This is a genomic window from Flavobacteriales bacterium, assembly GCA_016699575.1.
In the GTDB taxonomy this organism is placed as follows: domain Bacteria; phylum Bacteroidota; class Bacteroidia; order Flavobacteriales_F; family PHOS-HE28; genus PHOS-HE28.
On the sequence record CP064979.1, the window covers coordinates 1,382,771 to 1,440,441 of the forward strand.

A 57,671-nucleotide genomic window follows, 5' to 3' on the forward strand; every position below is an offset into this window, starting at 1 on the left:
CGTCGACCCACCGGGTCGACACGCCGTCGAGCACGAGGTATTGCTTTACTGCACGGGCGGCATCCGCTGCGAAAAGGCCAGTGCCTACCTGAAACACCAGGGCTTCACCAGGGTGGGACAGTTGCACGGCGGCATCATCGACTATGCGCGGCAGATCAAAGCGCAGGGCCTGCCCAGCAAGTACAAAGGCCAGAACTTCGTGTTCGACGAGCGGCTGGCGGAGCGCATCACGAATGAAGTGGTGGGCCGCTGCATGCAGTGCGGCCAACCGAGCGACCGCATCGCCAACTGCATGGAGGCCAGCTGCAACGTAATGCTGGTGCAGTGCGAGGCCTGCGCCACCAAGTACCACGATTGCTGCTCGCCCAGCTGCCGCGAGATACACGACCTGCCCCAAGCCGTGCAGCGTGAATGGCGCAAAGGGCGGGTGACGCGCAGTACATGGCAGAAAGCCATTGGCGACGGCGTGGCGTGGCAAGCCCACATACAGCAAGAGGAAACACGGCTGTGCACCGAGGGTACACTTCATCCTGAATTGACGAAGCTCATATCGGAACACCTGTACGGGCGCGAATTTTCGCGTCCTCACCAATAGCGCAACAGGCGGGACGCCTGTTGGACCCCATGCCCATCTACCACTCCCTCGGCAAGATCCCGCACAAGCGGCACACCGTGTTCAAGAACGGGAAGGACCGCTACTTCTACGAGCAGCTCTTCGGCACCATCGGCTTCGATGGCATGAGCACCCTGAGCTACCACGTGCACCGCCCCACCATGGTGAAGGAGCTGCGCAAGCCCAAGGACGTCACGCCGAAGATCGCCATCGAGAAGAACATGCGCTCGCTGCGGCTGCACGGCTTCAAGACCAAGCCCGAGAAGGACCACCTGGCCGCACGCAAGACCATGCTGGTGAACAGCGACTGCGCCATCGTGCTCGCCGCGCCGCAGGCCAAGAGCGTGGACTACTTCTACAAGAACGCCGACTGCGATGAGATGATCTTCGTGCACAAGGGCAGCGGCACCCTGCGCACCTTCCTGGGCAACATCGACTTCAAGTACGGCGACTACCTGATGATCCCCCGCGGGATGATCTACACCATGGAGTTCACCGACAGCGACAACCGCCTGTTCATCGTGGAGAGCCACCGCCCCATGTACACACCCAAGCGCTACCGCAACTACTTCGGCCAGCTGCTGGAGCACTCGCCGTTCTGCGAGCGCGACATCCGTCGCCCGAAGAAACTGGAGACGCACGATGAGAAGGGCGACTTCGTGATCAAGGTGAAGAAGCAGAACATGCTGCACGAGCTGGTGTACGCCAGCCACCCCTTCGACGTGGTGGGCTGGGACGGCTACAACTACCCCTACGCCTTCAGCATCCACGACTTCGAGCCCATCACCGGCCGCGTCCACCAGCCGCCGCCCGTACACCAGACCTTCGAGACCGACGCCTTCGTGGTGTGCAGCTTCTGCCCGCGCCTCTACGACTACCACCCGCAGGCCATCCCCGCGCCGTACAACCACAGCAACATCGACAGCGACGAGGTGCTGTACTACGTGGACGGCGACTTCATGAGCCGCAACGACATCGGCCCGGGCCACATCAGTTTGCACCCCGCCGGCATCCCGCACGGTCCGCACCCCGGCGCCATGGAGCGCAGCATCGGCAAGAAAGTGACCGACGAGCTCGCCGTGATGGTGGACACCTTCAAGCCCCTGATGGTGACCGAGGAGTGCTTGAAGATCGATGACGGGAAGTACTGGAACAGCTGGGTGGAGTGAGTGTGGATGCGTTGGACGTGTCGGCTCGAAGACTCACCGTCGCGCTCTCCGCTCATACTCTAGACTTGCCCGCCTCGAAGATGGAGATCTTCGAGGCGGGCAAGTCTAGAGTATGAGCGGAAAGCCCGACCCGAGGCATTTGCGAGGGACACGCCCCAATGACCTTCCTCATCCACCGCCCCGCAAAATGTCCGAACTTTGAAGCACGGACCAAAACCAGCAACCCATGAGGAACTTGCTCATTGCACTTTCGACCTTGGTGGCCTTGGCCTCTTCTGCCCAAGACAAGACGGAGTTGTTCGTATCCATCCCTTGCCGTGTCCCGGCGGATCAGGTCACCTTCGTGTACAACGCGGAAAACCAGGTCCTGAGCGGGTATCCGGTGCGGATCGCCACCATGAAGAAGACGACGACCCGCCGTTCGTTCAATGACCTCACCGAGCGGGAGCGCAACCGTCTTCAAAAACAGGCTCGCCGTGCACATGCCTGCGAGATCGTGGTCATCGACAGGTACCAGCGCCCTCCCGGCTCGACGGTCGTGACCGCGGAGATGGAGGCGCGCATGCAGCAGGAGATCCAATTCTACATGGTGCAGCGTAGACGGCCCTGTCCCGAATGCCCGACCGCAAGTAACTGAACAAGAACCCGATCATCCGATCGACACATCGAACGACCAATGGCAAGCGGACTGAAAGACGTCGACTACGGCCTGGAGAAGATCATGAAGGATGCCGAGGACTTCCTTCCCCTCTGGGGCACCGACTACGTGGAGCTCTACGTGGGCAATGCGAAGCAGAGCGCGCACTACTACAAGACCGCCTGGGGCTTCCAGAGCCTGGCCTATGCGGGCCTGGAGACCGGCGTGAAGGACCGCACGAGCTATGTGCTGGTGCAGGACAAGATCCGCTTGGTGCTCACCACGCCGATGACACCGGACAGCCCGATCAACGAGCACCTGCGCAAGCATGGTGATGGCGTGAAGGTGATCGCCCTGTGGGTGCCCGATGCGCGCAAGGCCTGGGAGGAGACCACCAAACGCGGCGCGAAGAGCTTCATGGAGCCGGTGCGCGAGGAGGATGAGCACGGCTACGTGGTGAAGAGCGGCATCCACACCTACGGAGAAACGGTGCACATCTTCGTGGAGCGCAACGAGTACAAAGGCCCCTTCATGCCCGGCTACAAGGCCTGGAAGAGCCACTACAATCCCACGCCTGTTGGCCTCAAGTTCATCGACCACATGGTGGGCAACGTGGGCTGGGGCGAGATGAACACCTGGGTGGACTTCTACGCCCGCGTGATGGGCTTCGCGCAGTTGGTGAGCTTCGACGACAAGGACATCAGCACCGAGTACACCGCGCTGATGAGCAAGGTGATGAGCAACGGCAACGGCCGCATCAAGTTCCCGATCAACGAGCCGGCCGAAGGCAAGAAAAAGAGCCAGATCGAGGAGTACATCGACTTCTACCACGGCGCCGGTGTGCAGCACATCGCCGTGGCCACCAACAACATCATCGAGACGGTGAGCGCGCTGAAGGACCGCGGCGTGGAGTTCCTCTACGTGCCGCCCAGCTACTACGACACCGTGATGGACCGCGTGGGCGAGATCGACGAGGACCTGGCGGTGCTGAAGCAGCACGGCGTGCTGGTGGACCGGGACGACGAGGGCTACCTGCTGCGGCTCTTCACCAAGCCGGTGCTGGACCGTCCCACGATGTTCTTCGAGATCATCCAGCGCAAGGGCGCCAAGAGCTTCGGCAAGGGCAACTTCAAGGCGTTGTTCGAGGCGATCGAGCGGGAGCAGGAGAATAGAGGGACGCTGTAGGTGACCCTGAGATCACACATGCGAGGGGCGTCCAGTGGGCGCCCTTCGTCATTTCATTAGCACGAAGCGTCCTGTTCCGAACTGCCCGCCTGAACCGCTGAGCGTATAGGTGAACACACCAGGCGGGATGGTACCGGTGGCATATTGAAGCCCTGGCACAAGCCTTTGCCTCAGGACCATTCTTCCATCCATCGCATGGATCGTCACATGCATTGGTGTGTCCGCGATCAAGCTGAAACCGCCATCCGGTGCCACATGGAGGGCAGGCCTCATCCCGCTTGCTGCTTCAACTCCATCGTCAACACCCAATGCCCCTGGCAAGGGACAATAATGCACAGACCAGAGCACGTCCACTTCGTTGCGTTTGTAGCACCATAAATGGGCGCCATCCCCGTAGTACTGCGGTAGCTCATGTGTGATGCCGGTCGTACTTCCCACGCCTTCAATGAAGTCGTGCAGGACCTCCCCCCATAGCGTCGTGGACAAACCCCACCGCCGATGGAAAACTCCATCGTTGAGTTGCACACTGTCCAAAGAAACAATTATCGTAGGTGTGGGTGGCCAGCCGAGCAGACCGAAGTCAAAGTAGTCGTGGATGGTATCGCCGAGCTCCAGGTTGTAGTCGTACAAAAGGCGGTCCGATTGGAGGACATGGTCGTACTGAAACACCAGGCTGGCAACCGTATCCTCGCGCAGACAGAGGTTGGTGATCGTGGTCGCGGGTATCACGTAGTAGCCTGGTGGGCAGAAGGGAGGGCCATCGATATCCGCAATGGTCCGGTAACCGAACCGGGCATATGTCGCCCCGTTGATGACCGTATCGCCATCAATGAACCAATTCCTTGCTGAGACCCAGCCACAGATTGTCGGAGATTCGTACACTGCAACGTCCCAGCTCGCTTCTGGACGCAGCAAAAGCTGATGACCCTGGCCGATACTCAGCAGTGGTAATATGGCAGTGTATGCCAGCAAACTTATGTGCGTTGCTTCCATGGTCATTCGATCACAAGTTTGCCTCCCGCAAGCCACCGGCTACCACTGCTTAAATGTACATGGTACAAGCCGGGGGAGACAGATGAAAGTGGAAACCAGAAATGGGAAACGCCCATAGGCACCGGCTGCTGCTCCACCAGCCTGCTGGCCCAAACGCCGGAAGCCTTCAACTACCAAGGCGTGGCCCGCGATGCCGGCGGTGATGCCTTGGCGAACACCACGATCGGGGTGCAATTCCAGCTACACCAGGGCACGGCCGTGGGCACCGTGGTGTATTCCGAGACGCACAGCCCCACCACCAACGACCTGGGCCTCTTCTCGCTGGAAGTGGGCAATGGCACTCCGGGCACGGGCACCTTCGCGGCCATCGACTGGAGCGCCGGCCCCTACTTCCTGGAGGTGGGGATGGACCCTGCGGGCGGCAGCAGCTATACCAGCGTAGGTACGCAGCAATTGCTCAGCGTACCCTATGCCTTGCACGCCAAGACCGCCGACATGGCCGATGATGGGGACTGGGTGCTGAGCGGCGATACCGTGCATAGCAATGGCCGGCGGGTGGGTATCGGTACCAGCGCCCCCAGCCGAGACCTGGATGTGGAAGGCAGCTTCCAGTTGAAGGACGGCACCCAGGGCGACAAGAAGATCCTGACCAGCGATGCCGATGGGAACGCGAGCTGGCAGGAGTTGAGTGGTGAAAGCTTGCTCGGTGCAGGGAACGTCCCGCCAGCCATCAGTGACGACCTGTCCTGCTTCGGCATTGCCGGCAGCCTGGGAATAGGTACATGGCCAGGGTCCGTAGCGGTCGCCGGTGATCACGCCTATGTGGTGGACTTTGCTTCCGGTGGTCTGCAGGTGATCGATATCAGCAGCCCCGATAGCCCGGTGCTCAGTGGCAGCCTGGGGGTCGGTTCGCTCCCGGTATCCGTAGCTGTCTCCGGCAACTACGCCTATGTGGTGGGCCAAGGCGCCGGTGATCTGAAGGTGATCGATATCAGCAGTCCTGCCAGCCCGGTGCTCAGTGGCAGCCTCGGGGTCGGGCCGGCTCCAGCATGTGTAGCCGTCTCAGGCAACTACGCCTATGTGGTGGGCCAAGGAACCTCCGATCTGAAGGTGATCGATATCAGTAGCCCTTCCAGCCCGGTGCTGACTGGCAGCCTCGGAGTGGGATCGGACCCGATCTTCGTTGCCGTCTCTGGAAATTACGCCTACGTAGTGGACATTGGTTCCGATGACCTGAAAGTGATCGACGTCAGCAGCCCGACTGATCCGGTGCTCACTGGCAGCCTCGGGATCGGAACGTTCCCAGTATCCGTATCGGTTTCCGGCAATTACGCCTATGTGATCGATTCTGGTACCGACGATCTGAAGGTGATCGACGTCAGCAGTCCTGCAAGCCCAGCTCTCATTGGGAGCATTGGCATAGGAACAGAACCATTTTCCTTGGTCGTTTCCAGCAGCTATGCCTATGTGGTGGACCGTGATGCCGATGATCTGAAGGTGATCGACATCAGCAGCCCTACAAGCCCCGTGCTCAGTAGTAGCTTATTGATCGGACCGGACCCACGATCCGTGGCTGTCTTGGGTAACCATGCCTACGTGGTGGATCAGGGTTCCGACGACCTGAAGGTGATCGAACTGTCCTGCCCCAGCGCACAGCAACAATTGGCCTATGATCCGGTGACCGGTGCGTTCGTGGCGGTGGAAGGCTGGCAGGTGAGTGCGGATACCTTACATAATGGTGCCAAGCGCGTGGGTATCGGCACGGCTTCTCCGGACACCACGCTGCATGTGGCGGGTAAACTGAAGTATCAGGACGGTTCCCAGGCCGACAAGAGGATCCTGACCAGCGATGCCGATGGGAACGCGAGCTGGCAGGAGTTGAGCGCGGCGGGCTTGCTCGGTGCAGGGAACGTCCCAGCTGCCTTCAGTGACGACCTGTCCTGCCTGGGCATTGCTGGCAGCGTGGGGGTCGGACCGGTTCCGACTTCCATGACCGTTTCCGGTAGCTATGCCTATGTGGTGGACATTACTACCGACGATCTTAAGGTCATAGACATCAGCAACCCTGCTAGTCCGGCGCTCAGTGGCAGCCTTGGGATAGGATCGAACCCAAGATCCATAGCGGTCTCTGGTAATTATGTGTATATAGTGGATATTGTTTCCCATGATCTCAAGGTGATCGACATAAGTAACCCAGCAAGTCCGGTGCTCAGTGGCAGCCTGGTGGTCGGAACGTCCCCAAGATCCGTGACCGTCTCAGGTAACTACGCCTATATCGTGGACTATTCTTCCGATGATCTGAAAGTGATCGACATCAGTAACCCTGTGAGTCCGGTCCTCAGTGGCAGTGTGGGGATCGGGCCGAACCCAATATCCGTGACCATCTCTGGTGGCTACGCTTATGTCGTGGACGATTCTTCCTTCGATCTGAAGGTGATCGATATCAGCAGCCCTGCCAGCCCGGTACTAAGTGGCAGCCTCGGGATCGGAATGAGCCCAGTCTCCGTGGCTGTCTCTGGCAATTATGCCTACGTGGTGGATACTGATGCAAACGACCTTAAGGTGATCGACATCAGCACTCCTACAAACCCTGTGCTCAGTGGCAGCCTCGCAATGGGGACACTACCAAATTCCGTAGCTATATCTGGCAGTTATGCCTACGTGGTGGATCGCATTCAGAATGACTTGAAGGTGATTGACATCAGTAGCCCGGCAAGCCCTGCACTCGCTGGTAGCTTGGTGACTGGATCGAGCCCCGCTTTCGTAGCCGTCTCAGGTAACCACGCCTATGTGGTGGCCAATGGTTCCGACGACCTGATGGTGATCGAGCTCTTCTGCCCGACCGCCCAACAACAGCTTACATACGACCCCAGCACCGGTGCGTTCGTGGCGGTGGAAGGTTGGCAGTTGAACGCGGACACCCTCTACACCTTGGACAAGAAGGTCGGCATCGGCATAAGCGACCCGAACTCCCTGCTTGCCGGCACGGACATCGGCTTGGTGGACGATGCTGGAGAGCATGCCCGCCTCACCCTGAAAAGCAATGCCGTGAAAGGTGTGCTGGATGCGCGTTCCACTCCGGGAGTTGAACGGATGCAACTGGGCAGCGTGAGCGCACATCCGCTCTCCTTCTTCACTTCCGGGTCTTTGCAAATGACCTTGGACACCAATGGCTTTCTGGGTATCGGCACGGCAACGCCTGCCCATGGCTTGGACCTCAGGGCCAATGGCCAGGCCTTCGGCCATCGCAGCTTGGACAGCACGATCGCCGTTGGAACATACGTGGACAACGCGAATGGAGCTTTCCTGCAGACCCACACCGACCACCCGCTCCAATTCGCCACCAACAATGGGAATGCGCAAATGACCTTGCTGCAGAACGGCAACGTGGGCATAGGGTCCAGCACGCCGATCGCCAAGCTTCATATCGCGGGAACAAGTGCCGGGATCCGGCTGCAGGACACGGACGATGGGTCCGCGTTGGACATGATCGCGCCCGATCCCACCAGCGGATCCACAGGTGGCATTGGTACGTTCGGCGCGTTCGACCTGCCCTTGTTCACCGACAATTCGGACCGTATGACGATCAAGGCGGATGGAAAGGTGGGGATCGGTACCGCTGCGCCTTCGGCACTTCTTGATGTGCGCGATGCCAGTTCCAGCGAGTTCCGGTTGAGCCTGTCCAGTTCCCATTGGGGCAAGTTCCGCTTCTCCGCCAGTGAAGGACTGCGCATCGAGGCGAAGCACGAAGGGAACCAATTTCGACCCATGCTCCTGATCGGCTCTGAACTGAAGTTCTATTCCGGCTCGGGTACCACCCCTGAACGTATGCGATTGGCATCTAACGGGTATCTGGGGATCGGAACGGACGCGCCCAGCGCAAAGCTCCACTCCAGCATAAGCGCATCACCAGGGGCCACCATACTCCAGCGCACAGGATTGTTCCTGGACAATGAGGCGCAGAATGGAACTTTTCCGAACAGTCCCAATGAAGTTGCACTGGTCTTCGGCGAGAATGGATCGGCCAAGCAGGCCATTATCGGTGCCACCTACGCGAACGATCATCTTCGTTTCTACACGGGGTCGAACTTCACCGACTCGAGGATCGCCATAACCGCTGCAGGTTCTGTAGGGATCGGAACGGACGGCCCCACCGCCAAACTTTCCGTGAACGGCACGGCCAACAACAGCACCGGCAGCTGGGGGGTGTTCAGCGATGCCCGTGTCAAGACCGTCCGGCGAGCGTTCACCGATGGCCTCTCGGTCATTGACCGCATGCGCCCCGTGGTGTTCACCTACAATGCCGATGCGCCCTTTGAAGTAGAAGGAGAACAGGTGGGCATCATCGCCCAGGAGCTGGAGGAACTGGCGCCCTATATGGTGAGCATCACCGAGCATGGTGACATCCACGATCTGCGTGAAGTGAACAATCAGGCGTACGTGTTCCTGCTCATCAATGCGGTGAAGGAGTTGAGCGTGAAGGTGGACGAGCTTCAGGCCGAGAACGCGGGCCTGCGGAACAGCGATGCCGACTTGCGCGCGCAATTGAAGGCGAACAGCCAGTTGCTGGCCGACGTCCAACGCCTGCTTGACGCGCAAACCTCACGGTGATCCGAGTACCACGACCATGAGAACCACGATCCTCTCCTTCGCCCTAATTGCTTCACCGCTCCTTTCGGCGCAATCCATCTCCCCCTCAGTGATCGGTTCCGCCGGAGGCACCGGAATCGTGGGTACCACAACCTTGAGCTGGACCATCGGCGAAACGGCCGTGAGCACCCTGGACAACGGTAGCAACATCCTCACACTAGGCTTCCACCAGGGCGATCCGGTGCGGCTGAAGGTGAACATCCGCGCGTTCCTACAAGGGCCCTACAACAGCGGCAATGGCCTGATGGATGATGGCCTGCGTGCGAACAGCTTGATCCCGACGCAGGAGCCGTACACCGCGCTCGGCTATGTCTTCGTGGGCGGCGGCAATGAGAGTACCACCCAACCCATCATCGACTTCCCCGGCACCAACGCCATCATCGACTGGGTGGTGCTGGAACTTCGCGACAAGAACGACAACACCAGCATCCTGCAAAGTCGCGCAGCCTTGTTGCAGGCCGATGGCGACGTGGTGGACGTGGACGGCTTCTCGGCGGTGAGCATCAGTGTTCCTTCGGACAGCTATACCATCGCCGTGCTGCACCGCAACCATCTGGGGGTGATGAGCGCTGCGCCCATCGCCCTCACGGGTACCGCTGTCTCCGTGGACTTCACCGATGGCAGCACGCCCACCTACGGGACCGAGGCCCAAGTCGTGATGGGTGCCACGCATCTGCTGTGGAGCGGGGATGTGAACGGCGATGGCGTGATCAAGTACACCGGCGCCAACAACGACCGCGATCCGATCCTCGTGGCCATAGGCGGCACGGTGCCTACCAACGTGGTCAGCGGCTACCTACCCTCTGACGTCAACATGGACGGCAGCGTGAAGTACACCGGCGCTGGCAACGACCGCGATCCCATCCTGGTGAACGTCGGCGGTACCGTGCCAACGAACGTGCGGGTGGGGCAGATGCCGTGAGCATTCCTTTCAGTGCCCGCTGGCGTCGTACCTCAGCACGTGAGCATCCGCGAAGGAGGATAAATAGGCGCTGTTCGAGGCGATGGCGGGAGCAGGAGAACAGGGGGACGTTGTAGTTCTCGGGATCACAATGTCGCGGAGCATCCACGTCACTCGCAGGAGTGTCAAAGGCCTCACTAAGAAGGAGGTCGATGAGCAGACGAACGATCCGAATTCGGACCTGAGACTGTTGGCAAGAAAGTCTCTCCTCAAGGACTCCATCAAGAAGGCGCCTAAGAAGAAATGAGCTTCGGCAAGGGCAACTTCAAGGCGCTGTTCGAGGCGATCGAACGGGAGCAGGAGAACAGGGGGAGGTTGTAGGGAGACGACACCACTGGGGCATCGCGAGCCTGCGGCCCTCGGCGGCCTGGCCCTGTTCATACCCCACGATCCGCACACGCCCTGCTCTTGGTACATTGGGCGCACCGATGACGCCCGGTCACTTCTATTGGTATTGGCTGCCGCACCCTCTTACGGTGCAGTTCATCACCTTCCCGCTGTTGCTGGTGGGCTTGCTGTGCGTGCTGCTGGAGCTACGCGCGCCGCAGGTGGTGCGCCGCGCCGAGCGTTGGATACGCACCAGCCGCCGGCGTTTGGGCAACACCGCCCTGCACCACGGGCTGTCCGGGTTCAGGCGCGGCCAGGCCGCACCGGAGGCGCGTTTGGGCGCGTACTTCCTGCTGGTGGTAACAGGCGTGTTCCAGCTGCTCTACTTCATCATCATGGTGAAGAGCGTCTCCGCGCTGCTGATCTCGTGGGCCGTGCTGAGCGCGTTGGGACTGCTGGGCCTGCGCTTCAGCGGCCACCGCGAGGAGCTGGTGCGGTTGGCCTGCCTGGTGCTGGTGATGGCCACCTGCCTGCAACTCGTTTCCGTGCACCTGCTGGCGCGCGTGCTCTGCACCGTGGCCACACGCTTGCTGGCTTGGTTCGATGCCAGCGGTGGGCGCGCGGTGGGGCGCGTGGGCCTGGGCCTCGCCGCGTGCGGTCTGGTGGGCGAGGCTTACCAGCAGTTGTGGCTCAGCCACATGGCTTACTGGCTGGTGCTGGCCGCTGTGCCCGTGTTGCTGGGCCTCTGCTTCGCGCTCTTGGCCGCGCTCTTCAAGCGGCGCCCCGCACCACAACACCCCGGGGAGCAGCATTGGGTGGAAGAGGTGGGCGTGTGAAGGTGAGCTCTGCTGTTCGTCGTGCATTTTCGCCGCATGCAAGCACTCCTGCTCCTGGGCGGCAACATCGGCGATGTGGAAACCACCATGGCCGAAGCCGTGCACATGCTGGGCGTTGAAGCCGGTGTGGTGCGGGCCACCAGCCGCGGCCACTGGACGTTACCTGTGGGCTTCAGCGACGAGCGCCTCTTCCTGAACAAGGCCGTGCTGCTGGAAACGCAGTTGGAGCCACGCGCATTGATGGAGACTTGTCTCGCCATTGAGCAACGCCTGGGCCGCACACGCATTGCCATCGAGCGCTACACCGCGCGCACCATCGACATCGACATCCTGTTGTTCGACGACCGCACCATGGATGAGCCCGGCTTGCAGGTGCCGCACCCGCGCATGCACGAGCGCGCCTTTGCATTGGAGCCCGCCGCTGATGTGGCGCCGTTATGGGCGCATCAGCGCACGCGGAAGACGGTGTTGGCGATGTGTGATGAGGTGGAGAAGAAGTGAATAGCGAATGGTGAATGGCGGCAATCGCCATTGTCACCCCTTTCGCAATTCACTATCCGCCATTCGCCACTTGTTGCTCCCTAACGCGGGCGTGTTGACAAGTACGCGAGGTCCGAGCAGGCATGGGGAAGGCCCGGGATAGTTTTGCCCGATCCCCACTTGGTTGGAAAGCCCCGTCCCACTTGGCTTTCCGACAGGGGTGCGGCCGTGAACGTGCGAGCCGCGCAACAGTGCCCTGATCATTGACCGCGTACCATGACCGGACAACTACGCCTTCGCCTCGCCTCCTTCGTTCAACGTTTTGCCGCCTCCGCCGCGCTGCTGCTCTTGATGGCGGCCGTGCTGGCGCCGCAGCGTGCGCAAGCCACCCACGCCATGGGCGGTGAGCTGACCTACGAATGCATTGGCAACGACCTCTACCTGGTGACGCTGAACTTCTACCGCGACTGCAACGGCGTGGCCGCCCCCACCAACGGCAACAATGGCCTCGACTTCCGCATCCGCTCGCAGGCTTGCAACGCCAACTTCACGCAGAACTTCACCTTCAGCAGTGTGCAGATCATCACCCCGATCTGCAGTTTCGAAACGGACCGTTGCACCAGCACGAGCGGCCAGTACGGCGTAGAGCGCTACACGTACACCAGCACGGTGAACCTGAGCGCCTTCGCCAACTGCAACGATTGGATCATCAGCTGGGACCTCTGCTGCCGCAACAACGCCATCACCTCGCTGAACCAGCCCGGCGGGCAGGAACTGTACCTGGAGGCCCAGTTGAACAACACGGTGAACCCGTGCAACACCTCGCCCGAGTTCCTCACCATGCCCACGCCGTTCTACTGCGTGAACCAGCCGCTGAGCTACAACCCCGGCGCGGTGGATGCCGACGGTGACTCGCTCGCCTTCCAACTGGTGAACGCCAAGGGCGTGAACGGCGGCAATCTGGCCTACAACCCCGGGTACACGTTCACCCAGCCCATCCGCAACGGCGGCGGTGCAGGTGCCGTGGTGCTCGATCCGCAGACCGGAACGCTCACCTGCATACCGAACCAGCTGCAGGTAAGCGTGGTGACGTACCGCGTGAACGAGTACCGTAACGGTGTGCTGATCGGTAGCATCACGCGCGACATCCAGTTCGTCATCCGCTCGTGCACAGGACAGCCGCCTACTGCCAGCGGTGTCAATGGCGGGGGCAACTATTCGGTGGAAGTCTGTGCGGGCACGCCCGTGTCATTCACCATCACGAGCAACGACCCCGACGGCGACAACACGTTCCTCACCTGGAACAACGGCATACCAGGCGCCACGTTCACTGCTACGGGCGCGCCCTTCCAAACGGGCACCTTCAACTGGACACCCACGAACGCCAACATCGGACAGAACTTCTTCACGGTAACGGTGCAGGACAACGGCTGTCCGCTGGTAGGCACCAACGACTACGGCTTCACGGTGATAGTGACACCACCGAACACACCGGTGGACGCGGGACCGGACCAGAACGTGTGCGCCACCAGCGCAACGCTGGCCGCAACGCTGCCCTACAGCCAGGCGCCGCACAACTGGAGCGTCATCAGCGGCACGGGCACCTTCGCCAACGCAGGCGACCCGAACACCGTGGTGAGCGGCCTGAGCATTGGCGCGAACGTGTTCCAATGGAACGTGAACTACCAGACCTGCGGCACCGCCACCGATCAGGTGACCATAACGCGCTACGACAACACACAGCCCGCTGCGAACGCAGGTCCTGACCAGCAGCTGTGCCTTCCCACCAACAGCACCACGCTCGCCGCCAACGCTGCGATCGCGCCGGCCGTGGGCACGTGGACGGTGATACAAGGCACGGGCACCTTCGCCAATGCCAACTCGCCCACCAGCGGCGTAAGCAACCTGGGCATCGGCACCAACCGCTTCCGTTGGACGATCAACAACGGCCCTTGCGGCAACCCACAGGATGACGTGATCATCACCGTGTTCGACAACACGCAGCCGATCGCGAACGCCGGACCGGACATCCAGCTCTGCACACCGACGAGCACCGCCACCATGCAGGGCAGCGCCGTGACCTTCCCCGCAACGGGCCTATGGACGTTGAGCGGCGGCGTGGGCGGCACCATCACCACGGCCACCAGTCCCAGCACCACCATTACCGGTTTGCCGGTCGGGGTGCACACCTATACATGGACGGTGAGCAACGGCCCCTGCGGCGCGCCCACCACCGACCAGGTGACCATCACGGTGTTCGATGCGAACAGCCCGAACGCCAACGCCGGTGCCGACCAGCAGATCTGCGCTACCACCACCAGCCTCACCGGAAGTGTGCCCACTGCGCCGGCCAGTGGTGTTTGGAGCGTGGTGCAGGGCGGCGGAGCCATCACCAACGCGACCAGCCCCATCACCGGTGTCACCGGCCTTACGGTGGGCACCAACATCTTCCAATGGACAGTGAACAACGGCCCTTGCGCCAACGGTGTGACGAGCGATCAGGTGACGGTTGTGGTCTTCGACCCGAACAGTCCCGTGGCAAACGCCGGTCCTGACCAGGAGATCTGCAACCAGATCACCACCGCCACCATGGCGGCCAGCGTGCCCACCGCACCGGCCACCGGCACATGGAGCGTGCAGAACGGTGGTGGAACCATCACCAACCCCAACAGCCCCACCACCACCATCACCAACCTGCCGGTGGGCGAGAACATCTTCGTGTGGACGGTGACCAACGGCCCGTGTCCCGGCAGCACTACCACCGATGAAGTGACGGTGTGGGTGTACGACGAGAACGCGCCAGTTGCGAACGCGGGCCCGGATCAGGAGATCTGTACGCCCACCAATAGTGTGAGCGTATCGGGCAACGCGCCCATCTTCCCGCAGACGGGCCAGTGGACGCTGGTGAGCGGCAGCGGCACCATCACGAACGCGAATTCACCGGCCACCACCATCACCGGACTGCCGGTGGGTGTGCACGTGTTCGCATGGACGTTGGACAACGGTGTGTGCAGCAACCCGGTGACGGTGGACGAGATCACCATCACGGTGTACGACCTGTCCACGCCGATCGCCAACGCCGGCCCCGACCAGGAGATCTGCACGCCGGCCAGCACCACCACCTTGCAGGGCAGCGCGCTCATCTTCCCGGCAACCGGTCAGTGGACGTTGATCAGCGGCACTGCGGTCATCGACGACCCGAACGATCCGAACACGCAGATCAGCGGTCTCTCGGTGGGTACCGTGGTGTTGGAGTGGACCGTGGACAACGGCCCTTGCACAGCGTCTCCCACTACCGACCAAGTGACCATCGAGATCTTCGATGCGGCGAACCCGGCCGCGGATGCTGGTCCTGACCAGGACATCTGCACGCCGACCAACAGCGTGACGATGGCGGCGAGCGCGGTGACGGCTCCTGCTGTGGGCACATGGGTGCTCATCAGCGGTGCAGGTGGCACGGTTGCCGACGTGAACGATCCGAACACCGACATCACCAACCTGCCGATCGGTGTGCATGTGTATGAGTGGCAGGTGGACAATGGCTCGTGCTTCGGTGCTAACACGGACGATCAGGTGACCATCAGCGTGTTCGCGGGCCACCAAGCAGTTGCGGGCGCCGGTCCCGATCAGGAGATCTGCATTCCCACCTTCCCGAACACGGTGACGCTGGCGGGTACGCCGGTGATCTTCCCCGGTACGGGCACTTGGACATTGGTGAGCGGCTCGGGCAACATCACCGACCCGAACGATCCGAACACCACCGTGACCGGTCTCACGGTGGGCACCAGCGTGTTCCAATGGACAGTGACCAATGGGCCCACATGCGCCAACCCGCTCACCACGGACCAGATGAGCGTGTTCGTCTTCGACCAGGGCAACCCCGTGGCGAACGCTGGCCCTGACTTCCAGCTGTGCACACCGCTCACGAGCGCACAACTGAGCGGCAGCGCGCTGAACGGACCCGCCACCGGCCAGTGGACGGTGCAGTCGGGCACCGGCGTTTTCGCCGACCCCACAGACCCGAACACCACGGTGAGCGGCATCAGCCTCGGGCCCAACGAGTACGTATGGACCGTGAGCAACGGCCCCTGCGTGAACCCGATCACGAGCGACGTGGTGGTAGTAACCCTCTTCAACGGCAACAGCCAGCAAGCGGCCGCAGGTCCGGACCAGAGCTTCTGCACGCCCACCAGCAGCACCATCATGAACGCCACACCGGTATTCGCGCCAGCAACCGGCAGCTGGTCCTTGATCAGCGGTGGCGGCAACATCGCCAACAACAACCCGAACGCGTCCATCTCGAACCTTCCGGTAGGCATCAACGTGTTCCAATGGACGGTGAACAACGGTGCGTGCGGCAACACGACCGATCTGGTGAGCATACTCATCTACGATGCCAACAACCCCATAGCCAACGCAGGCGCCGACCAGGAGCTGTGCACACCCACCACACAGACCACGCTCACCGGCAGCAGCCTCATTGTGCCGGCCACCGGCCTGTGGACCTTGGTGAGCGGCAGCGGCAACATTGTATCGCCCACTGCGAGCAGCACCCTGGTGAACAGCCTGGGCATCGGCGACAACGTATTCGTGTGGACGGTGACCAACGGCCCTTGCGCGAACAGCATCACCACCGACACCGTGGTGGTAAGCGTGTTCGACCACACGGCCGATGAGGCCGATGCCGGACCAGACCGCACGCTCTGCTCGCCGCTGCCCTTCATCGTGATGCAAGGCAATGCAGCCACCGCGCCGGGCGTGGGCACATGGACCACGGTGGTGGGAACCGGCATCGCCAACGATCCGAACTCGCCGACCACGATCATTAGCGGTATCAGCGTGGGCGACAACATCTACGTGTGGACCATCGACAACGGTGCTTGCGGCACCAGCAGCGACAGCACCTTGCTCGTGCTGCACAACGGCAACCTGCCCGTGGCCGATGCCGGCCCCGACCAGGAGCTCTGCTTGCCGACAACGAACACCACGCTCGCCGGAAGCCCCGCACCGTATCCCGCGACCGGTCTCTGGAGCTTGATCTCGGGCACAGGCGCCATCAGCAACAACACCATCAGCAACCCCACGGTGAGCGGGCTGTCGCTCGGCATCAACCAGTTCGAGTGGGTGGTGTTCAACGCACCCTGCGCCAACGCCATCACGCGCGACACGGTGACCATCATCGTCTTCGACCCGAACGAACCCGCTGCTGACGCCGGTGATGACCAAGACCTCTGCACGCCGCTGACCACAACGAACCTCGCGGGTAACACACCGACGTTCCCGGCCGTGGGCTTCTGGACCACCAGCAGCGGAGCCACCATCGCCGACCCGGCCAACCCGAACACGCAAGTGAGCGGCCTCGCGATCGGTGAGAACATATTCACCTGGACCATCGACAACGGCAGCTGCAATGGCGGCGTGCCCACCACCGACCAGGTGAGCATCTTCGTCTTCGACGAGAACAATCCGATCGCCGCAGCCGGCCCCGACCAAGAGCTGTGCCTGCCGACCACGAGCGCACAGCTGAGCGCGAGCAGCTACACCTTCCCCGCCACGGGCCAATGGACGATCCAACAAGGCCAGGGCATCTTCAGCGACGATACCGACCCGAACGCCACGGTGACCGGTCTCGCTGTGGGTGAGAACATCTTCGTGTGGACGGTGAACAACGGTCCTTGCGCCAACCCGATCACCACCGATGCTGTGAGCATCTTCCTGTTCGACGATCAGCAAGCCGACGCCAGCGCAGGACCTGACCAGAACCTCTGCACGCCGAACATCAACGCCACCATGGCAGGCAATGCGATCACGGCCCCTGCCATCGGCACATGGACCTTGGTGAGTGGCGCGGGAACCATCACCGATGCGAACGATCCCACCACGGTGATCAGCAACCTGGGCATCGGCGAGAACGTGTTCGCGTGGACGATCGACAATGGCCCGTGCGCCAACGGCATCACCAGCGACACGGTGCACATTTTCCTCTATGACGAAACGAACGCCAACGCCGATGCGGGCCCCGACCAGGAGATCTGCACCCCGCAAAGCAGCGTAACGCTTGCCGGTAGCCCCGTGACATTCCCGGCGGTCGGTACGTGGACGGTCGTGAGCGGCACCGCGTTCCTTGCTGATGTGAACGATCCGCTGACGATCTGCACCGGCCTTGGCGTGGGTGAAGTGATCTTGGAGTGGACGGTGAACAACGGCCCATGCGGGGTGCCCACAACCGATCAAGTGAGCATCTTCATCTTCGACGAGTTCAGTGCGAGCGCCGATGCGGGCCCCGACCAAGAGCTGTGCACGCCGACGAGCACAACAACCTTGCAAGGAAGCGTGCCCACCTTCCCAAGCACGGGCACTTGGACGCTCATCGGCGGCAGCGGCATCCCGGTTGACCCGAGCGATCCGAACACCGTGGTGAACGGCCTCGCCGTGGGCGAGAACATCTTCGAGTGGACCGTGGACAATGGCCCGTGCGCCAACGGCACCACCACCGACCAGGTGAGCATCTTCGTGTTCGACGAGAACAACCCAGTGGCGGACGCTGGTCCTGACCAGGATCTCTGCACTCCGAACAACTTCACCACGCTGGCCGGCAGCAATGTGATCTTCCCGGCAATGGGCACGTGGACGTTGATCGGCGGCACCGCGACCATCACCAACGCCAACGATCCCGGCACCACCATCACGGCCATCGGTGTGGGCACCGCAACGCTGGTCTGGACAGTGAACAACGGCCCGTGCGCAAGCGGCATCACCACCGACACGGTGAACATCACCCTCTACGACGGCGGCATGCCGGATGCCGATGCGGGCCCTGACCAGCAAGTATGCGACGATGCGCCGCAGGCCACCATGGCCGGCAGCGCGGTGATCGCGCCCGGCACCGGAGTTTGGACGCTGGCCAGCGGTGGCGGCACCATTGTGGACGCGACCGATCCGAACACGCTGATCACCGGCATGCCGGTGGGCGAGAACATCTTCGTGTGGAGCGTGTCCAACGGCCCGTGCGCGCAACCGACGAGTGACGCGGTGAGCATCTTCGTCTTCGACGACGGCAACCTCGATGCCAACGCAGGACCTGACCAACAGGTGTGCACGCCGATCACGAGCGCCAACCTTAGCGGCAGCGCGGTGACCTTCCCTGCGACAGGCTTGTGGGTCCTGATCAATGGCACGGGCATCTTCACGGACCCGAACGATCCGAACACCACCGTCACCAACCTGGGGATCGGCAACAACGAGTTCCAGTGGGTGGTGAACAACGGCCCCTGCGCCAATGGCCTCACCACGGACAACGTCATCATCCAGCTCTTCGACCTGAACCAGCCGCCGGCTGCTGCCGGTCCTGACCAGGAGCTGTGCACGCCGAACACCACCGCCACCATGGCCGGCAATACGCCTGCTGGCGTGGCCGCGGGCACCTGGACCGCCGTGGGCGCGGGATCCTTCACCGACGTGAACGACCCGACGACCGACGTAAGCGGGCTGATCGTTGGCGAGAACGTGCTGGTGTGGACGATCGACAACGGCATCTGCGGCATCAGCTCGGACAGCATCAGCGTGTTCGTGTTCGACGAGTTCAACCCTGCTGCGAACGCCGGTCCAGATGTGGAGCAGTGCACGCCGAACGATAGCATCGTGATGGCGGGCAACACGCCCACCTTCCCTGCCATCGGCACATGGTCGCTGATCCAAGGTGCGGGCCTCTTCGCCGATGTGAACGACCCGAACACGCTGGTGGTGGGCATGGCCGAGGGCTACAACACCTTCGTGTGGACAGTGGACAATGGACCATGCCCGAACGGCATCACCACCGATACCATGACGGTGATCCTGTTCCCGGACAGCACACCTGCGCCGGTGACCGGACCCGATGTGGAGATCTGCCTGCCGCAGAACACCGCCAACATCACGGCCACCGTTCCGCCACTCCCGTTCACCGGGTTCTGGACCATCGTGAGCGGCAGCGGCACCATCACCGACAGCCTCGCGGCCAACACCACGGTCACCGGTCTCACGCTCGGCGTAACCACGTTGCTGTGGACCATCGACAATGGCCCCTGCCCGGACAACATCTTCAACAGCGACACACTGTTGATCTCGGTGTTCGATCCGAGCGCACCGCCCGCGGATGCCGGTCCTGACCAGGAACTCTGCACACCGACCGACTCCACGGTTATGCAAGGCAACAGCGCGGTCTTCCCTGGCTACGGCACATGGTCGCTCGTGGGCGGCACCGGTGTCATCGCTGACGTGAACGACCCGAACAGCACGGTGACCGGTCTCAGCGTGGGCCAGAACATCTTCGTGTGGGAGATCTACAACGGCAACTGCGGCCTTGGTCCGAACATCACCCGCGACACGGTGAGCGTGTTCGTGTTCGATGACGCGGCACAGGATGCGACGGCAGGACCTGACCAGGAGTTCTGCACACCTACGAGCACGAGCAACCTCAGCGCCAATAGCGCCGTGTTCCCGGGCTTCGGCTCATGGACCACGACAAGCGCAACGGCTCAGATCGGTGCGGTGGCCGACCCGAACAGCCCTGTGAGCAACCTCACCGTGGGCACGCACACGTTCATCTGGACCATCGACAACGGCCCCTGCCCGAACGGCCTGACGAGCGACACGCTGGTGATAGAGATCTACGATGGTGACGCGGACGCAGCCGATGCCGGTCCCGACCAGGAGATCTGCATCCCGACGTTCCCGAACCAAGTGATCATGGCCGCCAACGTGCCTGTAGCACCGGCCACCGGCTTCTGGACACTGATCAGCGGCACCGGTGTGTTCACCAACCCGGGCAGCCCCAACACGGAAGTCACGGGCATGAGCATCGGTACCAACGTGTTCGAGTGGAGCATTGCCAACGGCCCCTGCGGCACCACAACCAGCCAAGTGACGGTGACGGTGTTCGATGCAGCGCAGCCCGATGCAGCAGCTGGTCCTGACCAAGAGATCTGCACACCGACGAGCAGCGTGACGATGGCCGGCAACACCGCGACGTTCCCGGCCACCAGTGCATGGACGATCATCAGTGGATCGGGCAACATCACCTCACCCACGTCGCCCACCACCACGGTCACCGGTCTGCAGCCGGGTGTTACCACACTTGTGTGGACCATCGACAACGGCCCATGCGCGAACGGCATCACCACGGACACCATGACCGTGACCGTGTTCGACAACACGCTGACGCAGGCCGATGCGGGCGACGACCAGGACTTCTGCTCGCCCGTGACCTCCGTAACGCTCGATGCCAACCAGCCGCCTCTGCCTGCAACGGGCCAGTGGACGGTGGTGAGCGGCAGCGGCACCTTCACCGATGCATCGTCCGCGAGCACCGATGTGACCGGTCTCGACCTGGGCGCGAACGTGTTCGAATGGACGGTGAGCAACGGCCCCTGCGGCACCACCACCGACCAGGTGACCATCACCATCTACGACAGCAACATCGACCCGGCCGACGCCGGTGAGAGCTTCACGCAATGCCAGCACCAAAGCACCAGCATCAACCTGAACGCCGTGCCTGCGACCAGCACCGGCACCGGTGTGTGGACGTTGGTGAGCGGCACCGGCACCATCGTGGATGCCAGCGATCCGACCACGCTCGTAACAGACCTGCAGCAGGGCACCAACGTGTTCGCATGGACCATCAGCAATGGCCCCTGCCCTGCCAGCACCGATACCATGATCGTGGAACAGGAAGACTGCCTCACGCTCATCATCCCCGATGCGTTCAGCCCGAACCGCGATGGCGTTAACGACACCTATGTGATCGATGGCCTGCAGTTCTACCCGAACAACAGCATCAAGGTGTTCAACCGCTGGGGCAACATCGTGCTGGAGCGCAGCCCCTACAACAACGACTGGGACGGCCGCAGCGAAAACAGCATGAACTGGGGCGAGGAGCTGCCGGAGAGCACCTACTACATGATCCTCGACCTGGGCAACGGCGACGAGCCCTACACCGGTTACATCTACCTGAAACGCTGAGCGGAACGCTGACCGTCCACTGAAGACAAACGACCAACAACGATGAGAGCTATGCGTTGGCAACAATTCGTGATCGCGCTCTGCTTCGGTGCCCCGGCGCTGGCCCAGCAGGATCCGCAGTACACGCAGTACATGTTCAACATGCTGGCGCTGAACCCCGCCTATGCGGGCAGTGCGGACCGGCTGCAGATCAAAGCCCTCAGCCGCCACCAATGGGTGGGCTTCGAAGGCGCGCCCACCACGCAGACGCTCACCGCTCACGCACCGGTATGGCACGAGAGCCTGTGCATCGGAGGAACGATCCTGCGCGATGAGCACGGTCCGGTGACCCAGTACGGTTTCAACGTCGACGTGGCCTACCGCATCTTCTTCAGCAAAACGAAACTGGCCTTCGGCATCAAGGGCGGCTTGAACCTGTTCCAAGGGCGCTTCGCGGAGCTGAGCCCGTTGCAGAGCAACGACCAGGTGTTCCAAGCGAACGTGACGAGCAAGACCGATCCGCAGTTCGGTTTCGGTGTGATGTACTACGGCGATCGCGGTTACATCGGCCTGAGCACGCCGAAATTCCTGCGCACCGAGTTCTACGAAACGGACAGTCTGGCCTTCGTGAGCGAGACCGGTCAGCGGCCCCACTGGTTCCTCAGCGCAGGCTACGTGTTCGACCTGAGCACCTACACCAAGCTGAAGCCCACCATGCTGCTGAAGGCCGTGAACGGTGCGCCGATGAGCTTCGACGTGAGCCTCAACTTCCTGTTCTATGAGAAGTTCTGGCTGGGCGCCATGTACCGCCACCAGGATGCCGTGGGCGCCATGGCGCAGTACCTCATCAGCGATCGTTTCTCCGTGGGCTACGCCTACGACTTCCCGCTGAGCAGCATGCGCGACTACAGCGGCGGCAGCCACGAGATCATGCTCGGTCTTGAGCTCGGCAAGAAGATCTCCGGCATCCGTTCACCGCGCTACTTCTGATCCATGAAGCAGACGAATACACCAGTGATGAACGCACGCCCAACGATGCGCCTTCTCCTGCTCCTCTCCTTCCTCCTGCCGCTGTTCGCACAAGCGCAGCACCTGAAGCAGCGCATGGCCGAGAAGGCGCTCACGGAGTTCGACTATCCGCTAGCGGCCAGCATTTACGAAGACATTGTGGCCAGCGGCAAGGCCGACGCATCGGACCTGCGTGCGCTCAGCAAGGCGTACACCAACATGGGCGAATGGGCCAAGGCCGAAGCCACGTACAAGCAGGTGATGACCGGCGCTACCAACTGCACCGACATGATGCGCTACGGCGATCTGCTGCGCGCCAACGGCAAGTACAGCGAGGCCATCACATGGTACCAACGCTGCAATGCCAGCAATGCCGACGAAGCGCGTGCCGCCGCCTACGCCAAGGACACCACGCTCTTCACCCGCCTCACCCGCGAAGGCTTCGGCAGCACGGTGCGCACCATCCCCATCAACAGCCCCATGGCCGACCTCGGTGTGGCCATCATGGACGACCTGCTCATCTTCTCCAGCGCGCGGGGCGAAGGCGTGGGCGGCACAAGGAGCTACGCATGGGACCATCAGCCCTTCCTGAACCTCTACACCGCTCTGCTGAAAGGAAACACCGCCGACGACCCGCTGGTGATGCGCAAGGACGTGAACAGCCGCTACCACGACGGTACGGTCACCTACGATAGTCTCGCACACCGCCTCTACTTCACCCGCAACAACTGGTATTACGGTGTGCCGGAGAAGGCCGACAACGGCGAGCTGAAGCTGGGCATCTACTACTGCGACATCACCACCGGCGAATACAACAACAAGGAGTGGGGCAACTTGGTGCCGTTCGATCACAACGACAAACAATCCAACACCGGCCACCCGTGCGTGAGCCGCGATGGGCGCCGCATCTACTTCGCCAGTGACCGGCCCGGCGGGCAGGGCGGAACCGACATCTGGTTCTGCGATAACCTCGGCGGCAAGTGGGGCGTGCCCCAGAACATGGGCCCCAAGGTGAACACCAGCGGTGACGAGATGCACCCCTTCATCGGCATGGACAGCACGCTGTACTTCGCCAGTACTGGGCACCCTGGCTTGGGCGGCATGGACATCTTCATGAGCCGTCTGACCAGCAAAGGCCCGGGCCGCGTGTTGAACATGGGCGCACCGCTCAACAGTCGCACCAACGACCACGGCCTGGTGCTGCTGCGCGACGACAGCACGGGCTTCTTCGTGAGCGACCGCACGGGCGGCAAAGGCAGCGACGACATCTACGGCACCACCGTGCGCAAACCCGGCATCTTCCTCAAGGGCATCGTGGTGGAGAAGGGAACGAACGCACCCATCGACGGTTCAACGGTGGTCATCAAGGACGCTGCGGGCAACATGATGTCCGGCGCCATCATCGAGATGCTCCCCGGTGGGAAGTTCACCATTGAAGTGCCCTACGAAGAGCGCTACACCGTGGCCGGCAGCAAGAACGGCTACCTGCGCAAGGAGGTGGGCGTGGACACCGAGAACGACGACCTGGACAACATCGTGATCGAACTGGAGAAGTACGACTACGGTGCAGAAGGCACGGTGACCAACGCAAACACCGGCGAGAAGCTCACCGATGCACTGGTGGTGCTCATGGACGCACAGGGCAGCAAGTTGGCGGAGATGAAGACCGGTGCCGACGGCCGGTACACCTTCCCGTTGAAGCCCGAGAACGACTACCGCATCAGCGTTGAGAAGGACGGCTTCTTCAAACAGAGCGCACGCATCAGCACCAAGGGCAAGCCGAACGCGGTCATCGTCACCGACTTCAAACTGGTGCCGTTGGAAGTGGGTGCCACCATCCGCCTGGAGAACATTTACTACGACCTGGCAAAGTGGAACATCCGGAAGGATGCAGCGGTGGAACTGGACAAGCTGGTGGCCACACTGATGGAGAACCCCACGGTGACCATCGAGCTGAGCAGCCACACCGACTGCCGCGGCAAGGACCAGTACAACATGGACCTGAGCACCAAGCGCGCGAAGAGCGCCGTGGAGTACCTGGTGAAGAACGGCATCGCCAAGGAGCGTGTGCAGAGCAAGGGCTACGGCGAAACCAAGCCGAGCGAGACCTGCGAGTGCACAAAGTGCAACGACGACCAGCACCAGCGGAACAGGCGCACGGAGTTCACGGTGTTGTCGAAGTAAGGGACCAGGAAAGGAAGACCACGGAGGCACAGGGGCACGGAGAAAACCAGGAGGCATGCGCCGATGGTTCTCTCCGTGCCTTCTTCGTATTGGAACGCCCTCGCCGCGATGGGCTGACCAGCAACTCCGTGCTGCTCTGTGCCCCTGTGCCTCGGTGGTCTTTCCCCTTGTTCACCTCCTCACCCGGAACCGGCAGTAGTGGATCGTCCTCCCCTCGGCCAACCACAATCGCTCGTAGTGCGTGCGGATGTTGAGCACTGCTTGCATGTCCGGTGCTAGTCTCGGCATCAGCTCGCCGTACACATCGGCGCTGCTCTCCAGCAAGGGGAGTTGTTGTTCTGCGATCTGCTCCAGGGTGTACTCGTAGAGCAGCGGGCTGTCGGTCTTCAGGTTCACCACGCCGTCGGGTACCAGGATGTTGCGGTAGCGCTCCAGGAACATCGGTGCGGTGAGGCGCTTGCGGGCCTTGCTGATCTGCGGGTCGCTGAAGGTGAGCCAGATGGCGCTCACTTCTCCTTGCGCGAAGCAGCTGGTGATCTGATCGACGTGCGTGCGCAGGAAGCCCACGTTGGTGAGGCCCTGCTCCTTCACGGTGCGTGCGCCGCGCCAGATGCGGGCGCCCTTGATGTCAACGCCCACGTAGTTGCATTGCGGTTGCAACGCTGCGAGGCCCGTGCTGTACTCGCCCTTGCCGCAGCCCAGCTCCACCACCAGCGGTGCATCGCGCTTGAAGAAGTCGCGGTTCCAGCGGCCCTTCATCGCGAAGCGGTCCTCCATCACCTCGGCGAAGGCGGGTTGCAGCACATGCGCGAACGTGAGGTTCTCCGCGAACTTGGGTTGTTTGGCTTTGGCCATGCTCGGATGGTCGCTCCGGAATGCGGGGCGCGAAGATGCGTGCTATCCCAATTGAGAATTACTCGGCAACAAACCACCGGGTCCCACTCGTCATTCATTGGCTTCCTCGATGATGGTCTTGAACCACGCGTCAAACGACGAAGCAATGACCTCAGGTGTCAGATCATCGGGATCGTCATGCCGAAAGAATACGACGGGCCGATGATCTCTATCCGGTGAGCGCAAGTCGATGCAATGGTAGTTCCCGAAACCATCCGCGCAGATCGGCAATAACAAGAAGCTGGTTGGCTTCCATTCCAAGAAGGACCTGTAGTTCTTCAACAGATCCTCGTGCTGCGGTCCACCTAGACCAAGTATCGATTCGCTCCCTACCTGCAAGGTGCCGAACTGTGAGAGGAAAAATCTAAACTCGTCAGGGAGGACGAAACCGATGGTCGCTTCGACCTCCGCAATGGTCGCTTCGGAAATTCCTCCGCTGGCCTTGAAGGTGTCAAAGTCCGACAACAACATGAGGTACTCCTCCTTGGTCATTTCTTGTAAGAAGCGCGAGCCTATTGCAGGTCGAAAATCATCGCTTGAACCCCTGCTTGGCCAATCGCATGGCCTCCTCTCGCGTGTACGACTTGCTCTCACCGCTCAGGTGCCGGGCTCTGCGACGCTCCAGCTCCGCCAACTCCTCATCGCTGATGTCATCCTCAGCCGGTGCTTCCTTCTCGATGGCGGTGGCCACGCGTTGCAAGGCGGCTTCATCCCAGATGCTCAGCAACCGTTGAACGAGATCGAGCTTCTTCAGTGCAATGTCCATGGTTGCGGCGTTGATCGGAATGCTAAGGTAGGGCTCGCCAGTGGCTGAGAGCAGCACCCTCCTCCAGCCCTACCGCACGAACCGGTGCACATGCTCCCTCCCGCTTGCCGTGCGCAACAGCAGGAAGTGCACGCCGGGACGCAACGCTGCGGTATTCACCACACCACCCTGCGGTGCGCCAGCAACCACGGTGCGACCGGTCGCATCCACCACGGCATAGCTCAGCAGTGTTTCGCCACGCGGGCATTGCACAGTGAAGCCATCGGCAACGGGCAGCACCTGCCACGCATCGTTGGCATCGGCTTCGCTCATGCCGAGGCCGCAGCTGAGTGCGTTGATGTACGACCATAGCTCCATGTCGAACACGATGGGCACCAGCGATGTGGTATCGGAGCTGTTGCCCATGCGCACCACCACCAGGCCCTCGCCGGGCACCACGTGGATCTTCTGGTCGTTCTTGCCCAATGCGGCAACCATATCAGTTGGCGCATTGGGGTTCAGCGGACCGGGCAATTGCAGTTGCAGGCCAGGCAGCATGTAAGAGCTCTGGCCGTTGAGCCATGTGAGGTAGCCGTAGCTCGGGTTGAGCGACTGGCTGGGCGTTGACATCGCGGTGAAGTACGCATCGTCGTTCAGCAAGGTGTCGGTATCCCAGATGCCGCGGTTCAGCAGCAGGTGGCCGTAGCGGGCCATGCCGCGCACGGTGCTGAAATAGACGTTGTTCCAACCGAGGTTGAGCCACAGGCCGCTCATGCCGATACGCGAACCCACCTGCTGGTTGGTCCACACGTTCGGGTTCTGGCCGGTGGCGTTCTGCAAAACCTCACGTAGCAGTGTGTAGGGCGCGTTGTGGTAGGCCCAGCGCGTGCCGGGGTCGGCTTCGTACTCCAGGCACGCGGGGTCGGTGCAGTCGGCGCCGCCTAAGGCGAAGTCGTTCAGGCCGGTGGTCATGGTAAGCTGATGGCGCAGGGTGATGGCACCCTCCTGCTGCGGTGTGAGACTGGTCCAACCCGCGCCCAGATATTGGCTGGTGCTGTCGTCAATGTCCAGGAAGCCTTGCTCTTGCGCCTGGCCCACCATGAAGGCGGTGAGCGTTTTGCCCGCGCTGGCCCAGTACCACAGGCTGTCCTGCGTGAAGGTGCCGAAGTACTTCTCCAGCACCAGCCGACCGTCTTTCAGCACCGCGAAGCCCTTGGTGTTCTTCTGCTCCAGGAAGGCGTAAAGCGAATCGATGCGGTGCTGGCACCAGCCGAGCGACGCGGGCGAAAGGGTATCCCACGCAGTGCCGGTGAGCGGCGGGAAGTACATGCCTTGCGCGGCAGTGCGCGCCGGGACAAGAAGGATGCAGGTGAAGGACAGAGCGATGAGGAAGCGCATGGCGGGTAGGATGCTGAAGCGGTGCAAAGGTTTACTGGGAACACCTCATTGCAGACATACCAACGCGAGAACGCCCCGGCATGCCGGGGCGTTGCGCCTTTGGGAGGTTATCGGTACTACCGCACGAACACCACGCGTCCAAGCGTTGTGCGAGCGCCGCTTGCATCGGTGGCCGTTGCCACAACAACACCGGTGTGGCCTGCCGGCATGGGGATCCGCAGTGCAGTGGTACCCGACGCCATGCGCTCCGTTGCGATCAGTCGCCCGGCAGCATCCAGCAGATCGACGCCCCAGTCCTGGTCGGCTTCAGCACGGGTGATGACGACGGCCCGGTCGGCTTCATCGGCACACACTTGCGGTATGGCCGAAGGGGCACCCACCACGGCGGAAAGCGAGCCGTTATTGAACCGTGTCACCGGGCGCGTGGTGGTGGTACCGGTCTGCGTGTTGATGGTCAGTGGGTTGTCCTGGTAGGTATTGCCGTGGTTGAGGTTCGGCATCACCGCTTGCACCCACTTTGTGGCCGTATAGGCCAAACCTTCCTGGAGTTCCACGGCCGGGGAGAGACCCACTACTGCGTTGCGCAACCAGGCCACCTCAATGACCAGGTTGTTCACCCCGTCCCACACGAAGCCGTTCACCATGAGCGGGAATTCAACCCACCCGGTTTGCACCGTGAAAGGCAACGACCAATTGACGTTCACAGCCGGACCAGCCCCGACACTCGCCTCCCAGTCCACGGACAACGGCGATGAACTGCTGCTGACCGCCGCCCCGAAATCGGCGAGTGCTGTGTGGCCCATGCGCACCTCGGTCACCATGTCACAACGCAATGGTCCATCATCGATGGTTCCCAGCACGCCGTCCGGACCGGGATCCGAAACGTCCGTTTGCAATGCTTTGAAAGCAAGGTCTGTGATCGCTCCAGCGCAAAGGCCTGCTGCCAGGAGTTCGCTGGCCGGATAGATGTACTGTACGCGTTGTCCGCGCGCTGTGCTCATGCCCGTGTTGGTGGCGAAAGGCGTGTGGGCATTGCCCAGTTCGGGTGTGCCATCGTAGGTGCCCACAGTGGCGGGGCATTGCGCCCATGAAACCGCGGTGAACAGCATTACGGCGCAAAGGGTAATGGAACGTTGCATGGTTTACGGTGTTTGCACACCGAAAGTAACCGTGCACCTGGCCCAAGGCAGGCTGCTCGTCCGAAAAGATGAGGCCCTTCCTACTTCCCCGTCGCCTTCACCAGCAGCAGTTGCATGGGCACCTGTTTGGTGGTGCCGGGGTTCTCGGCCGCAAAGGCGATGTACTCAGCATCGTTGATACGGATGAACTCCGTGCCCAGGATCGCATCGAAGTACTCGCCCGTGCGCACGGTCTTGGTGCGGAACTTCCCTTGGTCGTCGAACGTGGTGAAGGTGGTAAGGGCGGCTTTGGTGGGCTTGGGTTCCAGCACTTGGTCCTTCTTGCGCAGGTCGATGTTCGCCTCGTCGTCCAGCATCAGCAGGAAGAGCTGGCCGTCGTACTGCCCGGCGAACACATGGCCTGCATCGAGCTCTTCGCTCTTCATCTGCCGCGTGAACTTGGTCTGCCACTTCACAGCGCCGTCGGTACCCAGGCTGAAGGCCCACACGTTGTCGTGCATCCGGATGGGGTCGATGCTCTCGTAGCTCTTCTCGGTGGCGGTGCTGGGCAGGGGCGGCCACTTGAGCCAGAACTTCTGCACCACCACGTAGTAGCCGCCCTTGTGGGCCACGAAGCCGTCGCACTGCAGGTCGCTGAGACGTGTCTCGCCTTCCACCTCGTGCACCGTTGTCGTGGGCGCACCGTCGGTAATGGTGCTGAAGAAAATGCCGGGCGTCAGTTGATTGCGTTTGTCGCTCTGCCCCACTGTGCCAGCGCTCACCACCGTGCCGTTGGCCTGACAGATCATGTAAGCATCCTTGGCGTACTGGCCTTCCCCGGGGGCGAAGGCGTTCTCCTTCACACCATCCTCGGTGATGGTGACGAGCTTGTTGCTGAAGGTGTTCTCCGCGTTCTTGAACTTGATCTCACCGAAGGTGCTCTTGATCATCACGGTGGCCTTGCCGTCGTTGTCGATGACGGCGGCGAGCACATCGGTCCGCGACGCTTCCATGGGGCTCTTCACAAGGTCGTACCACAGCAGCTGCATGTTCTTGTCGAACGCGATGAAGACGTGCTTGGGGTGCACCTCATCGCCGGTGAGTTCGGGTGTCCACGCGAGGATCTTGCTGCTGTCAGGGCTCAGTGCGGTCTTCAATCCGTAGGGAATGCCATGCTGGGCGTCGCGGAACTTGCGCGGAGGTTTGCGCATGTGCTCGAAACGGCAGATCTGCGTGAAGGGGCCGTTGAGCTTGGTGAGGTCGGGATCGATCTGCGCCACGAGCACTTGCACGGCACCATCGAGGGTGTCAGTGCTGGTGGCCACCATCATCAACTTCCCGCCCATGGGCTCCACGGCTTCAAGCGCCAGTTTCCATTTCCCGCCCTTCATGTTGGGAGTGATGCTGCGGACGGGCAGCATCTTGGTGCGGTCGTACTGTTGCAGTATAGGCGGTATGTCGATGAACTTCTCCGGGCCTTTTGTGGCATCGTAGCCGCGGAAAACGCCCACGCCCACGCCGCTCTTGAAGAGGCCCAGCGGCGAGAGGGCCGCATCGGCGTTCAATTCAAAGTTCATCTTGGCCTTCACCTTCAGTTCGGGGGCGGTCTGGGCGGTGAGGCCCACGGCCGTGGTGATGGCGAGAGCGGAGGCGAGTGTGCGGAACGCGTTGGTAAGCATGCGCTTCAATTTGAAGGGGCGGCAAGTTAGACGACTGGTTCAGCCTGCATCGGGCAGCAGGCCGCGGGCCGTTAGCAAGGCTCGGGCCGCAGTGTGTATCTCCTGCGGGGAACGCCCTTGGGCGCGCCATTCGCGCAGGGCATCGGCGCCTGCGCTCTTGCTGAGCTTGCGGCCTTGGGCATCGGTGCTCAGGGGGTGGTGCAGGAAGTGTGCTTGCGCGAACGCGGTGTTGCCCGTGACTTCCGCCAAGTGCACCTGCAACGCGGTGCTGGGCAGCAGGTCCTCGCCGCGCACTACGGTGCTGATGCCGAAGTGGTGGTCGTCCACCAGCGATGCGACATGGTAGGCCGGACGTGGCGGCGCGGCACCGCTGGCCCGCGAGCGCACCACGGGGTCGCCACCACCGATGGCGTGTTGCACAATGCCGTTGCCCAGTTCATGGAAGGTGGCAGCGGCGTTCGGTGGCAACTTCAAGCGCCACGCCATGTTCGGGTCATCAAGAGACTTGCGCAACGTCCGGCAGGTGCTGCGGTAGCTACCATCCGCGGAAGCTGCAGCCACCTGTGCACGCGAGCAATCGCAAGCGTAGAGCAGGTCGCGAGCGCGCAGGTCGTTGAGCAGTGCTTCGTACTGCTCCATGCGCTGATGCTGGCTCCAGTTCTTCAGGAAATCCTCCACCCCGGCTGGTCCTTCCTGCCATGTGATGCCCAGCCATTCCAACGTGCTGAAGATGTCGTCGATGTATTCCGTCCGCGCACGTTCCGCATCCAGGTCGTCGATGCGCAGAAGGATGGTTCCGTTGTTGGCCTTCGCCAATTGCCACACCGCGCTGAAGTTGATGCCGTTGCCCGCGTGCAGGAAGCCGCTGGGCGTGGGGGCTATGCGGGTGCGGAAGAAAGACATGGCGCGAGCGCAAAGAACGCTGCGATGGACCTGCGATGGGACCCGGGCACATGGCCTTACATTTGAGCCAGCCGCAGGAACATGAAAGGCATCAACATCCTTTACGACGCCAAGGGTCGGAAGCAGCAGCTCCAGATCGACATCAGTTTGATCGAGAAGAACCCGGAGATGGTCGAGGACATCCTCGACGTGCTCGTCTGTGAATCGCGCCGCAACGAACCCGCTATTCCACTGGCAGAGCTGAAGCGGCGATTGGCCAAGCCCAAGAAGCACTGATGTACCGGGTCGAGGTCGCTCGTACTGCGGAGCGGGAGATCCATCGTTTGCCGCGCGATATCCAAGTGAGGATACTGCGGGCGCTGACAGGGCTGGAGAAAGACCCACGTCCATCAGGAAGCAGGAAGCTTGTCGGCGCACAAGACCTCTGGCGCATCCGCATCGGCATGTACCGTGTGATCTACCTTATCAACGATGGCATCAAGCTGGTTCGCGTTGAGCGGGCCGGGCACCGCAGCGACGTGTATCGGTGATACTTAAACCTTCACCCCCGCTAACTCCCCCAGCTCCGCCATGATGCGCTTCGCCAGCGCATCGGCAGCAGCAGGCGTGCTGCTCTCCGCGTAGATGCGGATGATCGGCTCGGTGTTGCTGCGGCGCAGGTGCACCCACTCGTTGCCGAACTCGATGCGAAGGCCATCGACGGTGCTGTGCGGTTGCGCGGCGTACTTGCGTTGCATGCTGTCAAGAATGGCTTGCAGTCCATTCTCCTGTCCTGTCATGCCGAGCGCAGTCGAGGCATCGATCTTGTTCTTGCTGATGAAGTAATCCGGATAGCTGCGGCGCAACGCACTGCACGTCCCGCCGCGCTTGGCCAACAACGTCAGGAACAGTGCAATGCCCGCCAGCGCATCACGGCCATAATGCAGCTCACTCAGGATCACGCCGCCGTTGCCTTCGCCGCCTATCGGTGCGTTCACCTTGCGCATCAGTTCCACCACGTTCACTTCGCCCACCGCGCTCGCATGGCGCGTGCGGCCGTGGCGTGCGGCCACATCGTTCAGCGCGCGCGTGCTGCTCAGGTTGCTCACCGTGTCGCCGGGGCGGCTGGCCAGCACATGGTCGGCGCAGGCCACCAACGTGTACTCCTCGCCGAAGAGGCTGCCGTCCTCACACACCAGCGCCAGGCGGTCCACATCGGGGTCGACACAGATGCCCAAGTGCGCGCTCTCCTTCTTCACCAACGCACAGATGTCCTGCAAATGCTCAGGTAGCGGTTCGGGGTTGTGGGGGAACTTCCCGTTCGGTTCGCAGTAGAGTTCCACCACATCCTTCACACCGAGCGCCTTCAGTAGTTGCGGCACGGCCACGCCGCCCACGCTGTTCACCGCATCCACCACCACCTTGAAGTTCTTTGCGCGGATAGCGGCCACGTCAACGAGGTCGAGCGCGAGGATCGCATCGATGTGCTTCTGCGTCCACGATGCATCGGTACGCACGCCGCCCAGTTCATCGACACCAGCGAAGGTGAACGCGTTCTCTTCGGCTATGCGCAACACCTCGGCACCATCGGCCGCGCTGATGAACTCACCCTTCGCGTTGAGGAGTTTCAGCGCGTTCCACTGCTTGGGATTGTGGCTTGCGGTAAGGATGATGCCCGCATCGGCCCCTTCACCGGGCACGGCCATCTCAACAGTAGGCGTTGTGGCGAGGCCCAGGTCGATGACCTCGAACCCAAGACCAACCAGTGCAGCGCGCACAAGATCGCCTACCATGGGCCCGCTCAACCGCGCATCGCGGCCGAGGATGCACACCGGGCGCTGCTTGCCGCTGCGCTGCTTGATCATCGTTCCGAACGCCGAGGCGTAGCGCGCCACGTCGATCGGTGTAAGGTTGTCGCCCGGTGTGCCGCCGATGGTGCCGCGGATGCCGGAGATGCTTTTGATGAGGGTCATGGAGTTGGAAAGGAAGGTCGTTCCGTAAGGGCGTGCAAAGGTGAAAGAGAGCGGCATCCGATGGTACGGCATTCCATCCACCTGCGGCGGTTCATTCCAGCCCATGACCGTGCTTGGCGGCCATCAACAGGAAGGGATAACTTGGGGCATCGGCAAGTGACCGGTCACCTACTTTCGCCCCTGACCGCATGAACGAACACAGACAGCCGCGCAGTGAGCGCAGCAAGAACGCACCACCGTGCGTGCAGCGTTTCGAAGGCATGCTGCTCCGCAACGAGACGCTGTTCTTCGATGTGGAGGACTTCGACCAGATCATCAACCACTATCTGGAGCAGAACGAGACGCGCCGGGCCAAACAGGCGCTCGACATCGGCTTTACGCAGCACCCCAACAGCAACGACCTGCGCTTCTGCGAGGCACAGGTGCTCATGAGCATGGGCAAGCTGAACGCCGCCCTGAGCATCCTGGACCAGCTGGGCCGCGCCGAACCCTACAACGTGGATGTGCTGATGAACAAGGCGGCCATCCACAGCCAGCTGCGCGACCACCGTCGCGCCATCGAGCACTACAAGAAGGCGTTGGAGCTGGCCGAGGAAGGGCACGATGAGATCCTGCTCGACATGTCGTTCGAGCATGAGAACCTGGAGGCGTTCGACGATGCCATCCAGTGCCTGCTGCGCGCTGCGGAGATCAACCCGGAGAACGATGCGGTGCTCTACGAACTGGCCTACTGCTACGACCTGGCCGGGCGCAACAACGAGAGCATCGTGTACTTCCGCGAGTTCACGGACAAGTACCCGTACGCCTTCGTGGCGTGGTACAACCTGGGCAACGCCCTGGCCATCGCCGAGCGCATCGATGAGAGCAACGAAGCCTTGGAACTGAGCATCGCCATCGATGAGCGCTTCACCAGCGCCTACTTCAGCAAGGCCCGCAACCTGCTCGTCTCCGGCCGTTACGAAGAGGCCATCGCGTGCTATCGCGAAACGCAGACCTACGAAGGTCCGCAGGCCATCACCTTCAGCTACATCGGCGAGTGCTACGAGAAGATGGAGCGCTACAACGAAGCGCTCATCCATTATGACCAAGCCCTTGCGCTGGACCCCAACTGGACCGATGCTTGGATCGGCCGCGGCGTGGTGAAGGACCTGCAGAGCAAGACCGCGGAGGCCATCAAGGACCTGGAGATCGCCACGCGCATACAGCCCGACCATCCTGACGCTTGGTACTATTTGGCCAACACGCTGGGCCGGGCCGCACAGTACGAGCGCTCGCTGCAGGCCTACACCAAGTTGAACGCGCTCGACGCGAGCCACCTCGAAGGCTGGATGGACCATGCCGACATGCTCATGCACCTGAAGGGCCCGGACGCAGCGATGAAGAAGCTCAAGGAGGGCGAGATGGTGCACAAGCTGAACCCCGCGTACCGCTTCCGCATGGCCAGCTACCTCCTCCGTTGCGGCCGCGAGCAACAAGGTTTGCTGGAACTGGAAGAAGCGTTGATGAGCGACCCCAAAGGCCACAAGGCCCTCACCGATCATTATCCCGAAGCGCTGCACTTGCCGCAGGTGGTGCACATCATCGGGCTCTACGATAAATGAACTACCGCCTTTCGCACATCCCCGCGCGCACCCGCAAGCCGCGCGAGGAAGGGCTCACCATGGTGATGGACAAGGGCCTCAGCCTGCGCCAGGCCGAGGATCTTGTGGAGGGCTGTGGCCACTTAGTGGACATGCTCAAGCTCGGTTTCGGCAGCAGCTACGTGATGCCCAAGCTGAAAGAGAAGATCGCCCTCTACCACAAAGCCGACATGCGCGTGTACCTCGGCGGCACGCTGTTCGAGGCCTTCGTTGCGCGCGGGCAGTTCAAGGACTACGTGAAGCTCATCGAAGACCTCGGCCTGAACTTCGCCGAAGTGAGCGACGGGAGCATCAATATTCCGCACAAGGAAAAGTGCGAGTACATCAACAAGCTGGCCCGCAAGGTGACGGTGCTCAGTGAAGTGGGCAGCAAAGAGGAGGGCATCCTCATCAGCCCCGCGCGTTGGGTACGCATGATGCAGGACGAACTGAAGGCCGGCAGTTGGAAGGTGATCGCCGAAGCGCGCGAGAGCGGTACGGTGGGCATCTACCGGCCCAACGGTCATGCGCACACCACACTGGTGAACAAGATCATCGCCAAGGTGCCCAACAAGGACATCATCTGGGAAGCACCGCGCAAGCCGCAACAAGTGTGGTTCATCCAGTTGATGGGGCCGAATGTCAACCTCGGCAACATCGCCCCGGATGAAGTGATAGCCCTGGAAACGCTGCGCCTCGGCCTGCGCGGCGACACCTTCTTCGACCACCTGCCCGAGAGCATGAGCGAGAAGCTGCGGCAGACGAAAGAATGAGTGCGGGGCCCGGAACAACCAGTGAGGGCCGGGCGACAATACCGAACAACCAACAACGACCAACCATCAACCTGCCCACTATGCAGGAGATCACACCGAAAGAACTTGAAGCGATGAAGAAGGAAGGCAAGCCGTTCCAGCTCATCGACGTGCGCGAACCCTACGAAGTGGAACTGTGCAACATCGGTGGTACGCCCATCCCCATGGGCGACGTCGTGGAGCGCATAGACGAGGTGCGAAAGGACGTGCCGGTGGTGATCCACTGCCGAAGCGGGGCCCGCAGTGGGGCTGTCATCAATGCGCTCAGCTCGCGCTACGGCTACACCAACCTCATCAACTTGAAAGGCGGCATCCTGGCCTATGGCCGCGAAGTGGACCCCTCAATGAAGTGCGAGTGACATGATGGAGCTCATCCAACCGATCATTGATCTGGTCAAGGACCCCAAGTCGGTCATTGATGCCTTCATCGCGGCGCACGGAAGTCTGGTTTACGCGCTGCTATTCGCCATCATCTTCGTGGAGACCGGCCTGGTCGTGATGCCCTTCCTGCCAGGTGACTCGTTGCTCTTTGTGGCAGGTTCGCTGGCCGCTGGAGCCGCGCCCACGCTCAACATCTGGTTCCTTTTCTTCCTCCTCTTCGCGGCAGCGGTGCTCGGTGACAACCTGAACTATTGGGTCGGTCGGTTCTTCGGTCCGCGCGTGGTGAAGTGGAAGACGTTCGGCTACGACCTGGTGAAACAGAAGCACCTGGACAAGACGCACGGTTACTTCGAGAAGTACGGCGTGAAGACGATCATCATCGCCCGCTTCATTCCCATCGTTCGCACCATTACCCCGTTCGTCGCTGGCGTGGGCGCCATGAGCTACCGGAAGAAATTCCTGCCCTTCGACATCGCGGGCGGTGCGCTGTGGATCGGCAGCATGCTCACCGCGGGTTATCTCATCGGCAATAGCGAGATCGTGCAGAAGAACTTCAAGCTAGTGGTGCTGGGCATCATCGGCATCAGCGTGCTGCCCATGGTCATCGAGATCGCACGCGCCCGTTTCGGCAAGCGTCGGCGTCCCGATCCATCGGGAGGCAATAGATCGGCGGCGTGAGCGTTGAAGGCCGCGTGGAACGCTACGGGCTCATCGGACATCCGGTATCGCACAGCTTCAGCCAGCGGTACTTCACGGACAAATTCCAGCGCGAGAACATCAACGCGCGCTACGACCTTTTCGATGTGCCCGATGTCGGCGGGTTACGTGCTCTGGTAGCCGCACAAGAGGGCCTGCGCGGACTGAACGTGACCGTACCGCACAAGCAGAGCGTTATGCCGCTGCTCGATGAACTGGCACCCACTGCCCGCAGCATTGGCGCAGTGAACACGGTGCACATCAACGGCGGCAAGCTCATCGGCCACAACACCGATGCGGAAGGCTTCCGCCGGATGCTGCTGCCATTGCTCGGCACCGAACGCCCGCGCGCACTCGTGCTTGGCACGGGCGGCGCAAGTCGCGCTGTTGCGTACGTGCTCAAGGAACTGAACATCAAGTTCCGCCTCGTGAGCCGCACCCGCGATCGCGGCGACCTCACCTTCGACATGGTGGATGCGACCGTGATTAAAGTGAGCCCGCTCATCATCAACACCACGCCGCTGGGCCAACACCCGCTCGTGGACGAAGCGCCGCAACTGCCCTACGACCAGCTCACACCTCGCCACCTGCTGGTTGACCTGGTGTACAATCCGGAGGTGACGACCTTCATGCGGCACGGGCGCGACCATGGCGCGCGCACTTGCAACGGCCTGCCCATGCTGCATGCACAAGCGGAGGCCGCGTGGCGGGTGTGGAACAACTGAACCAATCACCGGGCGCAAGCCCGCCAGATCATCAGCCCCAGGCAGAACAGAAAGAGGAAGATGCTGATGCGATTGATGCCGTGCATGAAGCGCAGGTTCACATTGTCGTTGCCCTTGCCGAACAGCGTTGAGGGGTTGAGGTAGTAGAGGACGCGCTTGAAGAACATGGCGTTCGGTGTTGGTGCCTGGGACGGTAACTTGAACTCACCCAGGGAGAAGGTCAATATCGGGTGCCCAGGGCGGGACTTGAACCCGCACAGCCCTTACGGACCAAGGGATTTTAAGTCCCTCGTGTCTACCATTTCACCACCTGGGCGTGGAGGCGAAAGGTAGGCCCGGCAATGCCGCACGGCCCAGCAACCTCCTGCACCGCCCTACTTTCGCGGCCCGCAACGGCGGGATGGAACACATGCCGCACATCGGGCCACTGCAACTGCCGGAATTCCCGCTCCTCCTTGCTCCCATGGAGGATGTGAGCGATCCGCCGTTCCGCGCGCTGTGCAAGCGCCACGGCGCCGACCTGATGTACACCGAGTTCATCAGCAGCGAAGGACTGATCCGCAAGGCGGCCAAAGGCCTGAAGAAGCTCGACATCTTCCCGGAGGAACGACCCATCGGCATCCAGCTCTTCGGTGGCAGCGAGGACGCGATGGAGGAGGCCGCGCGCATTGCAGAAGAAGTTCAACCTGATCTCATCGACATCAACTACGGCTGTCCGGTGCACAAGGTGGTGAGCAAGGGTGCGGGCGCGTGCCTGCTGCTCGATGTGGACAAGATGGTGCGCCTCACCGAGAAGGTGGTGAAGGCCGTGAAGCTGCCCGTGACGGTGAAGACACGTCTCGGTTGGGACGACCGGACCAAGAACATCATCGAGGTGGCCGAGCGGCTGCAAGATGTTGGCATCCAGGCGCTGAGCATCCACGGCCGCACGCGCGCGCAGCTCTACAAGGGCCCGGCAGATTGGACGCTGATCGGCGAGGTGAAGAACAACCCGCGGATGCACATCCCCATCTTCGGCAACGGCGATATTGATAGCCCGGAGAAGGCATTGGAATACCGCGGTCGCTATGGCGTGGATGGCGTGATGATCGGTCGTGCCAGCATCGGCCATCCGTGGATCTTCAACGACATCAAGCACTTCCTGCGCACCGGAACCCACCCAGCGCCCCCGACGCTTGATGATCGCGTGGATGCCGCACGCGAACACCTGGAACGCAGCATCGCTTGGAAAGGCACCTATGAGGGCGTGGTGGAGATGCGCCGCCACTACAGCAACTATTTCAAGGGCCTGCCCGACTTCAAGCAAATGCGCTTACGGCTTTGCACCACGAACGACCCCGAAGCGCTTTACGCACTGCTGGACGAAGTGAGGATGATGTACAGGGCGGCGGCCTAGCTATTGGCCGTTTCCTTCCGCTTGCCCAGTTCCTGCAGCACCTCGTCGTACAACGCCTTCATCACCTCGGGGTGTTCGGTGTACCAGGTGTACGTCTTTGTGTACTGCTCCTTGGTGATGCCACGCTCGGCATACATCTCATCGTAGTAGCGTTGTGCAGGGCTGTCGGTGCGCTGGTCCACCACCATCTCGTGGCTGATGCGCGCCTCGATTGCGTGCACGTCGGCAAGCACTTGAACGAATCTGTCGCGCGGGATCAGATCCGCCGGTGGCTGCTGTTCCGGGCCCATGCAACCGAGGAGGCTGATCAGAAAGAGGATGACGGACCCGCTCCTCATCGGTTGAAGAGCAATCGTTCGCCACGCACTGCCGCATCCACATGGCGGCCGTCCCAAACCCGCTGGCCGTTCACCCATGTGCTCATCACCCGGCTGCTGAATCGCTGTCCTTCGAGCGGGCTCCAACCGCACTTGTACAGCAGGTTCTCCTTTGCGACCTGCCACGGTGAGTTGAGGTCCACCAGCACCAGGTCGGCGCGGTAACCTTCGCGCACATGACCACGTCGATCAATGTCGAACAAACGTGCAGGTGCGTGGCACATTTTCTCCACGACGCGCTCCAACGAGATGGCTCCTTGGCGCACGAGTTCAAGCATGGCCACCAGCGCATGCTGCACCATCGGCGCACCGCTCGGGCATTTGGCATACGGCAGTCCCTTCTCATCCATCGTATGCGGGGCGTGGTCCGTCGCGATCACATCAATTCGGTCATCGAGCACCGCTTGGCGGATGGCAGCGCGATCCGCACCGGTCTTGATGGCGGGGTTCCACTTCACCAGTGCGCCTTTGGCGGCATAGGCATGCTCATCGAACCAGAGGTGATGGATGCAGGCTTCGGCCGTGATCCGCTTGCTCTCCAACGGTCCTGGCGTGAACAGGTCAAGTTCGCGGGCCGTACTGATGTGCAGGACGTGCAGGCGTGTGCCATGCTCTTTTGCTCGCGCCACCGCTGCACTGCTGCTCCGGTAACACGCGTCCGCATCGCGAATGATCGGATGCTCTTCCACCGGAATGTTGTCGCCGTACTTCGCTAAGGCCCTGGTCAGATTGGCTTTCACCGTGGGTTCGTGCTCAGCATGCACGGCCAGGATCATGTGCGCCTCGCGGAAGAGCTTGTCCAATGCGCGCTCGTCGTCAACCAGCATGTCGCCGGTACTGCTGCCAAGGAAGGCCTTCAATCCGCAAACGGTGCGTGGATCGGTGCGCAACACCTCATCGATGTTGCTGTTGCCCACACCCATGAAGAAGCTGTAATTGGCCACCGAACTGGCGGCGCCCAGCATGTACTTGTCCCGGAGCAATTCCTGGGTGAGCGTTTGTGGCTGCGTGTTGGGCATCTCCATGAAGCTGGTGATCCCACCGGCCACGGCCGCCTTGCTTCCATGAGCGATGTCGTCCTTGTGCGTTAGGCCCGGTTCCCGGAAGTGAACTTGGTCGTCGATGGCGCCGGGCAGCAGGTACTTGCCTTGCGCATCAAACTCCTTCGCACCACGGGCTTCACCGAGGCCTTTCGTCTCCACACGTTCAATGAAACCATCCCGCACCAGCACGTCGGCCTGGAAAGACCTGCCCTCATTGACCACATGTGCGTTGCGGATGAGCCAGCTGCTCGCTTCCATGGGCCGAACATAGCCTTGCGCACCCCGCAGCCTGCTTCCGAACGGGTATTCGACCTGCGCATTCACGGGAAGGTGACGGCCCCTACTTTCGCGCCGCCTTGGAACGTCCCTCCACAGCCTCCGTCGCCGTCCCCTTCGTCGTGAAGGTGCGTGAGGTCGCGGCTCTCTTCAAGCTCCGATTGGCCAGTCTTGTGGTCTTCAGCGCCGCATTAGGCTACCTCATGGGGGTGCCGGAGGGCGCCTTCTCTTGGCCGGCCATCCTTGGGCTTTCGCTTGCTGGCTTCCTCGTTACCGGTGCCAGCAATGCGTTGAACCAGGTCATTGAGCAGGGGCAGGACGCCCTGATGAGCCGCACGAACGAGCGGCCACTGGTGCGCGGCACGCTCAGTAGTCGCGAAGCCATTGTATTGGCCGCGGTTTCCGGCATCGCCGGTGTGGCTCTCCTGTGGATGCAGTTCGGTCCGCTCTGCGGGGTGCTTGGCCTGCTGGCCTTGTTCATGTACGCTGCCCTCTACACGCCCATGAAGCGCCTGAGCCCATGGGCCGTGTTCGTTGGCGCGCTGCCGGGTGCCATTCCGCCGATGCTGGGCTACGTGGCGGCGCAAGGGCACTTCGGGCTGGGCCCCGGCCTGCAGTTCTTCGTGCAGTTCATGTGGCAGTTCCCGCACTTCTGGGCCATTGCCTGGGTGCTCGACGACGACTATGCCAAGGCCGGCTTCCGACTGCTGCCCAGCGCAGGTGGCCGCGATGGCCGCAGTGCCTCATGGATCCTCTGGAGCGCGCTGCTCCTGGTGCCTACGGGCGTTCTTCCTTGGGCCTTCGGCTTTAGCGGCATGTGGAGCGCGGTGGCCGCCACGTTTGCGGGCCTGCTGATGGTGGTTCCCGCGGTAAAACTCTTCCGCAGCCACGATAGGGCCGATGCCCGCCGCTTGATGTTCGCCAGCTTCATCCACCTGCCCGTGGTGCAGTTGGCCTACGTGCTCGACCGGATATGACCACTCCCGACCAAGGCGCCGACGAGAAGGCCGTCCGCGACGGGGCCCGTCGGCTGCTCGTGAAGCTCATCTGCTTCGCCATCGTGATGCTCTTCGCCGGCCTCACCAGCGCCTACGTGGTGAGCAAGGGCGACGGCTACTGGGTGTGGCTTCGCTTGCCGCAGACCTTCCTCTACAGCACCATCGCTATTGTGGCCAGCAGCATCGTGCTGCAATTGGCCTACAACGCCACCAAACAGGGAAAGGCCGACATGGGCGCCGGGCTCACCGCGCTCACCCTGGCCCTGGGCCTGGCCTTCACGGGGTTCCAGTACCAAGGCTTCAAGGACCTTTACCAGCGGGGCAATACGCTCAGGGGCGATGGAGGCATCCTCAACATCAAGGGCGAATACGGGGTGGACTACGAACTCCTGAAGAAGAACGTGCCCCTGGTGAAGGAGAACGGCAACTATTACCTGAGCACCGATACCGGCCGGGAGACCATCCTGAACGCCGATATTGCCGAGCGTTTCAACGCTGGAAGCAGCTACATGTACATGCTGACGGTGGTGCACTGGGCGCATTTGGCGCTGGGTCTCATCGGGTTGCTGGTGATGGTGGTGAAGGGCTTCATGGGCCGCTATTCGGCCACGGAACATGTCGGGCACTGGAGCGGCACTGTGTACTGGCATTTCCTCGGTGGCCTGTGGGTATTCCTCTGGCTCTTCTTCCAGTTGAACCATTAACATTGCCGCCGCAAATCGGACCACATGTCAGGCGAAGCGACCAAGGCGATCCCGAATGATGTTCTCTGGGGCGGCGGACGAAGCCCCTTCAGTGTCAGCTACGGCAAGCTGATGATGTGGTTCTTCCTGGTGAGCGACGCCCTGAGCTTCACGGGCTTGCTGATCGGTTATGGCTTCGTGCGCCACTCGCTGCCGCTGGGCGACCGCTGGCCCATGGGCGAGGAAGTGTTCCGCGCGCTGCCCTTCCTGCACGGCAGTTACCCACTGATGTACGTGGCCTTCATGACGGCCCTGCTCATCTTCAGCTCCGTAACGATGGTACTGGCCGTGGAGGCTGGCCACCGCATGGACAAGAAGAACGTGGTGTTCTGGTTGTTCCTCACCATCCTGGGCGGCGCCGGTTTCGTGGGCAGCCAGGCTTGGGAGTGGAGCCACTTCCAGCACGGCGCCGGTGGTTACATCACCACGGCGGAAGGCGAGAAGTACTGGGTGCACAACGATGAGCACGACACGCACGACCCGACGGCGCACGAGAGCTTCCATCTGCTGAAGGCCAGCGCGGACGGCGTTTACCTGCACCACGAAGGCGAGGAGATCCGTGGCGAAGCCGCTATGGCGCTCTGGAAGAAGCAGATCAATTATGTGGCCGGCGCACCGTTCCCTTGGAGCAGCACGGGCATGGTGAACAACGAGTACGGCCCGGCCCAGTACGGCAACTTCTTCTACTTCATCACCGGCTTCCACGGGTTCCACGTGTTCAGCGGTGTCATCATCAACATCATCGTCCTCATCATGGTGCTGCGCGGGGTGTTCCATCGCCGCGGCCACTACGAAACCGTGGAGAAAGCCGGTCTGTACTGGCACTTCGTTGATCTGGTGTGGGTGTTCGTGTTCACCTTCTTCTACCTCGTTTGATCCAACGCAAAAGGCACTGACATGGAGCGCGACGACATCATCGAGTACAGCCTCGATGCACACCACAGCGAGGAGCAAGGCAAGAAGATCCGCAAGAAGATCTGGATGGTGACGCTGATCATGGCGGTGATAACCGCCGTGGAGGTGTACTTGGGCGCAGCTTGGCGCGGCCTCTTCCCGGAATCCTGGTCGGTCATCAAAGCGCTCTTCATCGTGCTTACGCTGGTGAAAGCCACCTACATCGTGATGACCTTCATGCACTTGGGCGATGAGCGCCGCAACGTGCGCGCTATGATCCTGTTGCCGTACGCCTTGTTCGTGTTCTATCTCATCTGGATCGCGCTCACCGAGAGCAACTACATCGAGCGCGCCCTGCAGTGGTTCCTCTGAACGTACGATGAAGCCCTCCTCCCCCTTGCGCAAATGGTTGCTGCTGGGAGGCATCTTCATTACGCTGCCCATCATTTATATCGTGCTGGGCAAGGGTGAAAGCAAGTTCACCACGTTGCCCATCATCGGCCCACGCGAGGCACAGCTGAACGGCGACACGCTCTACCACACCGTGCCCGCCTTCTCCTTCACCGGCATTGATGGTAAGCCGGTCACCGAGAAGACACTCGCGGGGAAGATCCTCATCGTCGATTTCTTCTTCAGCCGCTGCGGCACCATCTGTCCGCGCATGAGCGCGCACATGCGCGAACTGCTGCACATGCAACTGAAGACCGATGACGGCTACGGCGACATCGTGTTCCTGAGCCACACCGTGGACCCGGAATACGATACCCCTGAAGTGCTGGCGGCCTATGCCAAGGAGTACAGCGCAGATACGGCCCGCTGGAAGTTCGTGACGGGCGACAAAACCGCCATCTACACGCAAGGCGCCGACGGATACTTCCTGGCGGCTCGCGAAGACGTGCTGGCCGAGGGCGGCTTCCTGCACAGCGAGAACTTCGTGCTGCTGGACAAGCAACGGCGGATCCGCGGGATCTACGACGGCACGAACCCCGCCAAGATGAAAGAGCTGGTGGTGGACGCCAAGATGCTACTGGGAGAAGAACGCCGCCGCGAACGGGAGGCCGGACAGTGAACACATGGAACAAGCGCGCAACAACAACTGGCTTGTGTGGGCTGTGAGCGCCGTGCTGCTCGGCGTGGTGGCCTTCCTCTACTTGGGCCCCGACCTGTTCTCGCTCGGTATCGCACGCGGCACATTGCCTGCGATCAACGGCGTGGTGAACGCTATCACCACCGTGATCCTCATCGTGGCATGGCGCGCCATCAGGCGCAAGCAGGTGCCGCTGCACAAGAAGTTGATGCTGACAGCCGTGGCCCTGAGCGCATTGTTCCTGGTGCTGTACGTGATCCAGCACAGCAGCTTCGAGAGCGCGCAGTACGGCGGTCCGGTGCGCGGCATCTACCTCTTCATCCTGCTCACGCACATCGTGCTTGCGGCCGTCATTACGCCGCTGGTGCTCATCACCCTCAACCGGGCCCTGCAACAACGCTTCGACAAGCACCGTCGCATTGCGAAAGTCACGCTGCCGCTGTGGCTCTATGTCACCATCACGGGGGTGGTAGTGTACCTGATGATGGCACCGTACTACTGAGCCTACCTTCGCCGTGTGAAACGCCTCGCCACACTGCTCATGCTGCTGCCGCTCGCTACCGGGCTGCTCGCGCAGGGCTGTGCCATGTGCAAGGCCGTGGCCGGGCAGGAAGAGGAAAGCAGCATCAACAGCGGCATCCTCTGGCTGATCCCCATCCCGTACATCCTGCTCTTCCTGCTCTTCCGCAAGCAGCTGAAGGGCTTCTGGCAGGAATTGTCGGGCTCCAAGGCCTGAAAAAAGGAAAGGCCGCCCGAAGGCGGCCTTCTCCATTGCGGCTACCGGCCTTACTTCTTGGCGGTGCCCAGGATCTTGAACATGCCCGTGCCACAAGTGACGCACGTGCCTTTCATGGCCTTGCGGCCGTTCGCCATGGTATTCTCCTTGGCGTCCTTCATTTCGCGCTTCGCTTTGCACTTCACGCAGTAACCTTCTACGGCTGGCATGGGTAGTTCGGGTTTTAGTGTGGTGCCAATGTAGGATCCACTCCAAACCTCGCCCCGCATAACACATAGGAGTTGTCAACAGGTGTGCACCACGCAACGACGCTAGTTTGGCCCCGGAAACCGATCAGCCATGCACACAACACGACTTCTTGCCGCTCCGCTCCTTCTAGCTGCGGCCACGAGCTCTGCACAGGTCCTCCTCGACAGCATCCCCTATCCCGGCCAGGGCACAGGGGTTTGGGGCATCCATGTCACCGCCGACACCATCTTCCTCGGCAGCGACTTCACCGGCAATATCCGCTTCAGCGATCACAGTGGCACGATCCTTAGCGAGCAGGCAACAGGCCTCGACTTCAACCACGGCTTCGTGCGCCGACCGGGCTCCTACCTCATCGCGGAGGACTACACCACCAACGGCGCCCACCTGTACGAGGTGTCCAACGCCGGTGCGCTGCTCAATACATGGACGTTCCCCGATGTGATCGGCGGTCCTTCGTCGGGCATCGGCGACCTGGAGGCCGATGGCAACGCGATCTGGTACACCATGTACTATCCCGACTTCAACACCTATCCGTTCGCCTACGCATACAAGTGGGTGCCCGGCGATCCAGCACCAGTTGATACCGTGCCGCTCTGGGGCGAACAGCCCTACGGCATCGCGCTGAAGGGCGACACTCTGTTCTACGTTACCGACAACCTGAACGGCGACCAGGAGCGCATCTACGCCTACCAACTTGGCACTGACCAGGACCTGGGCTGGGTGGGCCTTCCGGACACACCCTTCGACAACGACCAACGTCCGCAGGGCATGCACTACAATGGCGACTACCTCTACTTGGTGGCCAACCGCCAGGGCAACAATGTGAATGCCTACCAGACCGTGTTCATCTACGATTTCGACACGTCCGTGGGCTTCGCCGATGCGCAACCGGTAGCGGAACTGAGCGTTGGCCCGAACCCGGCGAGCGAGTTCCTCACGGTCCGATCAACGGTGATCGGGACCTACACGATCGTGGATGCACAAGGCCGCACCGCTGACACCGGACAACTGAACGGCCGCACGTTGGTGGATGTACGCAACCTGGCACCGGGCTGCTATGTGATCCGCACGGAGAACGGGAACCGCGGCGCCGTGCAGAAGTTCGTGGTGCAGCGCTGATCAGCCGGAAGTTCGCCTTCTGCGCCACCAGCGCAGAAGCCAAGGCGACCATAGGAGCGCGGCCAGCAAAAGGCTCAGTGCGTGGAACCGTCCGTAGCCGGGCGGTGGACTTTCCAATGCGGCGCTCGGGATCGAACGCCCCCAAGCGATGAACAGATCGGCGATGGGCAGCGCGCCGAAGATGTAACGCTGGCCATTGAAGCATGTGGCAAGGCCGAAACCGTGCACCGTGCGCGTGCATTCGGTGGCGTGGAAGACATCGCCGTTGCGCTTGCACGCCGGCGCCCCCACGATCGTTGAAGCAGGACCGAAGCCCAGGATCAGCGGTCCACTGTCGATGTCGCCGGGGGAAGCATCGCCGATGGGATGCTCGCGTGCTGCTGGGACGCCAAAACGCTCCATGACGAAGAGCGACTTCCACCGATCGAACTGTTCCGCTGCCAAAGTGCTGTCGATATCCGGCAGGAACACGTTCATCAGGGCAAGCGAACTGCCGCGCCCGGATTGGTGGAATTCATCGCGCACCAAAGACCACTTGTGCGGGATCATGTTCCTGCCGTCGCGACGGGTTCGCACGAGCTGCACCCAACGATCGATGACGGCACTGTGATCGGCACCGCGCAGGCGTTCATGGAGCCGCAGTGAGTGCAGCGCGACCACGCCATCGGCCGGCCAGGCTTGCCCGGTGTAGCTCTCCGGGTAGGGGGAAGCTGACCCGGCGAAAGCAGCAGCGATGGTGGCACTCTCGCGATCGAACGCGACGGCCACCGCTGTATCACTCGGATCAAGTGCCACCAGCGCAGCGAGCACCTGGTTGCGCCAACCCGCATAGAAGGCACCCAAAGGCAACGGTGTGCTGATGGGGAACTGGCGCTGCGAATGAGCACTGTTCAATTCATCATAAGCCCAACGCGCCTCCCGCAAGGCATGCAAGCGCAAAGTGTCATCCGCTGCCCTGCGCTCAGCAAGGCCGCACCAGCTGAGGGCATACAACGCTTGCGCGAAAACGCGGCCCTCGGGGAAGAGCTTCTGCATGTCGTTCGGCAGGCCCGCGTGCATGCGTGGCTCCAAATAGGTGAGCTGGGCCTGAAGTGCTTCGACTTCCGCGGTGGAGCCGACGGCCGGCGTGCGGTGGATGGCGAAATTGATCCAAAGCAGAGCAATGGAAAGGAGAGCGACCAGTAGTAGAGCGATCGAGCGCATCAGAACCACTGGTAGAATCTCGCAAGCACGCCGGTGCCGATCAGTGTCATGAACCAACCGAACAGCACAAAGACCAGTGCGGCTGTCAATGACCACCGCCATGGGCCCTCCGGCCATGGGAACAAGAGCAGCAAGGCGCAAATGAAAACGATGTACGGATAGGGCCGATGGTCAGGTAAATTGCTGTCAACCACTTGCCAATCATGGACCCGTGAGTGCTTCTTCCTGAACCGCAGCGGCTCGTTGAGCATCGCAGTCCGTTGCAGCTCGATCGTGTCCCCGACAGCAATCCAGTCGTTCACCGTGGCTGCCTGCAAAGCACTACCGTCCGATAGGCTCAGGACATGGGCATTCACGATCTCACTGCGGGTATGCCACCGCTTCCCCCCCGACCGTTCGTAGGAAAGGTCCAAGGCTTGGATGGATAGAGCTTCGGTATTCGGCACGAGTAAGTGATCCGTGACAATAATGCCACAACCAATGACGAGCAACAAATACAGCCACCAAGTCTTACGGCGTGCCATCAACGGGAACTTCATCGAGCCGCTAACATCCGGAAATGCAAGGCACGCGACGCGCTCATCCGTTCCTTGCCGGGACCGGACCTGGGCAATATCAAACACATCCGGCCACCGTCGGTCGTCACCCGTGCCGACCTCAAGACTGCTGCTCCGTCCCGATCTGTGCTTGGTACTTCTTGCGTGCTTCGATGTGTGCGCTCCAGAAACCCGGAGCCGTGCTCCCGTTCAGGTGAGCAACAAGAATATCCAAGTGCGTATGCCAACCACCGGACACCCCCAAGAGATCGTTCTTGCTGGGCAGCCGCTCGTGAGTGAGCACTAAGAGGATGTCGTTGCCCTGTTCGTTCAGTTCAATGATCACTTCGGAGAGGCGCGCTGGATCGGCGCCCCAGGTGAAGCCAAGCAAACGGGGCGGATCGCACCGCGTGACCGTTGCGTCCATGCTGTGGCCGTTCTCGTAGCGCTTGAACTCTTCTGGCACGGGTTCCTGCTGCGCATCGAGGTTGCTGTGAAGCCAAGTGAGACGTGCTGCACCGCCTACTCGCGGCTCCAGCGGGCCGCTGGCGAGCCACTTGGCGCGCTTCTCCGGCTCGATGAGGTAGGACCACACGCGTTCGATGGGACCTGGAAGAATGCGTTCGAAGCGGACGGTGTCCGTTGAGGTGTATGTGCCGAGGTTGCTCATGATGCGTTGTGTTGTGTTCAGCGTTGGTTGTTGTCTTCTTCCCGGAGCAGCTTCTCCAAGGTGTCGAGACGGGAGGACCAGAAGGTGCGCGTGCTCTCGATCCATTGGGCAGCCGCGTCCAAGGGCTCCGGGCGATAGCTGAGGTAGTGGTCGCGGCCCTCTTTCCGGCGCTGCACCAGCTTGGCGCGTTCAAGCACAAGGATGTGCTTGCTGACGGCGTTCAACGACATGCTGAACGGCTTGGCGACTTCCGTGACGCGTGCCTCGCCCGCGGAAAGGCGTTGCAGGATGGCACGTCGCGTGGGATCCGCCAGTGCCAGCAGCGTGCGGTCAAGCGTTCGTGGGGTGGACATGGCCGATGGTATCCATATGTGAGCGTTGCGTGGTGTCCGGCAGGCCCATGCCCTCCGTGATGAACTGGAGGAGGCTGGTGCCGATGAAGTAGTCCCAGCCCTTCTCGCATTGCTCGAAGCATTCGACCTGAGGTGTGAGGCCGATGTGGGTGAAGGTGAGATCCGAGCCTTTCGGAGTGGCCACGATGTCGAAGACGATGGTGGTGCCCTTCCATTCTTCCACGTCCTTGAGCCAAGGCAAGTGGCTCTCGGTAACCACCCATGCGATGCGCTTGGCAGGCTCTGCTTCGGTGATGTGCTGTTTGGTGAGATGGACATCACCGAACTGGACGGTGAACTCGTCCCCTACCGCGCGGGTGCCGCCATCCACGTTGATGGTCCACCAAGCGGCGACGTTGCCAATGGCGTCGAAGACCTCTTGAGGCGTGCGGCCCAGCGAGAGCGTGCGGGTGTAGTTGCGGGGAGTCATGGGGGCAAATTTATTCAACCTTTTGGTTGAATGTTTGATCAAGGAGCGACAGTGCTAAAAAAAGCGCTGGTCCCCCGCGGCTCGGCCACGGCATATCTTCCGGCTCAGGTCGAATGAGCTCCTGGATCACGATAGCCACCTTCAGGAATGCGCAGGACTGCGTCGTCCTCAAGGCCAAGCTGGAGAGCACCGGAATACCGGTCCATATCCTCGACGAGCACGCGTCCCTCTATATCCGCCGTGCAACCGCAAAGCTGCAAGTGCGCACACCGGATGTGCGCCGAGCGTGCGCCATGCTGGGCGTGCCCGTGCCGATCAGCAAGCCAGAGGATGCGCTATCGACCCTTGGTTGATCTTCCACAGGTTCTTCCGGGGAATACCCAAAACGAAGCCTGAGAAACCCCGAAGGCGGGTGAGGCCGAGAACGCTGGCGTTTATCCTGTTGGGCGTGGCGGTTGTGCTGTGGGTGGTCCTGGGGTGAGCGTCCAAGACATACCCTGTCGCTCGCCCCTCACTTCACTGGGCTAACAACTCTGCTGTCCGCTTTCAGCACTTCCAACATACCTCCGTTCCGATGTCGCCCCTTTTCGCCTAGGCTGTACGAAAGATACCTGCTGTCAATCTGCGCGACCACTGTGGGAAACGAAACCAAACGCCCCCTAACTACACCAGCCAAGCGCGAGTTAATGGCAAGACCTGTTGCGCTCTTCCATCTCTGTGCTCCAGCCTCGTCGAGTTTGACCAAAACCACTTCACGAGTTGCAGGAGGTACGCTATTCGAGTTCTCGTCAAGCATCAGCTCAACCATGTTCCCTGCCGTCAGGATGGGCATGGAATCGACAAAGACCGTTTGTCCTTCCCACTCAAACTGCACTCCCATGGTATCCAGCGTTTCGAAGTACCAACCTGTAACCAAGTTTCGACTACCCATGGAAAAGCTCAATGAGTCCCAACTCGCGTCCACTACTACTTGTGATTGCGAGGGCGTACTTCGGCATTGCAGAAGAAGTACTGCCAAGACAAGACCTATTGCCGTTCTCATTTCGGCCCGATTTCAATATCCCCCACCCCCACCCTGCCCTTTCTCAATGGGGTGCCAGGTGGTCTTCACCTCTTGGGTGTCGAGGATGAAGTAGGGGCCTTGCGCTTCAGTACTGGACCAATCCGTGACTTTCGGATAGACCATACGCTTGAGGTTGCAGGTGGCTTCGGTGTCCAACATCGTGCGCTCCTCCTTGGTGGCATCGGCGACGACGACCGCGTTGATGTCCATGTGCGCGACGAGCGGTTTGAGGAGCTCACTGCGGAAGCCTGTCATGAGGTTGACGACGCCGCCGGGCAGGTCGCTGGTGGCGAGCACTTCGGTGAAGGTGACGGCAGGTAGCGGCATGCTTTCGCTGGCGACCACCACGCAGGTGTTGCCGCCCGCGATGACGGGAGCGATGGTGCTGACGAGTCCCAGCAACGCACTCCCCGCAGGCACCATGATGCCCACCACACCGGTGGGTTCGTAAACGCTGAAGTTGAAGTGCGAGGTGTTGGTGGGGTTAACGCTGCTGAAGACCGCCTGGTACTTGTCGCACCAACCGGCGTAGTAGAGCCAGCGGTCGATGGCTTCGGAGACGCGCGCTTCGGCGTGCTCCTTCGCACCGCCGTGGAGCATGATCTCGTGCACGAACTGCGCGCGGCGCCCTTCGAGCATCTCGCCGATGCGATAGAGGATCTGGCTGCGGTTGAAGGCACTACGGCCGGCCCATCCGCCGAGCGCGCCACGCGCCGCGATGACGGCATCGCGCACGTCCTTGCGGCTGCTGCGGCAGACGTTGGCCAACACTTCGCCGTTGGCGCCCTTGGGCTGGTAGTAGCGGCCGCTCTCGGTGCGCGGAAACTTGCCGCCGATGAAGATCTTGTAGGTCTTCATCACGGGCACGCGAGCGGCCTTCTTCGCCGTGCCGTTGGTGGCGTGGCCGTTGAGACCGGCCTTGACCGTTGAGGGTTTTGCGAGGGTCTTGCTCATGGGTTCACCCGAACGGGCAAGACCAAAACTACGATGCCTATCGAAGGCGCAGGTCTGCGAAGACCGCGATCAGCCCTTCAGCGCCTCCGCACCGCCGACGATCTCCAGGATCTCGCCGGTGATGGCGGCCTGGCGGGCCTTGTTGTAGGACAGCTTCAGGTCCTTCAGCAGGCTGTCCGCGTTGTCGGTGGCCTTGTGCATGGCCGTCATGCGCGCGCCGTGCTCGGCGGCGTGACTGTCCAAGAGCGCCTTGTACAGCTGGATCTTCAGGCTCTTGGGGATGATCTCCTCCACGATGGTGGCCCGATCGGGTTCCATGATGTGGTCGGACTTCGACTGCCCCTTTTCGATCGCGCCCGAAATAATCGGGAGAATGGGCAGGTACTGCTCTTCGCTGAGCACCTGCACGGCTGCGTTCTTGAACTTGTTGTACACCAGCGTCACCTGGTCGTACACGCCGTCGGCGAAGAGCTTCATGATGAGCTCGGCCTTGGGCGCCACCTTGTCGAAGTTGAGGCCGTCGTAGAGGCTGGCTCCGTCAGCGGGCAAGTCGGCGCTGAAGTGTTTGGTGCGGCGGTAGTTGTCCATCGCCTTCTTGCCCAGCGGCAGCACATGCACGGTGCGGCCTTGCGCTTCGTGCTCGGCCACCAGCTTACGGATGGAGCGGAACACCTGGGTGTTGAAGGCCCCGGCCAGACCACGGTTGCTGACGATGGCGACCAAGAGCACGTTCTTCACCTCGCGCTTCGTGCTGTACTTGCCCTCGCTACCATCGAGGCTGGCGCTCACATTGCTGAGGATGGTCTGCAGCTTCTCCGCGTAAGGCCGCATGCGCGTGATGGCGTCCTGGGCGCGGCGCAGCTTGGCGGCGCTCACCATCTTCATGGCGGCCGTAATCTGCTTGGTGCTGTTCACCGAGACGATCCGGTTGCGGACTTCCTTCAGATTGGCCATTGCCGAGAGTTTCGAGTGGTGAGCGGTGAGTGGCGAGTGCTGCGATGGGCAGCACTCGCCACTCACCGCTCGTTACTCACCACTTGGGTTCATCAGTTGTCCAAGCTCTTCACCAGGTCGGCGGCCACTTTCTCGAGCGTACCGGTGATCTGGTCGTTGTAGTCGCCCTTCTTCAGCCCGGCCAACACGTCGCTGTGCTTGTTGCGCAGCATGGTGATGAACTCGGCCTCGAACTGCTTCACGTTCTTCGTCGGGATCTTGCTCAGCAGGCCCTTGGTTCCGCAGTAGATGATGGCGATCTGCTCCTCAACGCGCATGGGGCTGTTCTGCCCTTGCTTGAGGATCTCCACGTTGCGCGCTCCCTTGTCGAGCACGGCTTTGGTGGTGGCGTCGAGGTCGCTGCCGAACTTGCTGAAGGCCTCCAGTTCGCGGTACTGCGCCTGGTCGAGCTTCAGCGTACCGGCCACCTTCTTCATGCTCTTGATCTGTGCGTTACCACCTACGCGGCTCACGCTGATACCCACGTTGATCGCAGGGCGCACACCGCTGAGGAAGAGGTTGCTCTCCAAGAAGATCTGCCCGTCGGTGATGGAGATCACGTTCGTGGGGATGTAAGCGGACACGTCACCGGCCTGCGTCTCGATGATCGGCAGAGCGGTCAACGAACCACCGCCTTTCACTTTGCCTTTCAGCGAAGCGGGCAGGTCGTTCATTTGACTGGCCACGGTGTTGTCCTCGGTCACCTTCGCGGCACGCTCCAACAGACGGCTGTGCAGGTAAAACACGTCACCCGGGTAAGCCTCACGTCCTGGAGGACGGCGCAGCAGAAGCGAAACTTCGCGATAAGCAACAGCTTGCTTCGAGAGATCATCGTACACGATCAGTGCAGGACGGCCGGTGTCGCGGAAGAACTCGCCGATGGCAGCACCGGTGAACGGTGCGTAGAACTGCATCGGTGCGGGATCGCTGGCGTTAGCGGCCACCACCACCGTGTAGGGCATGGCGCCGTTCTCCTCCAGTGTCTTCACCGTGGCGGCCACGGTGCTGCCCTTCTGGCCCACGGCCACGTAGATGCAGAACACCGGCTGACCGGCCTCATAGAACTCCTTCTGGTTGATGATGGTGTCGATCGCTACGGTGCTCTTGCCCGTCTGGCGGTCGCCGATGATCAATTCGCGCTGGCCGCGGCCGATGGGGATCATGGCGTCAACGGCCTTGATGCCCGTCTGGAGCGGCTCCTTCACCGGCTGGCGGTAAATGACGCCGGGGGCTTTGCGCTCCAGCGGCATCTCGAAGGTCTCGCCCTGGATGGGGCCTTTGCCATCGATCGGCTCACCGAGGGTGTTCACCACGCGGCCCACCATGCCTTCGCCCACGTTGATGCTGGCGATGCGCTTGGTGCGCTTCACGGTGTCGCCCTCCTTGATGCCCACGCTGGGACCCAGGAGCACTGCACCCACGTTGTCCTCCTCGAGGTTCAGTACGATGGCCTGCAGGCCGCTGGCGAACTCGACCAGCTCACCGCTCTGCACGCTCTTCAGGCCGTAGATGCGGGCGATACCATCACCCACCTGCAATACGCTACCGACCTCTTCGAGCTCGGCCTCCGTGCGGAAACCGGCGAGTTCTTGCTTGAGGATCGCCGTCACTTCGGCGGGTTTCACTTCTGCCATGGCAATGCGGTCTTAGAGTTCCGGTCGATAAGGGTTCTCGGAGAATTTGCGGCGAAGGTCGCCGAGACGGCGGCTCACGCTGCCGTCGTACTGCTCGTCGCCGACGCGCACGATGATGCCGCCGATGAGCGCGGGATCCACCTTCTCCGAGAGGACGATGGATTTACCGGGATGGTTCTTCTCGGCCAGCTCCACCACTTGCTTGCGCACGTGGTCGTTGATGGGCGCGGCACTGCGCACCTCGGCTAGCACGATGTTCTGGTGCTCGCGGTACAGCTCCAGGAAGGCCTGCGCCACTTGCGGCAACATGGACTCGCGGCCTTTGCGCACCATGATGCCCATGAAGCGGTGCGTCACTTCGCCCACATTGCCTGCGAACACCTTGGCCAGCACGGCGGCTTTTGTGTCGGCCTTCACCACGGGGCTCTTCAGCAGCAGCACCAGGTCGGGATTGGCCTTGCACGTATCGGCCAGCAAGCGCATGTCCTGCTCAGCGGCGGCCAGGTTGCCTTGGTCCACGCTCAGCTGCATCAGCGAGCGGGCGTAGCGGTAGGCAACGGGTGCAACGTTCATGATTTGCGCAGGTCGGCTTCGTTCATCACTTTCTCCACGAGCGACTTCTGTGCGGCGGCATCACCGAGCTTGTCGCGCAGGATGCGCTCGGCCACTTGGATGCTGAGCTCGGCCACCTGGTTCTTCATGTCCGTGATGGCGGCCATCTTTTCGTTGCGGATGTCCTCGCGGGCACGGGCGAGCAGGGCATCGCCTTCGGCCTTGGCGCGGGTCTTCGCCTCGGCGATCTCGCGATCGCGGATGTCGCGCGCTTCCTTCAGCAGCACTTCGCGTTCCTCGCGCGCCTGGCGCATGAGATCCTCGTTGCGCGCCATCATGGCGGCGTTCTCCTCGCGGGCCTTCTTCGCTTCGTTGAGCGCGTCGGCAATGGAGGCCTCACGGTCCTTCAGCCCCTTGAGGATGGGCTTCCAGGCGAACTTGGCCAGGATGAACAGCACTGCCAGGAACGACAGTGTCATCCAGAAGATGAGGCCGAAAGCCGGCTCTACAAGGCTCAGCAGCATGGGCGTGCGGGTTCAGTGAATGGTAAGAGAGGGAAAATGCGGACGAGCCTTAGTGCGTCACCGGCATTTCCTTCAGCACCACGAGCAGGCCCACCACCATGGCGAAGAAGGCAGCACCTTCAACGAGAGCGGCGGTGAGGATCATGTTGGCGCGCAGATCGTTCATGGCTTCCGGCTGGCGGGCCATGGCTTGCACGGCGTCGCCACCGATACGGCCGATGCCAACACCGGCACCGAGGGCAGCGAGACCAGCGCCAAGAGCGGCGATACCGTAGCCAACGCCGAGGTCGAGGAGAACAGAGAGCAACATGTGATCGTGGTGTTTAAGGAGTGTTCTGGTTCAATGGTGGTGCGGCTCCTCCACCGCAGAGCCGATGTACATGGCGCTGAGGAAGGTGAAGACGTAAGCTTGGATGAAGGCGACCAGCAGTTCGAGCATGGTCATGAAGACGGTGAAGGCGAGCGACATGATGGACACGCCGTAACCCGCGCCGGCGCTGTTCTCGCCGAACACGAAGATCAAGCTGAAGAAGCTCAGCGCGATGATGTGGCCCGCCGTGATGTTGGCGAACAATCGGATCATGAGCACGAAGGGCTTCAGGAACATGCCCAGGATCTCCACCGGCGTGAGGATGCCCAGCACCCAGCCCGGCACGCCCGGCATGGCCACGATGTGCCCCCAGTAGTGCTTGTTGCCGTTCACTGAAACGATGATGAAGGTGATGAGCGCCAGCACCAGCGTAACCGCGATGTTGCCCGTGAGGTTGGCGCCGCCCGGGAAGAAGGGCACCAGGCCCATGAGGTTGTTGAGGAAGATGAAGAAGAAGGCCGTGAGCAAGTAGGGCATGAAGCGCTCGTACTTCTTCTCGCCGATGGCGCTCTTGGCCACATCGTCGCGCACGAAGAGGATGATGGGCTCCACCAGGTTCTGCAGACCGGTGGGCGCCTGGCCCGCGCGCCGCGTGTAGGCCTTTGCCACGCTCATGAAGATGATGAGCAGCACCGCCAGGCTGATGAACAGGCTCATCACGTTCTTGGTGATGCTGATGTCCCACGTGGCCTTGGTCAGTTCTTCGTTCACCGTGGCGTGGTGGGCATCGGTGCCGTCCGGGTCGTTCACGGCCACCACATGGCCCTCGTGCAGGGCATAGCCGCCGTAGGTCTTGTGGCCATGGTCGAACCGGCTGCTGCTGAACACACTGAAGCCACGCTCGCTGTTGTACAGGATCACAGGCAGGGGCAAACTGGTATGGCCCCACAGGTGCCAGCCGTGCTCATCGCCGATGTGGTCCATGATGAGCTTGCCGGCGTTGAATTTCTCCTTGTGGTCCGCGGCTGGGGCTGCTTCCGCCGCGTGCTCAGCCACGGCGCCGTTGTCCATGGCGATCGCCGCTACTTGGGCGCTGTCGTGGGTGTGGCCGGGGGCGCTGTGGTCGTGCCCATGGTCCTGGGCGCACAAAAGGGCCGGGACGAAGGCTCCAACCATCGCGAAAACCGCGTTCAGCAAGACTTTCCGGAGGAACAGCGTGTTCGGGAGGCCCTTCATTGCGGCCGCGAAAGTAGATGCTGCGGGAATACGGTGTGAGGGGGTGTGGGAAAGTCGCGCGGACCCCGGGGAAAGGATGCCTCAGAACACCTCCTTCACAATGGCCTGTGGTAGCGCATGGTGCCGTTACTCCACAATGAGCTTGGCACTCTGGAGCCATGGGGACGCATTGGCCAAGCGCACAAGGTAGAGCCCTGCATTCAACCCAGAGAGTTGGATGATGTTCGTACCGTACTGGACCAAAAACTGCCGCACGACCAGGCCACGGGTATCCAGGATTTCCAGAGGTAGTGATGCACTGTGTGGCTCGTGG

Annotated in this window: 55 protein-coding genes and 1 tRNA gene (2 of these 56 running past the window's edge); 28 read left to right on the forward strand and 28 right to left on the reverse strand. The window is 61.6% G+C overall.

Annotated features, from left to right (window positions below; genetic code table 11):
- The 4 genes from IPJ76_05695 to hppD all read left to right on the forward strand — a co-directional run.
- Window positions 1-595: the 3' end of a rhodanese domain-containing protein gene (locus IPJ76_05695; GenBank protein QQR87720.1), read on the forward strand. Its footprint begins 614 nt before the window's first position; the window shows 595 of its 1,209 coding nt (coding positions 615-1,209); its start codon lies off the left edge, out of view; its stop codon occupies window positions 593-595.
- Between the two features lie 29 nt (window positions 596-624).
- Entirely contained in the window at window positions 625-1,782 is a 1,158-nt protein-coding gene (locus IPJ76_05700; GenBank protein QQR87721.1) for a homogentisate 1,2-dioxygenase, read from the forward strand.
- 235 nt (window positions 1,783-2,017) lie between these two features.
- Window positions 2,018-2,419, forward strand: a complete 402-nt coding sequence (locus IPJ76_05705; protein ID QQR87722.1) for a hypothetical protein — start codon at window positions 2,018-2,020, stop codon at window positions 2,417-2,419.
- 39 nt (window positions 2,420-2,458) lie between these two features.
- Window positions 2,459-3,604, forward strand: coding sequence for a 4-hydroxyphenylpyruvate dioxygenase (hppD, locus tag IPJ76_05710; GenBank protein ID QQR87723.1), 1,146 nt, complete (start codon window positions 2,459-2,461; stop codon window positions 3,602-3,604).
- Window positions 3,605-3,652: 48 nt separating this feature from the next.
- Here hppD and IPJ76_05715 read toward each other — a convergent pair whose 3' ends face one another.
- Window positions 3,653-4,603 (reverse strand): hypothetical protein, encoded by a 951-nt coding sequence (locus IPJ76_05715; GenBank protein QQR87724.1) that lies wholly within the window; start codon window positions 4,601-4,603, stop codon window positions 3,653-3,655.
- A gap of 174 nt (window positions 4,604-4,777) precedes the next feature.
- Between IPJ76_05715 and IPJ76_05720 the strand changes: the two genes are divergently transcribed.
- The 7 genes from IPJ76_05720 (at window position 4,778) to IPJ76_05750 (ending at window position 25,021) form a co-directional block, all read left to right on the forward strand.
- Entirely contained in the window at window positions 4,778-9,208 is a 4,431-nt protein-coding gene (locus IPJ76_05720; GenBank protein QQR87725.1) for a tail fiber domain-containing protein, read from the forward strand.
- A 16-nt stretch (window positions 9,209-9,224) separates the two neighbouring features.
- On the forward strand, window positions 9,225-10,169 hold the full coding sequence (locus tag IPJ76_05725; GenBank protein QQR87726.1) for a hemagglutinin protein: 945 nt from the start codon (window positions 9,225-9,227) through the stop codon (window positions 10,167-10,169).
- A gap of 467 nt (window positions 10,170-10,636) precedes the next feature.
- The gene (locus tag IPJ76_05730) at window positions 10,637-11,371 is read left to right on the forward strand and encodes a hypothetical protein (GenBank protein QQR87727.1); all 735 of its coding nucleotides are present in this window, start codon (window positions 10,637-10,639) and stop codon (window positions 11,369-11,371) included.
- A gap of 36 nt (window positions 11,372-11,407) precedes the next feature.
- Entirely contained in the window at window positions 11,408-11,872 is a 465-nt protein-coding gene (gene folK / locus IPJ76_05735; GenBank protein QQR87728.1) for a 2-amino-4-hydroxy-6-hydroxymethyldihydropteridine diphosphokinase, read from the forward strand.
- A 255-nt stretch (window positions 11,873-12,127) separates the two neighbouring features.
- Window positions 12,128-21,850 (forward strand): gliding motility-associated C-terminal domain-containing protein, encoded by a 9,723-nt coding sequence (locus IPJ76_05740; protein ID QQR87729.1) that lies wholly within the window; start codon window positions 12,128-12,130, stop codon window positions 21,848-21,850.
- A gap of 51 nt (window positions 21,851-21,901) precedes the next feature.
- Window positions 21,902-22,819, forward strand: coding sequence for a type IX secretion system membrane protein PorP/SprF (locus IPJ76_05745; protein QQR87730.1), 918 nt, complete (start codon window positions 21,902-21,904; stop codon window positions 22,817-22,819).
- Between the two features lie 3 nt (window positions 22,820-22,822).
- Window positions 22,823-25,021: a carboxypeptidase regulatory-like domain-containing protein gene (locus IPJ76_05750; GenBank protein QQR87731.1), complete on the forward strand. Its 2,199-nt coding sequence runs from the start codon at window positions 22,823-22,825 to the stop codon at window positions 25,019-25,021.
- Window positions 25,022-25,192: 171 nt separating this feature from the next.
- On the opposite strand, the gene trmB is transcribed toward IPJ76_05750, so the two are convergent.
- The 7 genes from trmB to IPJ76_05785 form a co-directional block, all read right to left on the reverse strand.
- Window positions 25,193-25,876 (reverse strand): tRNA (guanosine(46)-N7)-methyltransferase TrmB, encoded by a 684-nt coding sequence (trmB, locus tag IPJ76_05755; GenBank protein ID QQR87732.1) that lies wholly within the window; start codon window positions 25,874-25,876, stop codon window positions 25,193-25,195.
- 90 nt (window positions 25,877-25,966) lie between these two features.
- Window positions 25,967-26,407: an SMI1/KNR4 family protein gene (locus IPJ76_05760; protein QQR87733.1), complete on the reverse strand. Its 441-nt coding sequence runs from the start codon at window positions 26,405-26,407 to the stop codon at window positions 25,967-25,969.
- Window positions 26,408-26,444: 37 nt separating this feature from the next.
- Window positions 26,445-26,681: a hypothetical protein gene (locus IPJ76_05765; GenBank protein ID QQR87734.1), complete on the reverse strand. Its 237-nt coding sequence runs from the start codon at window positions 26,679-26,681 to the stop codon at window positions 26,445-26,447.
- Between the two features lie 69 nt (window positions 26,682-26,750).
- Window positions 26,751-28,058, reverse strand: a complete 1,308-nt coding sequence (locus IPJ76_05770; protein QQR87735.1) for a serine hydrolase — start codon at window positions 28,056-28,058, stop codon at window positions 26,751-26,753.
- Between the two features lie 116 nt (window positions 28,059-28,174).
- A complete protein-coding gene (locus IPJ76_05775; GenBank protein ID QQR87736.1) occupies window positions 28,175-29,197 on the reverse strand; it encodes a hypothetical protein in 1,023 nt (340 codons plus the stop codon).
- Window positions 29,198-29,277: 80 nt separating this feature from the next.
- Window positions 29,278-30,855: a hypothetical protein gene (locus IPJ76_05780; GenBank protein QQR87737.1), complete on the reverse strand. Its 1,578-nt coding sequence runs from the start codon at window positions 30,853-30,855 to the stop codon at window positions 29,278-29,280.
- Between the two features lie 39 nt (window positions 30,856-30,894).
- Window positions 30,895-31,758 carry a tRNA glutamyl-Q synthetase gene (locus tag IPJ76_05785; protein QQR87738.1) on the reverse strand — a complete coding sequence of 288 codons (864 nt, stop codon included), beginning with the start codon at window positions 31,756-31,758 and terminating at the stop codon, window positions 30,895-30,897.
- Window positions 31,759-31,839: 81 nt separating this feature from the next.
- Here IPJ76_05785 and IPJ76_05790 point away from each other — a divergent pair, with 81 nt between their 5' ends.
- Entirely contained in the window at window positions 31,840-32,034 is a 195-nt protein-coding gene (locus IPJ76_05790; protein ID QQR87739.1) for a hypothetical protein, read from the forward strand.
- Window positions 32,031-32,288: a type II toxin-antitoxin system RelE/ParE family toxin gene (locus IPJ76_05795; protein ID QQR88401.1), complete on the forward strand. Its 258-nt coding sequence runs from the start codon at window positions 32,031-32,033 to the stop codon at window positions 32,286-32,288. Before IPJ76_05790 ends, IPJ76_05795 begins: the two co-directional genes overlap by 4 nt.
- Window positions 32,289-32,291: 3 nt before the next feature.
- On the opposite strand, the gene glmM is transcribed toward IPJ76_05795, so the two are convergent.
- On the reverse strand, window positions 32,292-33,710 hold the full coding sequence (gene glmM, locus IPJ76_05800; protein QQR87740.1) for a phosphoglucosamine mutase: 1,419 nt from the start codon (window positions 33,708-33,710) through the stop codon (window positions 32,292-32,294).
- A gap of 188 nt (window positions 33,711-33,898) precedes the next feature.
- Between glmM and IPJ76_05805 the strand changes: the two genes are divergently transcribed.
- From IPJ76_05805 to IPJ76_05825, 5 genes are all read left to right on the forward strand, one after another.
- The gene (locus IPJ76_05805) at window positions 33,899-35,311 is read left to right on the forward strand and encodes a tetratricopeptide repeat protein (protein ID QQR87741.1); all 1,413 of its coding nucleotides are present in this window, start codon (window positions 33,899-33,901) and stop codon (window positions 35,309-35,311) included.
- Window positions 35,308-36,102 (forward strand): phosphosulfolactate synthase, encoded by a 795-nt coding sequence (locus tag IPJ76_05810; protein ID QQR87742.1) that lies wholly within the window; start codon window positions 35,308-35,310, stop codon window positions 36,100-36,102. Before IPJ76_05805 ends, IPJ76_05810 begins: the two co-directional genes overlap by 4 nt.
- Before the next feature lie 80 nt (window positions 36,103-36,182).
- Window positions 36,183-36,500: a rhodanese-like domain-containing protein gene (locus IPJ76_05815; GenBank protein QQR87743.1), complete on the forward strand. Its 318-nt coding sequence runs from the start codon at window positions 36,183-36,185 to the stop codon at window positions 36,498-36,500.
- Window positions 36,501-36,504: 4 nt separating this feature from the next.
- A complete protein-coding gene (locus IPJ76_05820) occupies window positions 36,505-37,200 on the forward strand; it encodes a VTT domain-containing protein (GenBank protein QQR88402.1) in 696 nt (231 codons plus the stop codon).
- A 14-nt stretch (window positions 37,201-37,214) separates the two neighbouring features.
- Window positions 37,215-37,943, forward strand: a complete 729-nt coding sequence (locus IPJ76_05825; protein QQR88403.1) for a shikimate dehydrogenase — start codon at window positions 37,215-37,217, stop codon at window positions 37,941-37,943.
- A gap of 5 nt (window positions 37,944-37,948) precedes the next feature.
- Here the strand turns inward: IPJ76_05825 and IPJ76_05830 are convergent, their stop codons facing one another.
- Window positions 37,949-38,110 (reverse strand): hypothetical protein, encoded by a 162-nt coding sequence (locus tag IPJ76_05830; protein QQR87744.1) that lies wholly within the window; start codon window positions 38,108-38,110, stop codon window positions 37,949-37,951.
- Window positions 38,111-38,174: 64 nt separating this feature from the next.
- A tRNA-Leu gene (locus IPJ76_05835) sits at window positions 38,175-38,259 on the reverse strand.
- A gap of 93 nt (window positions 38,260-38,352) precedes the next feature.
- Here IPJ76_05835 and dusB point away from each other — a divergent pair.
- Entirely contained in the window at window positions 38,353-39,339 is a 987-nt protein-coding gene (dusB, locus tag IPJ76_05840; GenBank protein ID QQR88404.1) for a tRNA dihydrouridine synthase DusB, read from the forward strand.
- Here the strand turns inward: dusB and IPJ76_05845 are convergent.
- Window positions 39,336-39,677, reverse strand: coding sequence for a DUF4296 domain-containing protein (locus IPJ76_05845; GenBank protein QQR87745.1), 342 nt, complete (start codon window positions 39,675-39,677; stop codon window positions 39,336-39,338). The genes dusB and IPJ76_05845 overlap by 4 nt on opposite strands.
- Window positions 39,674-41,017, reverse strand: coding sequence for a dihydroorotase (locus tag IPJ76_05850; protein ID QQR87746.1), 1,344 nt, complete (start codon window positions 41,015-41,017; stop codon window positions 39,674-39,676). The genes IPJ76_05845 and IPJ76_05850 overlap by 4 nt, the downstream gene beginning before the upstream one ends.
- Before the next feature lie 98 nt (window positions 41,018-41,115).
- Between IPJ76_05850 and cyoE the strand changes: the two genes are divergently transcribed.
- From cyoE to IPJ76_05885, 7 genes are read left to right on the forward strand one after another with little or no spacing between them, the layout of a single operon-like run.
- Window positions 41,116-42,012 (forward strand): protoheme IX farnesyltransferase, encoded by an 897-nt coding sequence (gene cyoE, locus IPJ76_05855; GenBank protein ID QQR87747.1) that lies wholly within the window; start codon window positions 41,116-41,118, stop codon window positions 42,010-42,012.
- Window positions 42,009-42,737 (forward strand): hypothetical protein, encoded by a 729-nt coding sequence (locus tag IPJ76_05860; GenBank protein ID QQR87748.1) that lies wholly within the window; start codon window positions 42,009-42,011, stop codon window positions 42,735-42,737. Before cyoE ends, IPJ76_05860 begins: the two co-directional genes overlap by 4 nt.
- A gap of 24 nt (window positions 42,738-42,761) precedes the next feature.
- Window positions 42,762-43,652 carry a cytochrome c oxidase subunit 3 gene (locus IPJ76_05865; GenBank protein QQR87749.1) on the forward strand — a complete coding sequence of 297 codons (891 nt, stop codon included), beginning with the start codon at window positions 42,762-42,764 and terminating at the stop codon, window positions 43,650-43,652.
- Between the two features lie 21 nt (window positions 43,653-43,673).
- Window positions 43,674-44,042 (forward strand): cytochrome C oxidase subunit IV family protein, encoded by a 369-nt coding sequence (locus IPJ76_05870; protein QQR87750.1) that lies wholly within the window; start codon window positions 43,674-43,676, stop codon window positions 44,040-44,042.
- A 7-nt stretch (window positions 44,043-44,049) separates the two neighbouring features.
- Window positions 44,050-44,739 carry an SCO family protein gene (locus IPJ76_05875; protein QQR87751.1) on the forward strand — a complete coding sequence of 230 codons (690 nt, stop codon included), beginning with the start codon at window positions 44,050-44,052 and terminating at the stop codon, window positions 44,737-44,739.
- Between the two features lie 4 nt (window positions 44,740-44,743).
- Window positions 44,744-45,259, forward strand: a complete 516-nt coding sequence (locus IPJ76_05880) for a DUF420 domain-containing protein (GenBank protein ID QQR87752.1) — start codon at window positions 44,744-44,746, stop codon at window positions 45,257-45,259.
- 39 nt (window positions 45,260-45,298) lie between these two features.
- Window positions 45,299-45,493 (forward strand): hypothetical protein, encoded by a 195-nt coding sequence (locus tag IPJ76_05885; GenBank protein QQR88405.1) that lies wholly within the window; start codon window positions 45,299-45,301, stop codon window positions 45,491-45,493.
- A gap of 50 nt (window positions 45,494-45,543) precedes the next feature.
- Here IPJ76_05885 and IPJ76_05890 read toward each other — a convergent pair whose 3' ends face one another.
- Window positions 45,544-45,702: a hypothetical protein gene (locus IPJ76_05890; GenBank protein QQR87753.1), complete on the reverse strand. Its 159-nt coding sequence runs from the start codon at window positions 45,700-45,702 to the stop codon at window positions 45,544-45,546.
- A 130-nt stretch (window positions 45,703-45,832) separates the two neighbouring features.
- Between IPJ76_05890 and IPJ76_05895 the strand changes: the two genes are divergently transcribed.
- The gene (locus IPJ76_05895) at window positions 45,833-46,861 is read left to right on the forward strand and encodes a T9SS type A sorting domain-containing protein (protein ID QQR87754.1); all 1,029 of its coding nucleotides are present in this window, start codon (window positions 45,833-45,835) and stop codon (window positions 46,859-46,861) included.
- Here the strand turns inward: IPJ76_05895 and IPJ76_05900 are convergent, their stop codons facing one another.
- From IPJ76_05900 to IPJ76_05920, 5 genes are all read right to left on the reverse strand, one after another.
- Window positions 46,862-48,064: a hypothetical protein gene (locus IPJ76_05900; GenBank protein QQR87755.1), complete on the reverse strand. Its 1,203-nt coding sequence runs from the start codon at window positions 48,062-48,064 to the stop codon at window positions 46,862-46,864.
- Window positions 48,064-48,588: a hypothetical protein gene (locus IPJ76_05905; protein QQR87756.1), complete on the reverse strand. Its 525-nt coding sequence runs from the start codon at window positions 48,586-48,588 to the stop codon at window positions 48,064-48,066. The genes IPJ76_05900 and IPJ76_05905 overlap by 1 nt, the downstream gene beginning before the upstream one ends.
- A gap of 133 nt (window positions 48,589-48,721) precedes the next feature.
- The gene (locus tag IPJ76_05910) at window positions 48,722-49,270 is read right to left on the reverse strand and encodes an SRPBCC family protein (GenBank protein ID QQR87757.1); all 549 of its coding nucleotides are present in this window, start codon (window positions 49,268-49,270) and stop codon (window positions 48,722-48,724) included.
- A gap of 17 nt (window positions 49,271-49,287) precedes the next feature.
- On the reverse strand, window positions 49,288-49,623 hold the full coding sequence (locus IPJ76_05915; protein ID QQR87758.1) for a winged helix-turn-helix transcriptional regulator: 336 nt from the start codon (window positions 49,621-49,623) through the stop codon (window positions 49,288-49,290).
- Window positions 49,601-50,092 carry an SRPBCC domain-containing protein gene (locus tag IPJ76_05920; GenBank protein QQR87759.1) on the reverse strand — a complete coding sequence of 164 codons (492 nt, stop codon included), beginning with the start codon at window positions 50,090-50,092 and terminating at the stop codon, window positions 49,601-49,603. The genes IPJ76_05915 and IPJ76_05920 overlap by 23 nt, the downstream gene beginning before the upstream one ends.
- Window positions 50,093-50,205: 113 nt before the next feature.
- Between IPJ76_05920 and IPJ76_05925 the strand changes: the two genes are divergently transcribed.
- Window positions 50,206-50,445: a hypothetical protein gene (locus tag IPJ76_05925; protein ID QQR87760.1), complete on the forward strand. Its 240-nt coding sequence runs from the start codon at window positions 50,206-50,208 to the stop codon at window positions 50,443-50,445.
- Window positions 50,446-50,603: 158 nt separating this feature from the next.
- On the opposite strand, the gene IPJ76_05930 is transcribed toward IPJ76_05925, so the two are convergent.
- The 9 genes from IPJ76_05930 to IPJ76_05970 form a co-directional block, all read right to left on the reverse strand.
- Window positions 50,604-51,023 (reverse strand): hypothetical protein, encoded by a 420-nt coding sequence (locus tag IPJ76_05930; GenBank protein ID QQR87761.1) that lies wholly within the window; start codon window positions 51,021-51,023, stop codon window positions 50,604-50,606.
- A 123-nt stretch (window positions 51,024-51,146) separates the two neighbouring features.
- Window positions 51,147-52,109 (reverse strand): aldehyde dehydrogenase family protein, encoded by a 963-nt coding sequence (locus IPJ76_05935; protein QQR87762.1) that lies wholly within the window; start codon window positions 52,107-52,109, stop codon window positions 51,147-51,149.
- 69 nt (window positions 52,110-52,178) lie between these two features.
- Window positions 52,179-53,063, reverse strand: coding sequence for an ATP synthase F1 subunit gamma (atpG, locus tag IPJ76_05940; protein ID QQR87763.1), 885 nt, complete (start codon window positions 53,061-53,063; stop codon window positions 52,179-52,181).
- A 92-nt stretch (window positions 53,064-53,155) separates the two neighbouring features.
- Window positions 53,156-54,736: a F0F1 ATP synthase subunit alpha gene (locus IPJ76_05945; GenBank protein QQR87764.1), complete on the reverse strand. Its 1,581-nt coding sequence runs from the start codon at window positions 54,734-54,736 to the stop codon at window positions 53,156-53,158.
- 12 nt (window positions 54,737-54,748) lie between these two features.
- A complete protein-coding gene (gene atpH / locus IPJ76_05950; GenBank protein QQR87765.1) occupies window positions 54,749-55,309 on the reverse strand; it encodes an ATP synthase F1 subunit delta in 561 nt (186 codons plus the stop codon).
- The gene (atpF, locus tag IPJ76_05955; protein ID QQR88406.1) at window positions 55,306-55,806 is read right to left on the reverse strand and encodes a F0F1 ATP synthase subunit B; all 501 of its coding nucleotides are present in this window, start codon (window positions 55,804-55,806) and stop codon (window positions 55,306-55,308) included. The genes atpH and atpF overlap by 4 nt, the downstream gene beginning before the upstream one ends.
- A 55-nt stretch (window positions 55,807-55,861) precedes the next feature.
- Window positions 55,862-56,122, reverse strand: coding sequence for an ATP synthase F0 subunit C (atpE, locus tag IPJ76_05960; protein QQR87766.1), 261 nt, complete (start codon window positions 56,120-56,122; stop codon window positions 55,862-55,864).
- Window positions 56,123-56,152: 30 nt separating this feature from the next.
- On the reverse strand, window positions 56,153-57,298 hold the full coding sequence (gene atpB / locus IPJ76_05965; GenBank protein ID QQR88407.1) for a F0F1 ATP synthase subunit A: 1,146 nt from the start codon (window positions 57,296-57,298) through the stop codon (window positions 56,153-56,155).
- A 186-nt stretch (window positions 57,299-57,484) separates the two neighbouring features.
- A protein-coding gene (locus tag IPJ76_05970; protein ID QQR87767.1) for a T9SS type A sorting domain-containing protein crosses the window boundary here: on the reverse strand, window positions 57,485-57,671 show its 3' end. 746 nt of this gene lie beyond the right edge of the window; 187 of the gene's 933 nt are visible here — the last part of the coding sequence; its start codon lies beyond the right edge, outside the window; it ends in the stop codon at window positions 57,485-57,487.

Bases quoted from the DNA above. Each gene is read 5' to 3' on its own strand.
- IPJ76_05700 (QQR87721.1), top strand. From the start codon at position 625: ATGCCCATCTACCACTCCCTCGGCAAGATCCCGCACAAGCGGCACACC.
- hppD (QQR87723.1), top strand. From the start codon at position 2,459: ATGGCAAGCGGACTGAAAGACGTCGACTACGGCCTGGAGAAGATCATG.
- IPJ76_05715 (QQR87724.1), bottom strand. From the start codon at position 4,603: ATGACCATGGAAGCAACGCACATAAGTTTGCTGGCATACACTGCCATA.
- IPJ76_05725 (QQR87726.1), top strand. From the start codon at position 9,225: ATGAGAACCACGATCCTCTCCTTCGCCCTAATTGCTTCACCGCTCCTT.
- IPJ76_05730 (QQR87727.1), top strand. From the start codon at position 10,637: ATGACGCCCGGTCACTTCTATTGGTATTGGCTGCCGCACCCTCTTACG.
- folK (QQR87728.1), top strand. From the start codon at position 11,408: ATGCAAGCACTCCTGCTCCTGGGCGGCAACATCGGCGATGTGGAAACC.
- IPJ76_05740 (QQR87729.1), top strand. From the start codon at position 12,128: ATGACCGGACAACTACGCCTTCGCCTCGCCTCCTTCGTTCAACGTTTT.
- IPJ76_05745 (QQR87730.1), top strand. From the start codon at position 21,902: ATGCGTTGGCAACAATTCGTGATCGCGCTCTGCTTCGGTGCCCCGGCG.
- IPJ76_05750 (QQR87731.1), top strand. From the start codon at position 22,823: ATGAAGCAGACGAATACACCAGTGATGAACGCACGCCCAACGATGCGC.
- trmB (QQR87732.1), bottom strand. From the start codon at position 25,876: ATGGCCAAAGCCAAACAACCCAAGTTCGCGGAGAACCTCACGTTCGCG.
- IPJ76_05760 (QQR87733.1), bottom strand. From the start codon at position 26,407: ATGACCAAGGAGGAGTACCTCATGTTGTTGTCGGACTTTGACACCTTC.
- IPJ76_05765 (QQR87734.1), bottom strand. From the start codon at position 26,681: ATGGACATTGCACTGAAGAAGCTCGATCTCGTTCAACGGTTGCTGAGC.
- IPJ76_05770 (QQR87735.1), bottom strand. From the start codon at position 28,058: ATGCGCTTCCTCATCGCTCTGTCCTTCACCTGCATCCTTCTTGTCCCG.
- IPJ76_05775 (QQR87736.1), bottom strand. From the start codon at position 29,197: ATGCAACGTTCCATTACCCTTTGCGCCGTAATGCTGTTCACCGCGGTT.
- IPJ76_05780 (QQR87737.1), bottom strand. From the start codon at position 30,855: ATGCTTACCAACGCGTTCCGCACACTCGCCTCCGCTCTCGCCATCACC.
- IPJ76_05785 (QQR87738.1), bottom strand. From the start codon at position 31,758: ATGTCTTTCTTCCGCACCCGCATAGCCCCCACGCCCAGCGGCTTCCTG.
- IPJ76_05790 (QQR87739.1), top strand. From the start codon at position 31,840: ATGAAAGGCATCAACATCCTTTACGACGCCAAGGGTCGGAAGCAGCAG.
- glmM (QQR87740.1), bottom strand. From the start codon at position 33,710: ATGACCCTCATCAAAAGCATCTCCGGCATCCGCGGCACCATCGGCGGC.
- IPJ76_05805 (QQR87741.1), top strand. From the start codon at position 33,899: ATGAACGAACACAGACAGCCGCGCAGTGAGCGCAGCAAGAACGCACCA.
- IPJ76_05810 (QQR87742.1), top strand. From the start codon at position 35,308: ATGAACTACCGCCTTTCGCACATCCCCGCGCGCACCCGCAAGCCGCGC.
- IPJ76_05815 (QQR87743.1), top strand. From the start codon at position 36,183: ATGCAGGAGATCACACCGAAAGAACTTGAAGCGATGAAGAAGGAAGGC.
- IPJ76_05820 (QQR88402.1), top strand. From the start codon at position 36,505: ATGGAGCTCATCCAACCGATCATTGATCTGGTCAAGGACCCCAAGTCG.
- IPJ76_05830 (QQR87744.1), bottom strand. From the start codon at position 38,110: ATGTTCTTCAAGCGCGTCCTCTACTACCTCAACCCCTCAACGCTGTTC.
- dusB (QQR88404.1), top strand. From the start codon at position 38,353: ATGCCGCACATCGGGCCACTGCAACTGCCGGAATTCCCGCTCCTCCTT.
- IPJ76_05845 (QQR87745.1), bottom strand. From the start codon at position 39,677: ATGAGGAGCGGGTCCGTCATCCTCTTTCTGATCAGCCTCCTCGGTTGC.
- IPJ76_05850 (QQR87746.1), bottom strand. From the start codon at position 41,017: ATGGAAGCGAGCAGCTGGCTCATCCGCAACGCACATGTGGTCAATGAG.
- IPJ76_05860 (QQR87748.1), top strand. From the start codon at position 42,009: ATGACCACTCCCGACCAAGGCGCCGACGAGAAGGCCGTCCGCGACGGG.
- IPJ76_05865 (QQR87749.1), top strand. From the start codon at position 42,762: ATGTCAGGCGAAGCGACCAAGGCGATCCCGAATGATGTTCTCTGGGGC.
- IPJ76_05870 (QQR87750.1), top strand. From the start codon at position 43,674: ATGGAGCGCGACGACATCATCGAGTACAGCCTCGATGCACACCACAGC.
- IPJ76_05875 (QQR87751.1), top strand. From the start codon at position 44,050: ATGAAGCCCTCCTCCCCCTTGCGCAAATGGTTGCTGCTGGGAGGCATC.
- IPJ76_05880 (QQR87752.1), top strand. From the start codon at position 44,744: ATGGAACAAGCGCGCAACAACAACTGGCTTGTGTGGGCTGTGAGCGCC.
- IPJ76_05885 (QQR88405.1), top strand. From the start codon at position 45,299: ATGCTGCTGCCGCTCGCTACCGGGCTGCTCGCGCAGGGCTGTGCCATG.
- IPJ76_05890 (QQR87753.1), bottom strand. From the start codon at position 45,702: ATGCCAGCCGTAGAAGGTTACTGCGTGAAGTGCAAAGCGAAGCGCGAA.
- IPJ76_05895 (QQR87754.1), top strand. From the start codon at position 45,833: ATGCACACAACACGACTTCTTGCCGCTCCGCTCCTTCTAGCTGCGGCC.
- IPJ76_05900 (QQR87755.1), bottom strand. From the start codon at position 48,064: ATGCGCTCGATCGCTCTACTACTGGTCGCTCTCCTTTCCATTGCTCTG.
- IPJ76_05905 (QQR87756.1), bottom strand. From the start codon at position 48,588: ATGGCACGCCGTAAGACTTGGTGGCTGTATTTGTTGCTCGTCATTGGT.
- IPJ76_05910 (QQR87757.1), bottom strand. From the start codon at position 49,270: ATGAGCAACCTCGGCACATACACCTCAACGGACACCGTCCGCTTCGAA.
- IPJ76_05915 (QQR87758.1), bottom strand. From the start codon at position 49,623: ATGTCCACCCCACGAACGCTTGACCGCACGCTGCTGGCACTGGCGGAT.
- IPJ76_05920 (QQR87759.1), bottom strand. From the start codon at position 50,092: ATGACTCCCCGCAACTACACCCGCACGCTCTCGCTGGGCCGCACGCCT.
- IPJ76_05925 (QQR87760.1), top strand. From the start codon at position 50,206: ATGAGCTCCTGGATCACGATAGCCACCTTCAGGAATGCGCAGGACTGC.
- IPJ76_05930 (QQR87761.1), bottom strand. From the start codon at position 51,023: ATGGGTAGTCGAAACTTGGTTACAGGTTGGTACTTCGAAACGCTGGAT.
- IPJ76_05935 (QQR87762.1), bottom strand. From the start codon at position 52,109: ATGAGCAAGACCCTCGCAAAACCCTCAACGGTCAAGGCCGGTCTCAAC.
- atpG (QQR87763.1), bottom strand. From the start codon at position 53,063: ATGGCCAATCTGAAGGAAGTCCGCAACCGGATCGTCTCGGTGAACAGC.
- IPJ76_05945 (QQR87764.1), bottom strand. From the start codon at position 54,736: ATGGCAGAAGTGAAACCCGCCGAAGTGACGGCGATCCTCAAGCAAGAA.
- atpH (QQR87765.1), bottom strand. From the start codon at position 55,309: ATGAACGTTGCACCCGTTGCCTACCGCTACGCCCGCTCGCTGATGCAG.
- atpE (QQR87766.1), bottom strand. From the start codon at position 56,122: ATGTTGCTCTCTGTTCTCCTCGACCTCGGCGTTGGCTACGGTATCGCC.
- atpB (QQR88407.1), bottom strand. From the start codon at position 57,298: ATGGTTGGAGCCTTCGTCCCGGCCCTTTTGTGCGCCCAGGACCATGGG.